The organism is Salinisphaera sp., assembly GCF_002729955.1.
In the GTDB taxonomy this organism is placed as follows: domain Bacteria; phylum Pseudomonadota; class Gammaproteobacteria; order Nevskiales; family Salinisphaeraceae; genus Salinisphaera.
The window spans coordinates 1-57671 of record NZ_PBYA01000021.1; the positions used below are offsets into that span (position 1 = coordinate 1).

Annotated in this window: 44 protein-coding genes and 1 riboswitch; of the genes, 24 read left to right on the top strand and 20 right to left on the bottom strand. The window is 63.7% G+C overall.

The genetic code is table 11. From position 1 onward, the window contains the following. A partial coding sequence (locus CMN27_RS05480; RefSeq protein ID WP_293624692.1) for a GAF domain-containing protein occupies positions 1 to 938 on the bottom strand: 938 nt, incomplete at its 3' end. Positions 939 to 1116: 178 nt separating this feature from the next. Here CMN27_RS05480 and CMN27_RS05485 point away from each other — a divergent pair. Next, positions 1117 to 2574: an NAD-dependent succinate-semialdehyde dehydrogenase gene (locus CMN27_RS05485; RefSeq protein ID WP_293624694.1), complete on the top strand. Its 1458-nt coding sequence runs from the start codon at positions 1117 to 1119 to the stop codon at positions 2572 to 2574. 122 nt (positions 2575 to 2696) lie between these two features. Then, positions 2697 to 2972 carry a YrhK family protein gene (locus CMN27_RS05490; RefSeq protein WP_293624696.1) on the top strand — a complete coding sequence of 92 codons (276 nt, stop codon included), beginning with the start codon at positions 2697 to 2699 and terminating at the stop codon, positions 2970 to 2972. A gap of 563 nt (positions 2973 to 3535) precedes the next feature. Here the strand turns inward: CMN27_RS05490 and yccS are convergent. Beyond that, positions 3536 to 5677 carry a YccS family putative transporter gene (gene yccS / locus CMN27_RS05495; protein ID WP_293624698.1) on the bottom strand — a complete coding sequence of 714 codons (2142 nt, stop codon included), beginning with the start codon at positions 5675 to 5677 and terminating at the stop codon, positions 3536 to 3538. A 209-nt stretch (positions 5678 to 5886) separates the two neighbouring features. On the opposite strand from yccS, the gene CMN27_RS05500 reads away from it, so the two are divergent. The 11 genes from CMN27_RS05500 to CMN27_RS05550 all read left to right on the top strand — a co-directional run bounded on the left by CMN27_RS05500 (position 5887) and on the right by CMN27_RS05550 (position 21153). Then, positions 5887 to 6615 (top strand): sulfite exporter TauE/SafE family protein, encoded by a 729-nt coding sequence (locus CMN27_RS05500; RefSeq protein ID WP_293624700.1) that lies wholly within the window; start codon positions 5887 to 5889, stop codon positions 6613 to 6615. 378 nt (positions 6616 to 6993) lie between these two features. Continuing rightward, positions 6994 to 9102, top strand: coding sequence for a carboxy terminal-processing peptidase (locus CMN27_RS05505; RefSeq protein ID WP_293624702.1), 2109 nt, complete (start codon positions 6994 to 6996; stop codon positions 9100 to 9102). Positions 9103 to 9187: 85 nt separating this feature from the next. Beyond that, the gene (locus CMN27_RS05510; RefSeq protein WP_293624704.1) at positions 9188 to 10018 is read left to right on the top strand and encodes an HAD-IA family hydrolase; all 831 of its coding nucleotides are present in this window, start codon (positions 9188 to 9190) and stop codon (positions 10016 to 10018) included. A 188-nt stretch (positions 10019 to 10206) separates the two neighbouring features. Next, a riboswitch (guanidine-I (ykkC/yxkD leader) is annotated at positions 10207 to 10334 on the top strand. Positions 10335 to 10395: 61 nt separating this feature from the next. Further along, the gene (locus tag CMN27_RS05515) at positions 10396 to 11445 is read left to right on the top strand and encodes a putative urea ABC transporter substrate-binding protein (RefSeq protein WP_293624706.1); all 1050 of its coding nucleotides are present in this window, start codon (positions 10396 to 10398) and stop codon (positions 11443 to 11445) included. A 68-nt stretch (positions 11446 to 11513) separates the two neighbouring features. Beyond that, the gene (locus tag CMN27_RS05520) at positions 11514 to 12338 is read left to right on the top strand and encodes an ABC transporter permease subunit (protein ID WP_293624708.1); all 825 of its coding nucleotides are present in this window, start codon (positions 11514 to 11516) and stop codon (positions 12336 to 12338) included. Beyond that, positions 12338 to 13111, top strand: a complete 774-nt coding sequence (locus CMN27_RS05525; protein ID WP_293624710.1) for an ABC transporter ATP-binding protein — start codon at positions 12338 to 12340, stop codon at positions 13109 to 13111. Before CMN27_RS05520 ends, CMN27_RS05525 begins: the two co-directional genes overlap by 1 nt. After that, entirely contained in the window at positions 13108 to 13830 is a 723-nt protein-coding gene (locus tag CMN27_RS05530) for an urea amidolyase associated protein UAAP1 (protein WP_293624712.1), read from the top strand. The genes CMN27_RS05525 and CMN27_RS05530 overlap by 4 nt, the downstream gene beginning before the upstream one ends. A 174-nt stretch (positions 13831 to 14004) precedes the next feature. Then, complete coding sequence (locus tag CMN27_RS05535) at positions 14005 to 14643, top strand: urea amidolyase associated protein UAAP2 (protein WP_293624714.1); 639 nt, start codon at positions 14005 to 14007, stop codon at positions 14641 to 14643. A 322-nt stretch (positions 14644 to 14965) separates the two neighbouring features. Continuing rightward, complete coding sequence (uca, locus tag CMN27_RS05540) at positions 14966 to 18574, top strand: urea carboxylase (RefSeq protein WP_293624715.1); 3609 nt, start codon at positions 14966 to 14968, stop codon at positions 18572 to 18574. Between the two features lie 861 nt (positions 18575 to 19435). After that, on the top strand, positions 19436 to 20491 hold the full coding sequence (locus CMN27_RS05545) for a 2-oxoglutarate and iron-dependent oxygenase domain-containing protein (RefSeq protein ID WP_293624716.1): 1056 nt from the start codon (positions 19436 to 19438) through the stop codon (positions 20489 to 20491). Then, complete coding sequence (locus CMN27_RS05550; protein WP_293624717.1) at positions 20488 to 21153, top strand: hypothetical protein; 666 nt, start codon at positions 20488 to 20490, stop codon at positions 21151 to 21153. Before CMN27_RS05545 ends, CMN27_RS05550 begins: the two co-directional genes overlap by 4 nt. A 24-nt stretch (positions 21154 to 21177) precedes the next feature. On the opposite strand, the gene CMN27_RS05555 is transcribed toward CMN27_RS05550, so the two are convergent. The 3 genes from CMN27_RS05555 to CMN27_RS05565 form a co-directional block, all read right to left on the bottom strand. Next, complete coding sequence (locus tag CMN27_RS05555; RefSeq protein ID WP_293624718.1) at positions 21178 to 22026, bottom strand: glycine betaine ABC transporter substrate-binding protein; 849 nt, start codon at positions 22024 to 22026, stop codon at positions 21178 to 21180. Between the two features lie 156 nt (positions 22027 to 22182). Then, positions 22183 to 23568: an oxygen-independent coproporphyrinogen III oxidase gene (hemN, locus tag CMN27_RS05560; RefSeq protein WP_293624719.1), complete on the bottom strand. Its 1386-nt coding sequence runs from the start codon at positions 23566 to 23568 to the stop codon at positions 22183 to 22185. 108 nt (positions 23569 to 23676) lie between these two features. Continuing rightward, positions 23677 to 24930, bottom strand: a complete 1254-nt coding sequence (locus CMN27_RS05565; protein ID WP_293624720.1) for a GGDEF domain-containing protein — start codon at positions 24928 to 24930, stop codon at positions 23677 to 23679. Between the two features lie 201 nt (positions 24931 to 25131). On the opposite strand from CMN27_RS05565, the gene CMN27_RS05570 reads away from it, so the two are divergent. Further along, positions 25132 to 25881 carry a DUF3750 domain-containing protein gene (locus CMN27_RS05570; RefSeq protein ID WP_293624721.1) on the top strand — a complete coding sequence of 250 codons (750 nt, stop codon included), beginning with the start codon at positions 25132 to 25134 and terminating at the stop codon, positions 25879 to 25881. Positions 25882 to 26148: 267 nt separating this feature from the next. Here CMN27_RS05570 and CMN27_RS05575 read toward each other — a convergent pair whose 3' ends face one another. Further along, a complete protein-coding gene (locus CMN27_RS05575) occupies positions 26149 to 27753 on the bottom strand; it encodes an MBL fold metallo-hydrolase (RefSeq protein WP_293624722.1) in 1605 nt (534 codons plus the stop codon). A 362-nt stretch (positions 27754 to 28115) separates the two neighbouring features. Here CMN27_RS05575 and CMN27_RS05580 point away from each other — a divergent pair, with 362 nt between their 5' ends. Then, complete coding sequence (locus CMN27_RS05580; RefSeq protein ID WP_293624723.1) at positions 28116 to 29225, top strand: C45 family peptidase; 1110 nt, start codon at positions 28116 to 28118, stop codon at positions 29223 to 29225. Positions 29226 to 29272: 47 nt separating this feature from the next. On the opposite strand, the gene CMN27_RS05585 is transcribed toward CMN27_RS05580, so the two are convergent. The 3 genes from CMN27_RS05585 to cynS all read right to left on the bottom strand — a co-directional run bounded on the left by CMN27_RS05585 (position 29273) and on the right by cynS (position 32414). Then, a complete protein-coding gene (locus CMN27_RS05585) occupies positions 29273 to 31006 on the bottom strand; it encodes a bifunctional protein-serine/threonine kinase/phosphatase (protein ID WP_293624724.1) in 1734 nt (577 codons plus the stop codon). A gap of 94 nt (positions 31007 to 31100) precedes the next feature. Next, complete coding sequence (locus tag CMN27_RS05590; RefSeq protein WP_293624725.1) at positions 31101 to 31913, bottom strand: formate/nitrite transporter family protein; 813 nt, start codon at positions 31911 to 31913, stop codon at positions 31101 to 31103. A 54-nt stretch (positions 31914 to 31967) separates the two neighbouring features. Continuing rightward, complete coding sequence (cynS, locus tag CMN27_RS05595; RefSeq protein ID WP_293624727.1) at positions 31968 to 32414, bottom strand: cyanase; 447 nt, start codon at positions 32412 to 32414, stop codon at positions 31968 to 31970. A gap of 252 nt (positions 32415 to 32666) precedes the next feature. On the opposite strand from cynS, the gene CMN27_RS05600 reads away from it, so the two are divergent. Beyond that, positions 32667 to 33938 (top strand): mechanosensitive ion channel domain-containing protein, encoded by a 1272-nt coding sequence (locus tag CMN27_RS05600; protein WP_293624729.1) that lies wholly within the window; start codon positions 32667 to 32669, stop codon positions 33936 to 33938. Positions 33939 to 33967: 29 nt separating this feature from the next. On the opposite strand, the gene CMN27_RS05605 is transcribed toward CMN27_RS05600, so the two are convergent. Beyond that, positions 33968 to 34237 (bottom strand): DUF3253 domain-containing protein, encoded by a 270-nt coding sequence (locus CMN27_RS05605; protein ID WP_293624731.1) that lies wholly within the window; start codon positions 34235 to 34237, stop codon positions 33968 to 33970. A 5-nt stretch (positions 34238 to 34242) separates the two neighbouring features. Then, entirely contained in the window at positions 34243 to 35907 is a 1665-nt protein-coding gene (locus CMN27_RS05610) for an alkaline phosphatase family protein (RefSeq protein WP_293624732.1), read from the bottom strand. 319 nt (positions 35908 to 36226) lie between these two features. Here CMN27_RS05610 and CMN27_RS05615 point away from each other — a divergent pair, with 319 nt between their 5' ends. Further along, positions 36227 to 37207 (top strand): aspartyl/asparaginyl beta-hydroxylase domain-containing protein, encoded by a 981-nt coding sequence (locus CMN27_RS05615; protein WP_293624733.1) that lies wholly within the window; start codon positions 36227 to 36229, stop codon positions 37205 to 37207. Positions 37208 to 37457: 250 nt separating this feature from the next. Beyond that, complete coding sequence (locus tag CMN27_RS05620) at positions 37458 to 38552, top strand: mechanosensitive ion channel domain-containing protein (protein WP_293624734.1); 1095 nt, start codon at positions 37458 to 37460, stop codon at positions 38550 to 38552. Positions 38553 to 38557: 5 nt separating this feature from the next. Here the strand turns inward: CMN27_RS05620 and CMN27_RS05625 are convergent, their stop codons facing one another. The 6 genes from CMN27_RS05625 to CMN27_RS05650 all read right to left on the bottom strand — a co-directional run bounded on the left by CMN27_RS05625 (position 38558) and on the right by CMN27_RS05650 (position 46985). Beyond that, positions 38558 to 39214: a DsbA family oxidoreductase gene (locus CMN27_RS05625; RefSeq protein ID WP_293624735.1), complete on the bottom strand. Its 657-nt coding sequence runs from the start codon at positions 39212 to 39214 to the stop codon at positions 38558 to 38560. Positions 39215 to 39301: 87 nt separating this feature from the next. Next, a complete protein-coding gene (locus CMN27_RS05630; protein WP_293624736.1) occupies positions 39302 to 39952 on the bottom strand; it encodes a hypothetical protein in 651 nt (216 codons plus the stop codon). 160 nt (positions 39953 to 40112) lie between these two features. Further along, the gene (locus CMN27_RS05635; RefSeq protein WP_293624737.1) at positions 40113 to 41606 is read right to left on the bottom strand and encodes a UdgX family uracil-DNA binding protein; all 1494 of its coding nucleotides are present in this window, start codon (positions 41604 to 41606) and stop codon (positions 40113 to 40115) included. Further along, positions 41607 to 42884, bottom strand: a complete 1278-nt coding sequence (locus tag CMN27_RS05640; RefSeq protein ID WP_293624738.1) for a putative DNA modification/repair radical SAM protein — start codon at positions 42882 to 42884, stop codon at positions 41607 to 41609. 85 nt (positions 42885 to 42969) lie between these two features. Beyond that, positions 42970 to 44490, bottom strand: coding sequence for a chemotaxis protein CheW (locus tag CMN27_RS05645; protein ID WP_293624739.1), 1521 nt, complete (start codon positions 44488 to 44490; stop codon positions 42970 to 42972). Then, entirely contained in the window at positions 44490 to 46985 is a 2496-nt protein-coding gene (locus CMN27_RS05650) for a PAS domain S-box protein (RefSeq protein ID WP_293624742.1), read from the bottom strand. The genes CMN27_RS05645 and CMN27_RS05650 overlap by 1 nt, the downstream gene beginning before the upstream one ends. A gap of 216 nt (positions 46986 to 47201) precedes the next feature. On the opposite strand from CMN27_RS05650, the gene CMN27_RS05655 reads away from it, so the two are divergent. After that, on the top strand, positions 47202 to 48110 hold the full coding sequence (locus tag CMN27_RS05655; protein WP_293624744.1) for a mechanosensitive ion channel family protein: 909 nt from the start codon (positions 47202 to 47204) through the stop codon (positions 48108 to 48110). Here the strand turns inward: CMN27_RS05655 and CMN27_RS05660 are convergent. Together CMN27_RS05660 and CMN27_RS05665 are read right to left on the bottom strand one after the other, a co-directional pair. Next, on the bottom strand, positions 48096 to 48863 hold the full coding sequence (locus tag CMN27_RS05660) for a nitroreductase family protein (RefSeq protein ID WP_366515408.1): 768 nt from the start codon (positions 48861 to 48863) through the stop codon (positions 48096 to 48098). The two genes, CMN27_RS05655 and CMN27_RS05660, sit on opposite strands and share 15 nt — an antisense overlap. Then, on the bottom strand, positions 48757 to 49590 hold the full coding sequence (locus tag CMN27_RS05665) for an alpha/beta hydrolase (RefSeq protein ID WP_293624748.1): 834 nt from the start codon (positions 49588 to 49590) through the stop codon (positions 48757 to 48759). Before CMN27_RS05665 ends, CMN27_RS05660 begins: the two co-directional genes overlap by 107 nt. A gap of 162 nt (positions 49591 to 49752) precedes the next feature. Here CMN27_RS05665 and CMN27_RS05670 point away from each other — a divergent pair, with 162 nt between their 5' ends. The 4 genes from CMN27_RS05670 to CMN27_RS05685 all read left to right on the top strand — a co-directional run bounded on the left by CMN27_RS05670 (position 49753) and on the right by CMN27_RS05685 (position 53979). Further along, positions 49753 to 50547, top strand: a complete 795-nt coding sequence (locus tag CMN27_RS05670; protein WP_293624750.1) for a formate/nitrite transporter family protein — start codon at positions 49753 to 49755, stop codon at positions 50545 to 50547. 9 nt (positions 50548 to 50556) lie between these two features. Further along, a complete protein-coding gene (gene arfB / locus CMN27_RS05675; RefSeq protein ID WP_293624752.1) occupies positions 50557 to 50979 on the top strand; it encodes an alternative ribosome rescue aminoacyl-tRNA hydrolase ArfB in 423 nt (140 codons plus the stop codon). Between the two features lie 167 nt (positions 50980 to 51146). Continuing rightward, on the top strand, positions 51147 to 52703 hold the full coding sequence (locus CMN27_RS05680) for a BCCT family transporter (RefSeq protein WP_293624754.1): 1557 nt from the start codon (positions 51147 to 51149) through the stop codon (positions 52701 to 52703). Positions 52704 to 52920: 217 nt separating this feature from the next. Then, positions 52921 to 53979 carry a diguanylate cyclase gene (locus tag CMN27_RS05685; RefSeq protein WP_293624756.1) on the top strand — a complete coding sequence of 353 codons (1059 nt, stop codon included), beginning with the start codon at positions 52921 to 52923 and terminating at the stop codon, positions 53977 to 53979. Positions 53980 to 54051: 72 nt separating this feature from the next. Here the strand turns inward: CMN27_RS05685 and CMN27_RS05690 are convergent, their stop codons facing one another. Next, the gene (locus CMN27_RS05690; protein WP_293624758.1) at positions 54052 to 56649 is read right to left on the bottom strand and encodes an EAL domain-containing protein; all 2598 of its coding nucleotides are present in this window, start codon (positions 56647 to 56649) and stop codon (positions 54052 to 54054) included. 509 nt (positions 56650 to 57158) lie between these two features. On the opposite strand from CMN27_RS05690, the gene CMN27_RS05695 reads away from it, so the two are divergent. Next, complete coding sequence (locus CMN27_RS05695) at positions 57159 to 57503, top strand: GNAT family N-acetyltransferase (RefSeq protein ID WP_293624760.1); 345 nt, start codon at positions 57159 to 57161, stop codon at positions 57501 to 57503. The last annotated feature ends 168 nt before the right edge of the window (positions 57504 to 57671 follow it).

Sequence of the window (57671 nt, forward strand, 5' to 3'; positions counted from 1 at the left end):
CCGCCAGTGTGGCCCAGCCGATCCTGCGCCTGCCGGAGCGAGCCGATACAGCGCTCCATCTCGATCTCCTCGCCCACGCAGCGTGCCAGCACGGCGATGAGATCAAGATCGGCCTGACTGAACAGCCCGTCCGCCTCGCGATCTGCGAACCAGAGGGTGCCGTGGCAAGCCGTGCCGACCAGAACCGGGCAGCCGATATAGCGACTCAGCTCGAGACGACCGGCATAAGCCCGTGGCGGCATGCGTTCGCAGGTCAGCCCGTCGCGACGGAACGCCGCGTTCTGGGCCAGCGTATGGTCGCAGTAGGTGTCGCCACGATTGAAGGCTTGCCCGACCTGCAGACCGGGCTCAGAGCCGACCGCCGCAACCACGACCAGTTCATCGCCATCCTGTTCGCTGATCGCGCCGCAGGCCAGGCCGAAGTGCTCGCAGCCGAATTCGAGCAGCGCCCGACGGCGCGCCTCGAACGTCAGCGCCGAATCGAACATGATGCCGCGCAGCGCATGCAGCACCTGTGTCTGACCCGCCAAGGCGCTCACTTCGTGCACGAATTCGAGATAGGCCAGGCCGCCGTCGCGCGGATCACGCAGGGTGGCAATCAGGGTCTGGCCGGCAAACGTGGCGCCGTCGCAGCGACGGCGATGCCCGAGCCAACGGATATAGCCCTGCCCCGTATCCGCGCTGGTCTGCTGGCACGCGCCGTCCGAGGCCGTTTGCTCGGCCTCGGCATACAAATCGCTTGCCTTGCGGCCGATCAGCTCGTCTTCCGAGCCGCCGAACAGCGCCAATGCGGCCGCGTTGGCAAAACAGATTCGCCGGCTACCGTCGGCACACAGCACCGCGTGTTCGGAGTGGGCGAACAGCTCGACCAGCGTCGCCTTCAGGGAATTCGCAGCAGCTGCGCCCGTATTCGCACCGGGCGGCCGTGGTTCGTGCATGTCGTGACTCGCGATGATCTAACCCTGCGAATCGATCGTTCACAGACCGACCATAGTACCCGCGCCGTGGCCGCCGATCGAATCCGGCACGCCGACCGCTGGAACCTTCGCCACCTGGTTGACACGGCCTTCTTGCGCCCCAAGGTCGAGGGCATTGCACGAATATCGAGGCACAGCCATGACGGACAGCCAAACCGAACTCTTTCGCGAACAAGCCTATGTCGGCGGCCGCTGGATCGATGCCGCGGAACACGCCCGCCGCGCCGTGGACAACCCGGCCACCGGCGAAACCATCGGCCATATCCCGGATCTTGAGCCGGCGCGTCTGCAGGGGGCCATCGACGCCGCCGATGCGGCGTTCAGGCGCTGGCGCGAAACGGCTGTGACCACCCGCGGCGACAAGCTGCTGGCCTGGTACGACGGCATGCAGCAAAACCGCGAAGCCCTGGCGCAGCTGATGACCCGCGAGCAGGGCAAGCCGATCGCCGAAGCCCGCGGCGAAGTCGATTATGCGGCCAGCTTCATTCGCTGGTTTGCCGAAGAGGGCCGGCGCAGCAACGGGGTGAACATCCCGGCCGAAAACGCGGATATGGCGCTGGGTACGGTCGAGGAACCGGTGGGCGTGGTGGGCGTGATCACGCCCTGGAACTTCCCGTTGGCAATGATCACGCGCAAGGCCGCCGCGGCGCTGGCCGCCGGCTGTACCGTGGTGGTCAAACCGGCCAGCGAAACCCCGTTTTCGGCGCTCGCCCTGGCCGCCCTGGCCGAACAGGCAGGCCTCGACGACGGCGAATTCAACGTCGTGACCGGGGACGCGGAGCGCGTCTCTCGGGCCATGTGCGACGACAGCCGCGTGCGTGCGCTGTCGTTCACCGGTTCCACGCCGATCGGGCGTCAGCTGTTGCGCGACGGCGCGGCCACGGTCAAACGCATGTCCATGGAACTCGGCGGCAACGCGCCGTTCATCGTCTGCGAAGACGCGGATCTGGACAGCGCGGTGGACTCGGCCGTGGCCGCGAAGTTTCAGACCAGCGGTCAGGACTGTGTGGCTGCCAACCGCATATTCGTGCACCGCACCTTGTACGACGACTTCGTGGCCCGCTTTGCCGAACGCATGAACGCAATGACGGTGGGCAACGGCGCTGACGAAGCGACCGAAATCGGGCCGCTCATCCACGAGCGTGCGGTCGAGAAGGCACAGGCCCTGGCCGACGATGCCGAAAGCAGGGGCGCACGCGTGATCGGTCGTGCCCAGGCCGAAGCGCCGGGCACGCGCTACTTCATGCCGACGTTACTGGCCGATATCACCCCCGAGATGCGTATCTTCTCCGAGGAGGCCTTCGCGCCGCTGGCGGCGGTCTGTGCCTTCGATGACGACGACGACGTGATCGCCCAGGCCAACGATACCGAGTACGGGCTGGCGGCCTATGTGCATACCCATTCGGACGCCCGGATCCGCAAGTTCATGCGCGCCCTCGACTACGGCATGGTAGGCGTGAACACCATGGACATTACCGGCCCGCACGTGCCCTTCGGCGGCATGAAGCAATCCGGGCTGGGCCGCGAAGGCGCGCATGCCGGCATGCAGGAATATCTGGAAACCAAGTATTACTGCCTGGGTGGCGTACCGGCCTGATCGAGACGCCACGCCGGGCCACGGCCGGTTATTCGGCGGGTCCGGCGTGGCGCTGCGCTGGTGAGCGCTGGCGCAGTTCGGCTATGTTTTGAGTTTTCACCCCCGCATAAAGGAAGCGATTCATGGCCGCCATGTTCGAACCCAAACACGCCGCCACCCACAAGGAACGCCGGGTCTACGGCCGCTACGAAAAGCTTTATACCCTCAACGACTTTCTGGCGGCGCTGTATTTTCTGGTCGGTTCGGTGATGTTCTTCTATGAAAGCCTGATGATCGCCGCAACCTGGTGCTTCACACTCGGCTCGGTGCATTTCCTGCTGCGCCCGACGATCAAGGTCGCCCGCGAATTTCATATCGCCCAGCTGCCGCTGCCGGGCGACGACGAACGCCGCTCTTGATCATGTATGAAACGCAGCGGGTTGCCATCGAGCAGACCGGTGGTCCGCAAATGAACGCGAAGAAACGCGAATAAGACAAAAGAGCGCAGGTGAGCTTTTTTTCGCGCCGTACGATCACGGCCGCCGGCAGATGGGCGCCGATATTGCGATTCCCGTGATCAACCTCGATGTGGCTTCGTTCTTCAAGAGCAACCACAGATTGCGCGGATTGCGCAGATGAAGATGAACAAGCGCCGCAGATGCGTCGAACGGCCACGAAGCCCCGTCTTCGATCTGCGTGATCTGCGTCGATCTGCGGACTTTTCCTTACCGCTAATGCCAGCGAAGCCGACGCGCCGATGGCGTACGTCAACCGACACGGCCGAATCGATACATCTGCGTAATCGACGCAATCTGCGGATAAACCGCTTCTTGATCAAGGTATTCAACGCAGCGGGCTGTTCTCGATCAGGCAGATTGCCCCAACGCGAAGAACCACGAACAAGGCAAAAGCGCGGTCGCTCGAAGGCCAGTGGGCGTGTGCTCAAGCTGCATACTGAACTTCGGCCATAGTCAGCACGCCGCTAACGTACCAGCGCCTGACCCACCCGCCGCAGCCGCGGCAGCTCGTCGAGCAGTTGGGCGAGCTGGCCGCGGATCAGCCGCTGGGGCTCAATATTGTCCAGCGGCATGGCGGTGAGCGCATCCCGAAGGCTGTGTTCGTGTTCGCTGTCCACCGGCATGGGTTCACCGCGCACGAGCGCATGCCCGGCCTCTTCCAGCGTATCGGCGATATAGGCGGCCACCTGTTCGAGCAGTGTGTTGCCCGCATGCGCCGGCAGCACCTGGCGGTGGGCGCCCAGCGTGGACAGATGCGCGATCAGCGTCTGCGCACAGGCCAGCACGGCCAGCGACTGCTTGCTGTCGGCACGCGCGCCGTGCGGGTCCTTGAGCGCAGATGAGACGTGGGTGCTTACGGCTGCGTCTGCGTTGTGCGCATCGCGACGGGCAATACGATAGTCCAGGTCGTCACGTTTGCCGTGGCGATACTGAACGAAGATCGCGCGCAGATAGCGGCCATTGGCAGCCAGCGCATCGGCCAGGCGCTGGTGCAGTTCGCGCGAACGCCAGTCCGGCAGCACCAGCCGCATGGCCGCAAATGCGATCGCGCCGCCGATCAGGGTATCCAGCAGGCGCGGCACGATCAGGTCGAAGCCGTTGCCGACCTGGTTGAAGGCCAGCAACACGAGCACGCTGATGGCCGCCGCGGCCACCACATAGCGCCGAAAACGAGTGGCGAAAAACGTGACCCCGGCGGCAATGGTCAGCAGCAGCTGGATTTCGGTGCCCGGGAAAAGCTTGAGCAGCGCCCAGCCGACCACCAGGCCGAACACCGTGCCGCTCACACGCTGGATGGCACGCTTGCGGGTCGCGCCGTAATCGGGCTGGCACACCAGCATCACGGTCAGAAGAATCCAGTAGCCCTGCTCCGGGTGCACGATCTTGAGCACGGCATAGCCCACGAGCATCGCCAGCCCCAGGCGCAGGCCGTGGCGAAAACGCGCCGAGGCGGGGGTGAGTTCCACCGCAATACGGCGCAACCCTTCGGCCAGGCTGGCCGGGGCCGGATTCTGCAGCCGCTGCTCTTCGGCCTGCTCGACCGGCGCCTTGGCGGTGGCCACACGCTCGGCCAGCGAATCGAGGTTGTCGGCCAGTTCCTCGACCACGCCAAGCAGCTCGCGGCCCGGCGCGTTTTCACGCGCGCGCTGATAGGCAAGCGCGGCATCGAATTCGCGACGCGCCGTATTCACCGCCGAAAAGCCGCGGGTGGGTTGGTAGCGCAGCCCGGCCGCGCGCTCGCGACAGGCGCCGGCCACGGCCATGACCAATCGCTGTGCCCGAAACATCAGGTCGCTGTGAAAGAAGGCATGGGTCAGACGGGCATAGGGATGATGCGAGGAGGCCGCGCGTTCGTGAATATCCTGTGCGGCCAGATACAGGCGCAGATTCTCGTTCATGGCCGAGCGTGAGCGACGCCCGTCGAGGCGGTCGATCAATGCGAGACGAACCTCGTTGAGGGCGGCCACGACGGCCGCATTGGCATGGGCGAGCGCGTTGCGACAGGCCACGATATCCAGACCGCGGCTGGGTTCGAACAGGCGGGCCTTGCAGTCCAGATAGTCGCCGAGCGCCTCGTAGAGTCGGGCCAGGGCATGGCGTACCGGCCGATGTACGAACACCGCGTTCCAGACCAGCGACAACACTCCGTACCAGCCGGCGCCGGCCACCAGCAGCGCCGGTTGGCGCCAGAAGGTGTCGGCCACGGGATGCTGGTCGCGCCCGATCATGCCGTAGACGGCCAGCAGTAACGTCGCGTTGCTGATGGTGGCATAGCGCGGGCTGGCCGCGCCCATCATCACGAGCACGAACGGCCCCAGCGCCAGGGCAACGCCGAATACCAGCGTACGCTCGAACAGCAGCTGTACCAGCAGCGCGGCGGCCGCAAAACAAAGCAACGTCACGGCCAGGGCGCTCGCGCGGCGGCGCCAGCTATCGTCAGTCTCCGCGATCGCGGCCGCGATCACGCCGAGCATGAGGGGAATCAGCTCGTGGACATTGTCGCCCAGCCCGGCATAGAGCATCACCCCGGCGAGCGCGGCAAACACGCGCAGTGCATCGGCAAAGCGCTCGAAGGCGAGCAGGTATTGGAGACGGTGCCAGCGCAATCCGACGATCCCGGGCGAAATTCAACCATCGTATTCTAGACGTTCGCAGCGCTCATACGCTGGCCGCGGCATGCCGTCGCCCCGCCGCGACGCGCAACCGTGACACATCGGGGACGACGCGCGCGCGGCAAACATATACCCTGCCACGCGCCGCGCCGGATGGCGGCGCAGATCAGGGCCGGTATAGCCGGCGCCAGACCGGGAAGGCCGTGCAGATTCTGTTGTTCAACCTCGCCGCATTCGCCGGTGCCTGTGCCCAGGGCATGACCGGCTTTGGCTCGGGTACGCTCACCGCCTCGCTGCTGGTGATGCTGTTTCCGTTTCGCGACGTGGTCGCGACGGTGGCCATGCTCGTACTTGTGCCCAACCTGATGCTCACCTGGCTGACCCGCCACGAAATGGACTGGCACCGCGGGCCCGTGGCCGCGCTCGGCCTGTCGCTGGGCATTATCGTGGGCGGCCAGCTGCTCGCGATTCTACCGGCCGAGCTGCTACGCCGCGGGCTGGGCATGGCCATACTCGTATACGTCGCCCTTATGCTCTGGCGCACGCCCACCCCGGAACAGGCACCGCCGCGCTCGGTCCGCGAGGGCGGTTTTTTGTTCGGTAGCGGTGCGGCAGCCGGGGTGATCGTGGGCGCGGTGGGCGTATCCCCCATCCCGCTTTTGATCTACGTGAGCCTGCGCTATCCCAAGCAGATCGCCCGCTCGGTGCTCACGCTCGCCTTCTTCTGCGGCACCATCACCCAGAACATCGTCTACTATCAGCTTGGCCTGCTCACCGGCGAACTGGCGCTGATGGCGCTTTTGACCGTGCCGGGGATCGCGCTGGGCCTGCTGGTGGGCAACCGGCTGCACTACCGGATCAACCAGAAGACTTTTGCACGCGCCCTGGCCCTGATTCTGCTATTTCCGGCGCTGCGTCTGGTCTGGGGTTGATCGAGGCCTGGGTGCCATGTGCCGGCGTCGAGATCATATCGGCATTGCACCCTACCCGCGCGCACGGGCATGATTCCATGAGTGAAATATCGGTTATCGCCGCGTGTTCAGCCGATCGCCCGTCATTCTCGACCTCGGCGGGCCATGGCACCACAAACCGGTTTGTGATCGCGAATATGACACCGGCATGCACCGATACCGACGCAAAGATGGCCCGTACGTCCCCTGTTTGGTGCCGGTCATCACGAATAATTCGTGTATCGTGAAAGCGATACGCCATAATGGGGACAATGGCGATAACTGTTTAAGCCTGCGGCCGCCCTGGGCGCCATGCAGGCAGATTATGCCGCCGACTCCGGCCAATCAATGAGTTCCTTCATGCGCAAGCTTGCCCTGCTTTTCCTGATTGCCCTGTTCGTGTTCGCGCAGACCGGCTGCGCGGCCGATTCACCGGCCGATCCGGAGCCGGTACCCGACGCGGGCGGTGGCGCCGCCGAGGGCTATTCGCCGCTGGTGCCTGACGATAACCAGGCCAAGATCGACCGCGAAATCGTCAAGCAGCTGCAGCAGAATCACTACAACAAGGTCGAACTCGACGACGAATTTTCCGAGAAGTTCTTCAACGCCTATCTCGACGAGCTCGACGGCACCCGCGGGGTGTTTTTGCAATCGGATATCGATCGCCTGCGCGACAAATACGAGCACGCGCTGGATGACGAGCTCAAGGAAGGCCAGACCCGGGCGGCCTTCGATATCTACAACACCTATCAGAAGCGGCGTATCCAGATCGACCAATGGGCGCTGGAGCGTATTTCGCAGGGCATCGACAGCTTCGATATCAGCGACGACGAAAGCTTCGATATCGACCGCGAGAGCGCGCCCTGGCCGGCCGATGCCGCCGCGCGTGAAGCGCTGTGGACCCAGCAGCTCGAGAATCAGTTGATCAACCTCAAGCTCAACGATCTTGACGAAGAGGAGGTGGAGAAACGTCTGACCCAGCGTTACTCCAACGAGCTCAAGCAGCTGCGCCAGACCGAGCCGATGGATGCGTTCTCGGCCTATATGGACGCCTACACGCACAGCTACGATCCGCATACCGATTACTTCTCGCCGCGGCGTTCGGAAGATTTCAATATCGACATGAACCTGCAGCTGCAGGGCATTGGTGCCGAACTGCGCTCCAAGAACGGCTATGCCGAACTGGTGCGCCTGATTCCCGGCGGGCCGGCGGCGAAGTCGGGCAAGCTCAAGCCCACCGACCAGATCATCGCCGTGGGCCAGGGCGAAGACGGCGAGTTCACCGACGTCGTGGGCATGCGTCTGGACGAAACGGTACAGCTCATCCGTGGCGAGAAGGGCAGCACCGTGCGCCTGCAAATCTCGTCGCAGGACGGCAGCCAGACCAAGACGGTGACGCTGGTACGCGACAAGATCGAGCTCAAGGACCAGGCCGCGCGCAAGCAGATCATCCAGCTCGAACGGGGCGGCCAGACCGTGGACGTGGGCCTGATCACCCTGCCCTCGTTCTATAACGGCACCGCCAAGGATGTTAAGAAGCTGGTGGTCGAACTCAAGAAGAACGAAGACCTCGCCGGCATCGTGCTCGACCTGCGCAACAACGGCGGCGGTGCACTCGGCGAGGCCATGAAGCTGACCGGGCTGTTCATGAACTCGGTGCCGGTCGTGCAGATCCGCGATGCCGACGGCAACGTCCAGGTGCTGGGCGATCGCAACGACGGCCCGGTCTACGACGGGCCTCTGGCGGTGATGGTCAATCGCCTGTCGGCCTCGGCTTCCGAGATTGTCGCCGGCGCCCTGCAGGACTACGGTCGGGCCATCGTGCTCGGCGGCCAGACCTTCGGCAAGGGCACGGTACAGACGCTGATGCCGCTCTCGGAAGGCCAGATCAAGCTCACTCAGGCCAAGTTCTATCGCGTGACCGGCGAATCCACCCAGGATCGGGGCGTGACCCCGGACCTGACCTTCCCGGCTGCCATCGACCCCAGCAAGATCGGCGAAAGCGCGCTGCCCAACGCCCTGCCCTGGGACCGGATCAAGCCCACCACCTACCCCTATTCCGATGAGATCGAGCAGCTGCTCGACACCCTCGAGCGCGGGCACAAGATGCGGGTGGAAAAAGACCCGGACTACAAGTACCGCGTCGACCGTATTCGTCTGGCCCGCCAGCAGAGCGAAAAGACCCGCGTCTCGCTCAACCTGGAAGAACGCCGCGCGGAGCAGGAAGCCCTCAAGCAGCAGAGCCTGCGTCTGGCCAACACCCACCGCGAAGCGACCGGCGAAGAACCCTTCGAAGACTACGCCGCGTTCGAGAAAAGCGAAGAAGGCGAAGACCCGCAGGAACAGGAACTCACCGGCCAGTCCCGCGACAAGGACGAAATCGACGCCTACCAGACCGAAAGCGCCCGCATCCTGCTCGACCTGGTGGAAGCCTTCATTCGCGAAAAACAGCAGGCGGACGCCGCGTGAAGTCCGGCATCAGCTCGCTTATCGGTCACAAACGCCGTTCGATGTCCGACTCGATCGGTATCGTCGCTCCTATCGGGCCGAACGTATGAGCATCCGTCAGCTACCCACGGGCGACCCGTGCGTGATCCTTATCGACTGGCACGCCACGCTGGTCAACACCCACGACGCGATGTATCACGCGGTCGACGATGTACTGCCACGCCTGGAGGATCTGGGCCTGCTTGAGCATCTGCTCGCCCCCGATCAGTCGAAGACAATCGAGGATGCGAAGCTGGTCAAGTACGTGCGCGACAACCGCGCACTGCATCCGCGCATCGTCGCCGAGCGCAAGATCTCGCGGACCGACATCTTCGAGGTGCTGTTTGGCGACAATCCGGATGCCAAGCAACGCGCGCACGGCGCCTTCGACGAGTCGTATCGCAAGTACGTGGGCGAGGTTACGCCGCTTGAGCCCGACACCCGCACCAATCTGCAGGCCCTGCGCGATCTGGATATCACCCTGGGGCTGATCTCCAACCGCAACCGCGAGTTCATGAATCACGAGCTTGCGATCGTGGACGGCACCGGCTGGCAGGATCTGTTCGACGCCATGACCTGCGGCAACGATGTACCGCATCGAAAACCGCATCCGCACCTGTTGCTCAAGGCGCTCGACCAGCTGGGGCGCGGTGCTGGCGACCACGTCTGGTATGTGGGCGATTCCACCACCGACGTGATCGCCGCCAAGCGCGCCGGCGTGACGGCAGTGTTCTATAACGGTGCAGGCTGGGATCAGCAGTGGATCGACAAGATCTTTCCCGGCACGGTGAGCCATCCGCACCGCCCGGACGCGGTCGTGGACAATCTCGGCGAACTCGTCGACCTGGCCCGTCATATGCGGGCCCAGCACCTGCGCGTGGAGCGTTCCCGCGACTGATGCCTCTTCGTCGCGCCCCGTTTGGGTGCAAAACCGGGCTTGAAACGGGCACGGCGTGGCATTGCCGACCGAAGTCGCTCGCAAGTCGCTGATTCTGCCTGGTCGCAGAGACCTGGCAAGGTTCCTGCATTAACCCCGATAACGAGTAAATCGGGTATCGGCAGCATCGGCTGCCCCACAATCAGTTTCCAATGGATGGCTAGGGTTCCGGTCGGTGCGACATGCAAGCGCCGATGGCTGGTCCGAGAGCCATCGACCTGCACCGCCAATCGCAAGATTGGCGCAGGTTACACGGCGGGATAAAAGCCCGGGAGGTCACCCAGCAGTTCGTCTGCGTCCGGTACCCCCTGTGTCAATCGCCGAAGTTGGAGACCGCCATGCCCCGTACGTCCCGCCTTGTTTCATCGCTTGCCATTGTCGCCTGTGCGCTCATGCCGCTGGGCGCGGCCCAGGCCAAGGACAACTTTCGCGTGTGCTGGTCGATCTATGCCGGCTGGATGCCCTGGAGCTACGCTGAGAGCTCCGGAATCATGGATAAATGGGCCGACAAGTACGACATTTCCGTCGAACTGGTCCAGATCAACGACTATATCGAGTCGGTGAACCAGTACACCGCCGGCAATGTCGACGGCTGTGCGATGACCAACATGGATACGCTGACCATTCCGGCGGCCTCGGGCGTTGATTCCACCGCCCTGCTCATCAACGATTATTCGAACGGCAACGACGGCGTGATCCTCAAGAACGCGGATTCGCTCGCGGATATCAAAGGCCGCCAGGTCAATCTGGTGCAGTTCAGCGTTTCCCACTATTTCCTTGCCCGTGCGCTGGATTCGGTCGGCCTGACCGAGCGCGACATCAAGACCGTGAACACCACCGACGCGGACATGGTCGGCATCTACGCCAACGACGACGTCGACGCGGTGGTGACCTGGAACCCGCAGCTGCAGGCCATCGATGCCATGCCCAACAGCAGCCTGGTCTATACGTCGGCCGAGATCCCGCGTGAAATCCTCGACATGCTGGTGGTGAACACGCAGACGCTGGCCGACAACCCGGACTTCGGTAAGGCCATGGTCGGCGCCTGGTACGAGGTCATGCAGCATATCGCCGACGGCGACGAAGACGCGCTGGCGGCCATGGCCGAAGCGGCGGGCACCGATGTGGCCGGCTACAAGCAGCAGCTTGCCGCCACCCATCTGTATACCGATCCGAGCGAGGCCGCCGAGCTGATGAACAGCGCCGAGCTGCTCGACACGATGCAGCGCATCGCCGAGTTCAGCTACAAACACGGCCTGCTGGGCCCGGCTGCCCCCGGTCCGGACTTCGTCGGTATCGAATCGCCGGCCGGCGTTTACGGCAACGAGTCCAACGTGATGATGCGCTTCGAGCCGAGCTTTACCGAAGACTACGCCGAGTCGCGCTGAGCCCGCTGCCCGCGCGGCGCCCGTGAGTTCGGGCGCCGCCTCTTCGGCCGAATCCAAGGACTGCCGCCATGAAGCGCCTGATCAACCTGAAGCCCGCACGCCCGGCGCGTGTCGCACTCGCGCTGTTGCCGTTTCTGCTGATCGCCTTTGTCTATCTCAGTGCCTCCAGCGCACGGCTGGCCGAAAATCCCAACGACCGGCTGCTGCCCTCACCGGCCAAAATGGCCGACACCATGCACGGCCTGGCCACCGAGGCGAACGTGCGCACGGGCAGCATTCCGCTCTGGGCCGATACCGCGGCCAGCCTGAAGCGGCTGGGCATCGGGGTGGGCATCAGCGCATTCGCAGCGCTCGTCTTCGGTCTGTTGAGCGGCGGGCTGCCATTGTTTCGGGCCCCGTTCTCGCCGCTGATCACCGTGGTATCGCTGATTCCACCGCTGGCGGTATTGCCGATTCTGTTCATCGCCTTCGGCACCGGCGAACTGGCCAAGATCGTGCTGATCATCGTCGGCATCACGCCGTTTCTGATTCGCGATCTCACCGGCGAGGCCCTTCGGCTGCCCGACGAACAGCGCATCAAGGCACAAACGCTCGGCGCGAACTCCTGGCAGGTGATGTTGCGCGTGCTGCTGCCCCAGCTCACCCCCAGGCTGATTTCGGCCACCCGCCTGGCCCTGGGCAGCGCCTGGCTGTTTCTGATCGCCGCCGAAGCCATCGCCGCCCAGGACGGGCTGGGCTATCGCATCTTTCTGGTGCGCCGCTATCTGTCCATGGACGTGATCCTGCCCTATGTGGCGTGGATCACCCTGCTGGCGTTCATCATCGATCAGGCGCTGCTCTGGATCTCGCGCCTGTCGTTCCCCTGGTATCACGTCGACGAGGGGAAGTCCTAATGAGTCTCGTAGAAGCCAAAGGGCTGGAAAAACACTACGGCGACGACGTGGTGCTGGAACGGCTCAACTTCAGCGTGGAACCCGGCGAATTCGTGACCATCGTCGGCGCCTCGGGCTGTGGCAAGACCACGTTCCTGAAAATGATGCTGGGCACCGAATCCATCACAAAGGGCCAGCTGCGGGTGGACGACAAGCCCATCCCCGGCGAGCCGGGCCCGGATCGGGGCGTGGTGTTCCAGCGCTATTCCGTTTTCCCGCATCTGACCGTGCTGGGCAATACCATCATCGCCGAAGAGCTCTCGCGCTCGCGCCTGTTCGGCAAGCTGTTCTGGCGCGGCCGGCGCAAGGCCCGCGAAGCGGCGCTGGAACGGCTCACCCAGGTCGGCCTGCAGCACGCGCTCGACAAATATCCGCACGAGCTGTCCGGCGGCATGCAGCAACGCCTGGCCATTGCCCAGGCGCTGATGATGAAGCCGCGCATTCTGTTGCTCGACGAACCCTTTGGCGCGCTCGACCCGGGCATTCGTCAGGACATGCACGAATTGGTCGGCAAGCTCTGGCGCGAACAGCAGCTCACCATCTTCATGATCACCCACGACATCGAGGAAGCCTTCGCGCTGGGTACGCGCGTCTGGGTTTTCGACAAGTGGCGTGACGACCCGCAGGCGCCCCAGGCCTATGGCGCCACCATCACCTACGACCTGGACGTGGAACGCAACCGCGAGGACGCGCCTTCCCAGGCAAAGCAAATCCAGGAGGACATGTACGCATGAGCGACTACGCCTATACCACCCACCTGCCCGGTGGCCAGCACTGGTCGCTGCGTCTGCGCCGTGGCACCACCATGACACTGACCGCGAGTGAGCCCGATACCAATGTCGGCATGCTCATGTACAACCCGGAGAATCTGCTCGAGCGGCTCAACCTGCCGGACAGCCTGAAGTGTCAGCACACCTTCAAGCTGACCCGCGGCAACTGCCTGTATTCGGACATGGGGCGGATCTTCGCCTCTATCGTCGAGGACGATCTGGGCTGGCACGACGCGGTCGGCGGCAACCTGCACGAACGCCATCTCATCGAAAAAGGCTGGCAGCCGGTGAGCTTTCAGGCCGCGCTCAACGACCGTACCCAGACCGGCCACGACAGCTTCCTGATCGAACTGGCCAAATACGGCCTGGGCAAGCGCGATCTCGCCGCCAACCTGAATCTGTTCTCCAAGGTCGCCGCCGACGACGACGGCAATCTGTCGTTCGTGTCCGGCCATTGCAAGGCCGGCGACTCGGTGACCCTGCGTTTCGAAATGGACACGCTGGTCGCCCTGCATACCTGCCCCCATCCGCTCGACCCGGCCGCCGAATACCCCAAGCGGGGCGTCGATATCGCGCTGGCAGAAGCTGCACCCGTGGCCGACGACGACGTGTGCCTGAACCACTGCGCCGAAAACGCACGTGGGTTCGAAAACAACCGTTTGTATTACCTCGGGGCAGCCTGATCGCTCGCCGGTAAAAGAACCATCCGCAGATCGACGCAGATCATCGCAGATAAGAAACCGGCGTATGCAAAGCCGGCGTCATTTTTATATCGGCGTCGATCTGCGTAGATCTGCGGACGATAAAAAGCGTTCCACGATTCCCGTGCATGAACGCTAGTAAGACAAGGAGCACTCATGACCATCGCAAGCCAGCAACGCGAAGAAAACGCGATCTTTCGCCAGCTCATCGACGCCGGCGATCATTACATCGGCACGGTCAAGGCCGGCCAGACGATTCGTATCGTCGACGTGGAAGGCAATGAAGCCGCCGATACGCTGTTCTTCAACGCCAACGATCCGTCCGAGCGCTACAGCGCGGTGGATACCGTACGCGAACAGGGCAAGGTCTATCTGAGCACCGGCAGCGAACTGCGCTCCAACCTGAACAACGTCATGCTCACCATCAGCGCCGATACCTGCGGCCGCCACGACACACTCGGCGGCGCCTGTGCCAGCGAATCCAACACGGTGCGCTACGACCTCGAAAAGCGCCACATGCATTCCTGTCGCGACAACTGGATGCTGGCCATCGCCAACTATCCGGAATACGGCATTACCAAGCGCGACATCGCCCACAACATCAACTTTTTTATGAACGTGCCGGTCACCGCCAACGGCGAGCTGTACTTCGACGACGGTATCTCCGGGCCCGGCAAATACGTGGAAATGGTGGCCGAAATGGACGTGGTCGTACTCATCTCCAACTGCCCCCAGCTCAACAACCCCTGCAGCGGCTTCAACCCCACGCCTTTGGAAGTGCTGATCTGGGATTGATGCCTGGTTCCAAGGTTTTCGTCCGCGAATGAACGCAAAAACGCGCAAATGAAAGAGCGCTGCTGAACGGATCGGCGCACGCCTCGCCGCCGACGGCTTCGTTCCTTCACGACTATCCACAGATGACGCAGATTTCACAGATGGTTAAGGAATACCTTATTACTCTTCCTGAATCTGTGCGATCTGTGAAATCTGTGGACAGAGGCCTTCCTTTTATTTGCGCTCGTTAGCGTTCATTCGCGGATAACCGTCTTCGGCCACGGGACGACTCGTGCGCCTTGAGAAACATGCGGGACGACCCGCGCCTGAGCGAAATCGAGCCATGTTCAAGAAAGTTCTGATCGCCAATCGCGGCGCCATCGCCCGTCGTATACAGCGCAGCCTCAAGGCCCTGGGCGTGGCATCCGTCGCGGTCTATGCCGAGGCCGACCGCGATGCGCTGTTCGTACAGGAAGCCGACGAAGCGTATTCGCTGGGCAGCGGCGGCGCGAGCGACACCTATCTCGACCGCGACCGGCTGCTCGCGATCGCGGCCGAAACCGGCGCCGAGGCGATCCATCCGGGCTATGGCTTTCTTTCGGAAAACGAAGACTTCATCGCCGCCTGCGAAAAGGCCGGCGTGATCTTTCTCGGCCCCACCGCCGAACAGGTGCACGCCTTTGGCCTGAAGCACGAGGCGCGCAAACTCGCCGAAGACGCGAACGTACCGCTGGTGCCCGGTTCGGCGCTGCTCGACGACGTGGACGAGGCCAAGCGGGAAGCCGACCGGATCGGCTATCCGGTGATGCTCAAGTCCACCGCCGGCGGCGGCGGTATCGGCATGCAGGTCTGCGAAACCGAGGCCGAACTCGCCCGAGCCTTCGACTCGGTACGCGGGCTCGGCGAGCGTAACTTCGGCGATGCGGGCGTATTCGTGGAAGCCTATATCGCACGTGCCCGGCATCTGGAAGTTCAGATCTTCGGCGACGGCCAGGGCCGCGTGGCCGCCATTGGCGAGCGCGATTGTTCCACCCAGCGCCGCAATCAGAAAGTGCTGGAAGAATGCCCGGCGCCGGCGCTGCCCGAAGCCGTGCGCCAATCCCTGCTCGATACCGCCGTGCGCCTGGGCGAAGCGGTGAACTACCGCAGTGCGGGCACCGTGGAATTCATCTACGACGCGAAGCGCGAGGATTTCTTCTTTCTCGAGATGAATACACGGTTGCAAGTCGAGCACGGCGTAACCGAAGAAGTTTACGGCGTGGATATCGTCGACTGGATGGTACGCCTCGGCGCCGGCGAGCTGGGCGATTTCGACGCGCTCACCGCCGATCTCAGCCCGCGCGGCCATGCCATCCAGGCACGCCTCTATGCGGAAGACCCGCACCAGGATTTTCGCCCCAGTGCCGGTCTGCTGACCCAGGTCGAATTTCCCAGTGGTGATGATCTGCGTATCGATCATTCCATCGAGGCCGGGCTTGAAGTCTCGCCGTTGTTCGACCCGATGCTGGCCAAGGTGATCGTGCATGCCCCCGATCGCGATACGGCGCGCGCGCGCCTTGCCGAAACGCTGGAACAAAGCGCGGTCTACGGCATAGAAACCAACCGTACATGGCTGGCCCACGTACTGCGCGATGACCGCTTTGCCGCGGCCGATATCCATACCCGCTGGCTGGCCGATCTGGCCTGGGCACCGCCGACCATCGAAGTGCTCGATGCCGGCACCATGACCACCATTCAGGACGTGCCCGGCCGTCTCGGCCACTGGGACGTGGGCGTGCCGCCGTCCGGGCCCTTCGACGACTGGTCGTTCAAGCTCGGCAATCGGCTGCTGGACAACGCCCCCGACGCGGCCGGGCTGGAAATCACCCTCACCGGGCCGCAGCTGCGCTTCAATCGCGCCACCCAAATCGTGCTCGCCGGCCCGCCGATCGACGCCACTCTGGATGGCGAGCCGGTCGACAACTGGCAGGTGCTGGATGTCGCCGAAGGCGCCGAACTCAAACTCGGCAAGATCGAGGGCGGCGCGCGCTGCTATCTGCTCATTCGCGGCGGTATCGACTGCCCCGCCTATCTGGGCTCGCGTTCGACGTTCACGCTCGGCCAGTTCGGCGGCCATGCGGGGCGTGCCCTGCGCAGCGGCGACGTGCTGCCGCTGGCCCCGTTGGAGGCGATCGAACCCGCAGCACTCGCAAAGGAACTACAGCCCGAATACGGCAAGCCAAACGAGACCGGCCGCCACTGGGAGATCGCCGTGCTCTACGGCCCGCACGGCGCGCCGGATTTCTTTACCGAAGACGATATCGACACGATATTCGCCACCGACTGGGAAGTGCATTTCAATTCCAATCGCACCGGCGTACGCCTGAAAGGCCCGCGCCCGGAATGGGCACGCGAAGACGGCGGCGAGGCCGGCCTGCATCCGTCCAATATCCACGACAACGCCTATGCCTTCGGCACCATCGATTTCACCGGCGATATGCCGGTGATCCTCGGCCCCGACGGCCCGTCGCTGGGCGGTTTCGTCTGCCCGGCCACCACCGTACGCGCCGAACGCTGGAAGCTCGGCCAGCTCGCCGCCGGCGATAGCGTGCGCTTCGTGTCGGTCACGCTTGCCACCGCAAGGGCAATCGACGAGCGCCAGCAAACCCTGCTGGAAACGCTCGCCGAAACGCCCAAACCGGCCTTCGCCGAGGATCGAAACAGCCCGATTCTGCGCGAACTGGATGCAGCGACCGCCGGTGAGCGGCTGGTGTATCGGCGCGCCGGGGACGAGTTCCTGCTGATCGAATTTGGCGAAATGCAGCTGGATATCGCTCTGCGTTTTCGGGCCCATGCCTGGATGCTCTGGCTGCGCGAGCATCCGCTCGAGGGCATGGCCGAACTCACGCCGGGCATTCGTTCGCTGCAAATCCACTACGACCCCAACGTGCTCGCCCTCGATACGCTGCTCGCCCATCTGGAAGGCGCCGAACGCGAACTGCGCGACGTGGAGGATCTCACCGTCGAATCGCGGGTCGTGCACCTGCCATTGTCCTGGGACGATCCGGCCTGTCAGGAGGCCATCGACGAGTATCAGCGCAGCGTGCGCCCGGATGCGCCCTGGTGCCCCAGCAACCTGGATTTCATCAAACGCATCAACGGCCTGGAAAGCCATCAGGCTATTCGCGACATCCTGTTCAACGCGCGCTATCTGGTCATGGGCCTGGGCGACGTCTATCTCGGTGCGCCGGTGGCCACCCCACTCGACCCGCGCCAGCGTCTGGTTACCACCAAGTACAACCCGGCGCGTACCTGGACAGCCGAAAACTCGGTAGGCATCGGCGGCGCCTATCTTTGCGTCTATGGCATGGAAGGCCCCGGCGGCTATCAGTTCGTGGGCCGTACGTTGCAGATGTGGAATCGCTACCGCGAAACCCGTCATTTCGAGAATCCCTGGCTGCTGCGCTTTTTCGACCAGCTGCGCTTCTACGAAGTCAGCCATGACGAACTCACCGAGATTCGGCGCGAGTTCATCCATGGGCGTTTCGACCTCAAGACCGAAACGGTTCAGTTTTCGTTGGCCGAGCACGAAGCCGCGCTCGAACCCGTACGCGACGAAATCGACGCGTTTCGCCAGCAGCGCGAACAGGCGTTCCAGGAGGAAATGGCGCGCTGGCGGGCCAACGGCCAGTTCACCTTCGAGGATCACACACCCGAGGTCAGCGAAACTGCCGAACTCGCCGCCAATGAAACCGGCGTCGACAGCCCGGTGTCCGGCAGCCTGTGGAAACTCCAGGTCGCCGAGGGCGATGCGGTCGAAGACGGCCAGGTCGTGGCCCTGGTCGAATCCATGAAGATGGAGGTCGAGATCGTCGCCCGCCAGGCCGGGGTTGTGGCGCGTCTGCCGATTGCTGAAGGCGGGGCCGTGGCGGCGGGACAGCCGGTGGTGATTGTTGATACGGGCGATGCTTGACGCTCCCGCACTTCGTTCTAAGACACGTTTGCCACAGATGGGCCCAGATCGACGCGGTTGGAAGCGCGATAGTGATATTCCCGAGGTTACGCCGCTGTTTCGATGCCACAAGTCTTTCGGCACTCACGAGTTTGCCGAAACTTTGGTTTCGCGCTGCTGCGCGACCCACTTTCGTTTGCTTGTCCAAACGAAAGTAGGCAAAGGAAAAGACACCCGGGTTACGCGTCGGCGCGCAGCGCGCCGAACCACTGCGATGCTCGAGCCGAAGCGATGCGGCAAAAACTCGCATCGCTTTCGCGATGCTCAAACACCTTGCCGCACCGGCGCAGTGCGCCGGACACCCTTCGGCCCTGCGCTTCTCGTTCGCTTCACACGGGGCCTGAATACAGGCGGATTAGCCCGTAGTCCTGAGCCGTTGCAGCTACGAACAAAGCTGCCGGCAGTGGCTGCGTTCTGTCGGATTACGCCTTCGGCTAATCCGACCTACAAAAGACGTGACCTTGAGCGAGCGCCAGCGACGCTTGCCTGTATTGGCCCCTTGGGCGTAGCGCCGAGTAGCGCGGATCGCGTGCGGAAAAAGGCGGCCGGATGTTTGAGCGTCAGCGAGTTTCCGGCCGTCCCGCTCGCGATCCGCGATAGGAGGGCATCGGCGCGTAGCGCCGACGCAAGACAGGGTGTCTTTTGCTTTGGTTACTTTCATTTGGACAAGCAAATGAAAGTGACTCGCACATCAGTGCGAAACCCCAAGCCGAAGCGTCCCCAAGAGTGGAGGCAACTCACATGCCGCCATACCCGTTATGGGAAGAACCGAAATAGCCAACCGCTCACGTATGAGAACGCAAACGTTTCAAGAGGTTTGAAATGACCACCCGCCAACCCACGGCCTTTGAATCCATCCCCGCCATCGATATCGCCCCGTTATTCGGCAGCAATACGACTGCAAGGCAGGCCGTGGCCGAAGAACTCGGCCGCGCTGCGCGTGAGGTCGGCTTCTTCTACGTAACCAACCACGGTATTTCCGAGGCGCGCCAGCAGGCGTTGTTCGACCAGACCGAACGGTTTTTCAAGCTGCCGCTGGAACACAAGATGGATTACTACATCGGCAAGTCCGATAACCATCGCGGTTATGTACCGGCCGGCGAAGAAGCGCCGGACCCAGCCAAGGCCGATGCCAAGGAGGCTTTCGACCTGTCGTTCGAACTGCCGGCCGATCATCCGGATGTGCAGGCCGGCACGCCCATGCTCGGCGCCAACGTCTGGCCCGATCTCGACGGCTTCGCCGACGATGTCTATGCCTATTACCAGGACGTGTTCAACGTCGGCCGGGCATTGATGGGCGGCTTCGAACAGGCGCTCGGACTCGAACAAAACACGCTGCTCGGCCAGGTGACCGAACCGCCGAGCCAGCTGCGTCTGATTCACTACCCGTTCGACCCGAGCGCGACCGATGCCCAGGGCATTGGTGCGCATACCGACTATGAATGCTTCACCCTGCTGCGCCCGACCGCACCCGGCCTGGAAGTCATGAACGGCGCCGGCGAGTGGATCGACGTGCCCTACCGGGCCGATGCACTGGTGGTGAACATCGGCGATATGCTGGAAATCTGGACCAACGGCGCCTTTGTCGCCACCTCGCACCGCGTCCGCAAGGTCAAAGAGGAGCGCTACAGCTTTCCCCTGTTCTTCGCCGCCGACTACCACACCGAAGTCGCGCCGTTAGCGCAGCTGCTCGAAGACGGCGAGACGCCGAACTACGAACCGCTGGCCGCCGGCGATCATCTCTGGGCCCAGACCATCCAGACCTTCAACTATCTCAAGAAACGCCTGGCTGCAGGCGAGATCGAACTGCCCGACGGTTCGCGTAGCGCCGGCAGCCTGGGCCAGCACGCCCGCCACAAGACAGACGGCGTATCGTGAGCCTGGTACCGACCCGCTACCACGGCCTGTGGCAGCGCACCCTTTATGCCGAGCCGGCCCGGGGCGAGCCCGACCGAGTCGACGACACCACACAGGTTTTCTGGCTGCAGGCCGGCGACTGGCATGCCGATCTGCGCGTGCCGACCGATCGTCCCGACTTCGCCGGCATTGAATCGCGGGCCGCCTGTCGACGCGATCAGCTCGAGTGGCTGGCCGGGCTGACCGCGTTTGCCGGCATCACCCGCGTCCAGGGCCCGTTCTGTACCTGGCATCGGCTCGTGGATCTGTCGCCCGGGCTGGATAAGGACATCGGCGTCATGCGGTTCATCGACGACGATACCCTCGAAGAATGCCACCCGAGCGGGCGCTATCGCGAAATCTGGCGGCGGTTGACGACGCTTGCCAGCGCCGAGCCGATCGTGGAACGCAATGCCGCCGGTCTGCCGTGCTGGCTTCAATACGGCGACCACGCCATGGCGATCGATGACCGCACCCCGGCCGACAACGCCCCCGATCTTCTCGCCGAACCCGCAGGCCTCGACACGGCGGCGTTGCAGGAGCGCCTGGCCGTCAACATCCGCTATGCGCGGCGCCGCGACCAGGCCTGGGAGGTTCAGCTATCCACCTGGCCCTGGCAGGAAAACCGACCGCTCATGACCTGACCGGCGTCGGCGTTTACGGCGCCGTCACTGGGTCGATGCCTTGCCCGTCCACTGGGCGATGACCTGCGGATGCTCGTCGATGAAGGTCTGGGCAGCTTCTTCGTAGGAGGTCTGCTCGGCGTTCACGAGCATGGTATTGATCTGCTCGAGCGTGTAGTGCATGCGCTTGAGCATGGCGTGTACCTCGGGCGCGCTCTCGGCCAGGCCGGGGCTTGCGATGGCGTCGACGTGCTCGCGGGCGCCGAGCAGGCCTTCTGGATCATCGAGATAGCGCAGGTCGAATCGCTCCCACATCCAGTGCGGGCTCCAGGCGGTCACCGCGATCCATTCCTTGTTATCGATCGCACGCTTGAGCGCGGCCGTCATGGCTGCACTGCTGGCGGTGATCAGTCGGTAGTCGTCGTCCAGGCCGTAACCGTCGATCGTCTCTCGCGAGACCTGCATCAGCCCGGCCCCGGCCGAAATACCCTGGATACGGCCGCCGAGCTTGTCCACCACGGCCGGCTTTTTCATGTCGCTGATGCTCGCCAGCTGTTCCTCGGGTACGTAGGACGGCACGGCCCAGCCCAGACGCGCACCGTCGAACAGCTCGCCCAGGTTGTCGACCTTGTCGCCCACCCGATCCATATAGGCACCGTGCGTGCGCGGCAGCCAGGCGACCAGAAACAGCGAGCGCTCGTCGTTGGCCACGCCGAGAAACGCCGGACCAACGGCCACCATCTTGAGCTCGACCGGAATATCGTATTCCGATTCGATCACGTGCCTGGCCACATGGCTCATCACCTGGCCTTCGGCATATTCGTCGACATAGATCCGAATCGGATCGGGCTCGGCGGCCACCGCCGTGCCGCCCCCCCAGCGACGAGAACGCACAGACCGCGACCACCAAAGCTAAAGACAGACGTTTCATCACCGTGCCACCCCCGAAGTTATCCAGATAACCCTGAGTGTTCGGGATAAGGCGTTACGGCGCAACCGACCCGGACCGTCGTCCCGGCTCGCACCGCTTAACCGCGAAACCGAGCCGGGTCAGATCACCCGCGAAAAGCGTGCCGGAATGTCGGGTGCCTTGAGGTAGGCATCGAAGACCATTGCAATCGGGCGCAGCAGCAGCCGGCCACGATCGAGGATATCGATCCCTTCGGCGTCGACGTTGATCAGCGCATCGTCGGCGAGGGCACGCAGGGATTCGAGTTCGCGGGCAAAGTAATCGTTGAAGACGATGCCATGGCGCGCCTCGATCGGCGCGAAGTCGAGCCGGTTATGGCACATGAGGCCCTGGATCACGTCGCGGCGCAGCCGATCGTCGTCGCTCAGATGTACGCCCCGCTGAACCGGCAGATGGCCTTCGGCCAGCGCCTGCTGGTAATCCGGAATGCTCTTGCCGTGCTGGCTGTAGCTGTCGGCCACGCTGGAAATGGCGCTCATGCCCATGCCCACGAGATCGCAGCCGCGGTGTGTCGAATAGCCCTGGAAATTGCGATACAGCCGCCCCTCGCGCTGGGCCACGGCCAGTTCGTCGTCGGGCAGCGCGAAATGGTCCATGCCGATATAGACATAGCCGGCGGCGGTCAGCCGTTCGATCGCCAGCGCCATCAGGGCAAGCTTGGTTTCGGCGCTGGGCATGTCCTCGTCGTGAATCTGGCGCTGGGCGGAGAACAGCTGTGGCATATGGGCATAGCTGTAGAGCGCGATGCGATCGGGCCGGCGCAGGATGACTTCGCTGAGCGTGGCATTGAAGCCCGTCACCGACTGACGCGGCAGCCCGTAGATCAGATCGAAATTGACCGACTGAAACCCCACGCGGCGCAGTTCGTCGAGCACGCGGGCGACCTGATCCTTGGACTGGATCCGGTTCACGGCCCGCTGCACGTCGATATCGAAATCCTGTACCCCCAGGCTGGCGCGATTGAAGCCCAGGGCCGCCATCAGGCCGATCGAGTCGGTATCCACGGTGCGTGGATCGATTTCCATGGTGAATTCACGCGCATCGCTCGTATCGAGATCGAAATGCGTGTTCAGATCGGTCATCAGGGCGGTCATCTGTGCCGGCGTGAGATAGGTCGGCGTACCGCCGCCCCAGGCCATCTGCGATACCGTGCGATTGCCATCGTACAGCCCGCCCTGCAGGGCGATCTCGCTGCGCAACGCGGTAACGTAGCGGTCGATGATCTGTGGCTGGCGGGTGATCACCCGGGTGCAGGCACAGTAGAAACAGGGGCTCGAACAGAAAGGCAGATGCAGATAGAGCGACAGCGGGCCGCCGACGGCATTGCTCGCGGCCACGCGCTCGCGATAGGCAGCTTCGCCGAAATCCGCCGAAAAATGCGGCGCGGTGGGGTAGGACGTATAACGGGGGCCGCTACCGCTGTAGCGGCGCACCAGATCCAGGTCGAAAGACAGCGATGAGCCCATGACGTACGTCCGCGATGATATGAACCACGCAGGTTAGCGGTGTCGACACGGCCGCTATTTGATCTCGATCAATTTTGGCTCGGCGCGGATCAGTCGCGGGGGCCCTACTCACGCTGTCTGAACACGATCCCGGCCGGCGTTCTTGCCCCTGTAGAGAATCGCATCGGCCCGACGCAGCACGTCGTCCAGATGTTCGTCGTCGGGGCCAAGTTCGGTGACGGCCAGCGTTGCAGTCAGGCGCAGGTCGGCAGCACCGTTGACCCGCCCGCTGGCGGCCAGACGGCTGCGTATCGTCTCGGCAACGCCACAGGCGGTGGCGTGGTCTGTATCGGGCAGGATGATCAGGAATTCCTCGCCGCCCAGGCGGCCAAAGATATCGCATGACCGAAGTACGTCGCGGCACAGCTCGGCGGTGGCCACGAGCGCGGCATCGCCCACGGCATGGCCGTGGGTATCGTTGACGCGTTTGAAATGGTCGAGGTCGAGCATCACGAACGATAAGGGCCGACCGGTGGCGCGTGCCGTGGCCATCTCGCGCTGCGCCGCACTCGCATAGGCACGGCGGTTGCAGGCACCGGTCAGCGGGTCGGTAAGGGCCTGATTCTGGAGCTGGACCTCCAGGGCCGTACGCCGTTCGATTTCTGCCTCCGCCTGTTCCAGGGCCATGAATTCGCGTCGGCGCGTGATTTCGAATCGCTGGGCGGCAAACCAGCCGGAAATGGCTGGGATCAGCAGCAGCTCAGCGAGAATGATCATCCTTAACGGGGTGGTTTCGCTGATATTGATCGCAACGCAGACCAGCGTACCCACGATGGCATAGACGGCCACGCCGACCGTGTAGATAACGCGGTTGGGAAGCAGCACGAACAGTTCGATGATCAACGTCATGGTCACCGCCGCAAGCCAGCGGATATGCTCGTCGGGACTGACAAAATACAGCCCGAAGAACGAAGTCATGCCCAGCAGCATGGCAGCCGTCATGACCACACCCGAAGTGGCAAGCGCCGGCCTTCGCCGAACGAGTATGGCCCCGGCCAGCAACGCACAGAACAGGGTGAGCCGAACAGCCCAGGCACAGCCAAGCATGAACGACAGGCCGAACTGATAGTAATCGCTCAGACCGAAGAACAGCCACAGCACGCCCCAGACCACGAGCGCATGGCTGACATAGACCGCCAGAGATGCTTCGACATGACCCCGATAGCGCTGCTCGGTGTCGCATTCGACGAACTCCGCGCGCCAACGCGAAAGCCGGTAGCGACCGGACGGCTCCAGCGGCACCAGCGGCTCGGCGACGGACGCCATCTGCGAGGGTGCATTCGCCGGGCGGCTCGACTTGGCGGGCGGACACGGACGACTCATGGAGGCAGGCGATCAAGGCAGATCAATAATTATCGGCATTACCACGACCGGGCTTGAGTCATCCCTTGCATACCGGCCGTGGGGCGCTGGCCAGTGGACGTACGACATGGCATACAGACGGCATATGACGAATTTTTCGACCGACCGCGTTCCTGCGTCTGCGCACAGGCGATGCCGTATCAACATGCAGACGCTCGGCACATGAAACGCGCGCTGCTCGTTTTCATCGCCGCAATAGTGTTCGTGGTATCCGGCCCGGTGCTCATGCTCGCCAGCGACGAACTGCGTATGGGCCAGAGCTGGCGCGATGCCGATCGCAGCTCGGCGCAGCTGGCGCCGTCGCCCGCCAGCGAACCGCGGGCCGTGGTTCAGGTCTACGCCGCACGCGCGTTCAGCTGGCGCGGCATCTTTGCCGTACACACCTGGGTGGCCACCAAGGCGGCCGGCGCCGATCGCTATACGGTGCATCAGGTGGCCGGGTGGAACCATCCGCCCTTGAGCTCGCGCACCGATATCCCCGATCGCCGCTGGGTGGGTGCCACACCAAAGCTGCTGCTCGATCTGCGCGGCGCGCAGGCGGCCACGGCCATCACTCGAATCGAAGCGGCGGTGGCAGCCTACCCTTACGACGTCTATCGAATATGGCCCGGCCCGAACAGCAATACCTTCGTTGCCTGGCTGATACGCCGTGTGCCGGCCCTTGCCGTCGAGCTGCCGCCCACTGCGATCGGCAAGGATTATCTCGAGGCCAAAGTGTTCGCGCGAGCGCCCAGCGCCACCGGCTATCAGCTATCGCTGTACGGCGCGCTCGGCATACTGGCCGCCCGCGAGGAAGGCATCGAGATCAACCTGTTCGGGCTGGTCTGGGGCATTGATCCGGCCGACCTGGCGATCAAGTGGCCCGGTTTGGGGCGGATCGCCTGGCACGACCCGGAGCCGGATGCGCGCTAGTACGCCGTGTTTGCGTATTGCGCTCGACAGCCGCCGAGGCCGGGGGCCATCCAGCTTCTCGACCCGACCGGCCGCGCGCGTGGATACCGCCCTGGTATCCCGCGCTCATTGATTGCCGGACGGGCCGCGCCGGAGCGAATGCGCCGGCTGGCAGGGCCTGATCGACCCGTTTCATGCACGGTCTGACGTCGCATACCGGGATCCACCGGCCGCTACTCAATCAGCCAATACCCACGAGTACCCACCGCTCGCAGCCCGCCCCAGGCGCTACTCTGCGCGGCGCAGGCTGGCCAGCGCCTGCGCACGCAGGCGTGCACGTATCGCCTGGGCGTTCTGGTCCGCTGCGTCGAGATCGTGTTGCTCGCCTGTAGCCGGCAGCACCATGTCGGCAAGCGGCCGATCGTGCGGCCGCTTCATCGCCGCGCGCGCATGCAATGCGTCAGCAAGGCCCGCACGCATCGCGCTGTCTCCGTGGTTGAGAAACACGGTCGCCGCCGGCGCCGGCTCATCGATTTCGAATACGAACCGACACAGCGCATCGATATCGCCATGGCCGGAATAATAGTCGCCCAAATCCACAAGGCGGGCCTGAATACGGGTGGGGTCGATACGGGCTTTGCCGAGCACAAGGGGCGTATCGCTTGGCCAATCGCCCGCAATCAGGCGCCGCAGTCGTCCCGCACCGGTTTCGGGCGGCGCATAGCCGCAGAGCACGATCGTGGCCGCGGGGTTACCGATCTGGTCGGTAATGAAATCCACGATGCGCCCACCCTCGCACATGCCGCTGCCTGCCAGCGCGACCACGCGCGACAGCTCGGGGTCGTGCATCGCACGCAGCGTGCCGCCGGGCGCCCTGTTACGGCCGACCCGCGCCCATAGTTCAACGAGATACCGATCGACCGCGGCCTCGTCGGCCAGGCCCAGCCGATCCGCCAATGTCGGATTACGCCAGGGCGATTGCGCGCCCTGCTCGCTGCGCCGCGTCAGCAGCTCGGCATAGACCTCGGTCATCCGCGCCGCCAGCGGGGCATCCATCGACAGCCAGCGGGGCCGACCGGCCGCATCCGGCGCACCGGCGGCACTATGGCGTAGCACCCGATGAAGATCGAACCACAGTTCCTGCGCTCGATGAATCGCAAAACAGGGCACCACCACCGGCCCGCCGCCGCGTGCGTCGCTGTCGGCAAACACGTCGGCCCATGCCGTCTCGCGACCGGCGGCCGACTTATAGCGCGGCGGTCGCGCGGGCTCGGCGCCGCGGGTCGACTCCACCACCATATAGTCCACCGCACCGGGCGTTTGCTGACCGGCGAGCAGCGATTGATACGGGTTGGCCGGCGTATTGCCACCGATATCCCCGCTGAAACAGATCGATCGCCGCGTGCTCGTACGGCTGCGCCAGGCAATCGTGAGCGCGACCGCGCCCAGGATATGCGCGCTGCGGTGAAACGTGACCGCGACACCGTGCAGCCGCATGGGCTGGCCGAAGTTGAAGTCGGCACGGCGATCGAGCGGCTGGAAATCGATCATCTCGACATCGTCCGCGTCGTACTCGCGCGAAAATTTGGCGGCATCCATCAACGCGATACGCGTCATCGCCGCCGTGGCTTCGGTGCAATACACCGGCCCGCGAAACCCGGCCCGATGCAGCTGCGGCAGCCGCCCGCAATGGTCGCGATGCGCATGGGTCAAAAAGACACAGCTCAACGCCCGCGCATCGAAACCCAGCCGCGGCGCCCCGTCGGGTCGCATCAGCTCGCGCTCGGCATGGGCACCACAGTCCACAAGCGCACGCAGCCCCAGGCGCGTATCCGTAAGCAGGCTGGCAGAGCCCGTGACGCCGTCCGCGCCGCCGATGAAGGTTAATTCCATGGCGCTAGTATGCGTGCTCGAGGGCGTTCGGTTTCAACGGGCATGCCGCTGGGGCCATGGCGGGCGATGCAAAGCCCGAATTCTGCCGCGCCCGATTTCGCGATTACCGGCATTTGGCGTCGAAGCTCGGTTGGGATGCTGGGCGGGGAGCGGATATTCAATCCCTAGTCCGCTAAGCGCGTGCCACATGGCTTTTCAGAGCGCGCCGCAAGTTCCACATACTGGCCGCTGAGTCCCGGCTCGGGCGGATCGCCTGGCAGCCCCCGGCGCTCGAGGCGCGCCCCCACCGGCCTTATGCTTCGATTTTGCCCACGGCGGGCCGGGCCTCCAGGCTGTGGCTATCCAACCACCCCGGATACACCATGGGCCTTACCCCGCTTCGACTGACCGGTTCCGCTGCCGAGATGGGCGCCGCCCACGGCGCACGCTATCGCGACGCAATTCGCCGCTTTGCCCGCGAACGTACGGCCATGGCGGGTTCGGCCTACTGGGTCGGGCGCGAACTCGCGCGAAGCGAGGTCCTGGATATCGCCCGTGGCTGCATGGACGCACATGAACGCTTCGACGCCTCGTTGACCAGCGAGCTGCAGGCCATGGCCGAAGCCGCCGGGCTGGATATCGCCGACATGCTGGTGGTCGGCGGTTTCACCGACCTGGTGGATACGATCTATGGCCGCCATGGTCACGGCGCGCCCGCCCCGCGGGGCGCCGATCAGTGTACGGCCCTGTTGGTCCCCGGCACGCGCTGCGCCGACGGCAACGCCTTGTTCGCCCAGACCTGGGACATGCACGAAAGCGCGGCCGAGCACGTACTGCTCGTCGAAGCCACGCCGGACGATGCCCCCGCCTTCACCGTATTCACCAGCATGGGCTGTCCGGGGATGATCGGCATGAACGAACACGGCATTACCGTGGGCATCAACAATCTGGTGGCAACCGACGGTCAGCCCGGGGTGACCTGGAACTTCATCGTGCGCGCGATCCTGCGCCAGTCCACCCTCGAAGACGCCCTGGCCTGTATCACCGACACGCCGCTGGCCGGCGCCCACAATTATCTGCTGCTGGATTCGCAGGGCCGCGGCATGAACGTGGAAGCCATGCCGAGCCGACATGCGATCACGCCGCTGGAACAATCACCGCTGGCGCATACCAATCATTGCCTGAGCGATGCGACACTTGCCGTCGAACGCAGGCGCCTGCCGGGCTCGCAGGCATCGAGCGAGAAACGCCTGGCCCGTGCCTATGCTCTGCTTGAGCAGACCCCGCTGCACGATATCGATTCGCTCGCCGCGATCACCCGCGACCGCGAAGCGATCTGTGTCGAACCCACGGCCGAGGTGCGCGAGGCCAGCTGCGGCGCCGTGATCGCCGACCCGGCGGCCGGCACGCTCTGGGCACTACGCGGCCTGCCCAGCGAACAGACCTACCAGCCGTTTCTCGTGCCGAATTTCGAGCCGGCGGTACAGGCGTAGCCAGGTGCTTTCACCCGCCCGCCTCGACGATCGATACGGCCATGCGATCAGCTTCGGCCGATATAAAACAGCAGGCCGGCAATAACCAGCGCCAGCACGGCCGACAGCCCTTTCCAGAAACGGTTGGGGTCGCGCTCGATCAACGGCAGTCGATGATCGGCCACGAGATCACCGCGGGGGTGGCGCAGGTCGTAGACGAACTCGGCGACTTCCGCATAGCGCTGGCTCGGGTTCGGATGCAGGGCCTTGCGTAGCGCACCGTCCACCCAGGCCGGCACATCCGGGTTGTAGGGGATCGCGCTCGGATAGCTCAGGCGGTTGAGGTCGGCGCTGCTGCGTGCCCGCGACACCTTGGGCCCGTACGGCAGGCGACCGGTCAGCATCTGATAGGCGATCACGCCCAGGGAATAGACGTCGGAGCGCGTGCTGCCCTGCCCGCCGACGAAATATTCCGGCGCCGCATACTGACTTGTGCCCAGCACGTCGTCGCTGCCGTGACGGCCGACGCTTTCGCGAATGCCGGCGACTTCGACCGCACCAAAATCGATGATCTTCACCGTGCCGAGCGTGTCGATGAGGATATTGTCGGGCCGAAGATCCTGATGAATCATTTCCTGGCGATGAAAGGCGAGTATGCCCTTGCCGATCTGCTCCACGATCGGGCGCACGCTGGCCATATCCGGCCGCGGGTGGTCGAGCATCCACTGCGACAGGGTCTGGCCCTCCACGTACTCCATGGCCACAAAGACATGCGCGGGCTTGTGCCGCGGCGGCGAGGCCTTGAGCACATGGGGGCTGTCGACACGACGGGCAATCCATTCCTCGAGCAGAAAACGTTCCAGCAGCACGGGATCATTCTTGAGATCGCTGGCCGGAATCTTGAGGGCCACGGCCTGTGCGCTGTCGTTATCGCGGGCCAGAAACACATGGCTACGCCCGCTCACATGCAGGCTACGCACGATCTCGTAGCCTTCGAAGGTCATCCGGGGTTCGAGGGCGGGCGCAAACGCCAGGTCGGTGAGCCGCTCGGCGATATCGTCCGCGTTCTGCTCGTCGAGGCTGTCGATGCGCGCGATCTGCACGGTGAGGTTGTCGTGGCTGCCGTGTTCGTAGGCCATGGCCACGATGCGTTCGGCCGCGGTGTCCAGCGCATCGCCGTGGCAGCTGACGGTATCGATGAGGGTGGCATCGTCCATGTATTCATAGACGCCGTCGGTGGCGAGCATGAATACGTCGCCCACTTCGACATCCAGGCGCTGGTAGTCGATCTCGACCTGGTTGTTGATACCCAGCGCCCGGGCCAGATAACTCTCGTGACGCGACATCTGGATCCGATGATCTTCGGTCAGGCGTTCCAGCGCCCCGTCGCGCAGGCGATAGATACGCGCATCGCCCACATGAAACAGATAGGCGCTTGCGGCCTTGAACACCACCGCGCTGAAGGTGCACACATAGCCGCGCTCGGCGTCTTCGCGATACTGGCTCTGGCGTGTCTGGGCATACAGCCAGGCATTGATCGCGGAGATGACGCGCTGGGCGGCGTTGCGAACCGACCAGGCATCCGAGGTGCAGTAGTAGTCTTCGAGAAAACTCGACACCGCCGTTTCACTGGCGATATGGGCGACATCGCTGCTGCTGATGCCGTCCGCGATGGCCAGGGCAATGCCCTTGGACTGCAGAGCCGTACCCTCGGGTAGGCGCAGGCCGTGAAAATCCTGGTTGCGCGGTTTGCGACCGGCGTGGGTAGCCTGACCGGCGGTGATTGCGAGCGAGTTGCTCATGACGCGCTCAGGCTCGGCCCGAACACGCGCCATACCGGATCACGGGGCGAACCGCTGGCCCGCCCCGTGGGTTGCTGCGATGTGCAGGACGCGCTCAAACGATCTCGCGTCGTGCCTGGGTACGCACATGGGTGGAGTACAGGGTGAGCCCGGTCAGCGAGATGCCGCCGACGATATTGCCCAACACGGTGGGAATCTCGTTCCAGAAGATATAGTCGCCCAGGGTGAAACCGCCGCCCAGAATCAGCCCCAGCGGGAACAGGAACATGTTCACCACCGAGTGCTCGAAGCCGAGATAGAAGAACACCATGATCGGCATCCACATGGCCGCGATCTTGCCGGTGGCCGAGGTCGACACCATGGCCCCAACCACGCCCATCGACACCATCCAGTTGCACAGACAGCCGCGGATGAACAACGTCATCCAGCCGCCGAAGCCGTGTTCCTTATAGCCCAGGGTGCGGCCCTCGCCTACATGCGCGATGGTCTGGCCCACTTCGTTGACGGGCACGGAAAACCCGTAGGTGAAGTTGATCGACATGATCACGGCCACGGTGAGCGCGCCGGCGAGATTGCCGAGGAACACCAGCCCCCAGTTTTCCAGCACGCGCGGAAGGGTCACGCCCGGGCGCTTGTCCAGCCAGGCCAGCGGGGTGAGCATGAACACCCCGGTAAGCAGGTCGAACTTCATGAGGTAGAGCATGCAAAAGCCGACCGGGAACAGCACGGCCCCCAGCAGCGGATTGCCGGTATTGACGGTGATGGTGACCGCAAAGACCACCGCCAGCGCGAGAATCGCGCCGGCCATATAGGCACGCACGATCGTGTCGCGTCGGCCCATATAGATTTTGGATTCGCCGGAATCGACCATTTTCTTGACGAATTCCGCCGGTTCTAGATACGACATGGGTTCTCCCTGAAACGAGGTGACTGCACCGGAATAGAGCGCCGCACCGCGGTGCTACCAGCGCACATAGGGCAGGAACTTGCCGTTCATGACGATCTTCACCCGGTCGCCCTTGGGATGTTCTTCGCGCTCGACGTCAATCATGAAATCGATGGCGGACATGATGCCGTCGCCAAATTCCTCGTGGATGCACTGCTTCACGCCCGGGCCGAATACCGACAGAATCTCGTAGAAGCGATAGAGCAGCGGATCGCTGGGGATGGTCTTGTCCATCCACTGCCCTTTCAGAGGGCATTCCTGTAACGCGTCGGCGACGTCGTCGCCCAGGTCGAGCACGGCCGTGATCTTCTGCGCCTGTTCTTCGGTCGCCGAGGCTTCGCCCAGGCAGGCAGTGGCCGTCCATACCGGCGCCATGCTGATCTCGGCGGCGATTTCATCCCAACGCAGCCCCTTGGCTTTCTTGGCATCCAGAATGGCCCGGGTCATGTCTTTCTTTTCCACGGTGTTCCCTTTGGTGGCGTGAGTGTCTGATGGCTTACGGCCGTCGCGCTCGCGCGCCCTTGCGCGTCGCGGTGCGACCTTTACAGCGCTCATTGCAAGATACTTGCCATTACCGTCGCGATTCGTCGGCGCGCGCCCGGGGCGTCAAACGACGTGGCGGTACGCACCGCCTTGCTTGTCGGGCATCGCGTCGACGGCTACGGTCGTATCATCTGCATCTGGCTGGGTTTTTCCGGGGTATCGATAAACTGCATGTATAAACGTCTGGGCGCGGGCATTACGGCCCTGCTGTTTACTGCCACCTGTGTTGCCGCCGGCGCAGCGCTCTATGGCTGGTGGCGTACCGATCACTGGAACGGGCTGCCGATCCCCGAAATCGCGCTGACGCTGGCGACGATTCTGCTGGCATGGCTGGCCAGCCGATGGACCGACCGGCTGGCGACCGGCCTCAACGAGGGGCATCACGTCTGGCAACGCCGCCTGCGGCGCTGGCTCAACGTCGAGGACGGCGAACGCTTTCGCGAGGCCGACCTTGTGGCCGCGCTACTGCATCTGGCGATATGGCTGGCCGTGCCGCTCGCCTTACTGGGTATCTGGGGGCTGTCCCGGGCCAGCTTCGACATGCTCCGCCATCTCGCCTGGACCGGGTTCAACCTCGGCCAGGTCCAGATCGTGCCGGCCCAGCTCATCATGGGTGCCCTGTTGCTGGTACTGCTCGCCACCGTCATCCGCTGGCTGACCGGGCGCATGGAAAACCAGTGGCTGGCGCGCACGCCAATGGAAACCCATACCCGCGAGGCGGTCGCCACGATTACCGGCTATGTGCTGTTCGTGATCGCCGCGCTGGTGGTGCTCAGCTATGTCGGGCTCGACCTCACCAAGCTCGCCTTCATCGCCGGCGCGCTCTCGGTGGGTATCGGCTTCGGGCTGCAGACGATCGTGAACAATTTCGTCTCGGGGCTGATTCTGTTGTTCGAACAGCCGGTGCGGCGCGGAAACTACATTACCGTGGGCGACACCGAAGGCTTCGTACGCCGGATTCGTATTCGTGCGACCGAGATCGAGACGCTGCAGCGTACGACCGTGGTCGTGCCCAACTCCGAGCTGCTGACCCTGCACCTGAAGAACTGGAACCTGCGCGACCGCTACGGGCGCATCGGCTGTCCGGTTGGCGTGGCCTACGGCAGCGACGTACGGCTGGTGGAAAGGCTGCTGCTGGAAGTCGCCGCCGAGCACAAGGACGTCATCAGCGACGGCCGCGGCGGCGTGCCCAAGCCGGTCGCCCTGTTCCGCGGCTTTGGCGATTCCACCCTCGACTTCGAGCTGCGCTGCTTCATCCGCGATGTGACCCGGCGCTTCTTCGTGGTGTCGGATCTGAATTTCGCTATCGACGCCGCTTTTCGCGAACACGATGTCACCATCGCCTTTCCGCAGCTCGACGTTTGGCATCGCAGCCTACCGCCCACCCCACAGCCGCCCGCTGATAGCGGCGACGACGCGCCGGACAACACGCGCCCGGACTGAGCCGGGCCTCGTTCCGTGCCCGGTACCGACTAGGGGCCGCCCTCAGTCGGGCGGCCGAGGCGAATCGGCCCGCGCGCGCTGCGAATATCCACCGATCGGCCGCCCTGCGTGGCAACGATCTCGCCCGCATCGATCAGCCGCGCGGCCGCGGCCCTTACCTCTTCCATATGGGCGCGCCATTCATTCGCCGACCACAGGTCGCGGGCGACTTCGGATGGGCAGATGGTGGCACCGCGCCGACGTGCATCCACGCCGTCGAGAATGGCGGTTTCGATCGCGTTGTACGGGGAATCGGTCATGCGGCTTAGGGGTGCTCGGCGGCGGACGCGTCCTGGCGGAGACGCAGCAGCAGATCGGCGATCAGGCGCTGATCGTGACGACCGGCGAACGTCGTCTTTACGACACGGCGGAGCGCTTCGCGGTCATCACCACGCCGGGCCACGATCAACGGCAGCTCGGAATCCCGCGCCGACGGACTGCCGTGCCAGGAATGATAAAGCGGCGCGAAATAATAACGCCGCGCAGGGTCGTCACGATCGCCATTATGCGCCACCAGGATCAGATCGCCGGCCCGATCGCCGTGCGTACCCACCGTCAGGTCGTGCAGGCGCTGCGGCATATCCACATAGTTCGGATGCGGATGTTCGACCAGATAGTCGGCGATCGGCTGGCTCTGGCCATGGCCGGTATAGACCTCGAATACCTGTTCCGCATCGCTGTCGGAGGCCGCGGTACGGATCAGGATCATGTCCAGCGTGCCCTGCATCTCGGGCACGAGCAGACCGTCTTCGTTGTTGCGATAAAACGCCTCGGCCGCGGTCTCGATATCCTCGGCGCGAGCGGGTTGTGTCCAGTCGCAGGGGGTATCGCGGGTGGCACAGGTGGTGCGATCGGCCACGTACACGTAGGCCAGCGCGCCCTGGTAGGCGATCACCGCATCGAAGAACACATCGTCATCGACGTCCAGGGTATACGGCCGCAGGGTGAAGCCGGCGGCTTCGAGCACGTTGGGCGGCTCGCCTTCGCCATCGGTGGACAGCGAGTGTGCGTCGTCGTGCAGCACACCGGTATGGCCATGGTCCGAGGTAATCACGATATAGCGATCGTCGAGTTCGCCCGCCTCTTCCAGCGCTTCGTAAAGGTCGGCCATCATCGGCTCAAGGCCCTTCTTCAGATAGTCGCGGCGCGAGACGTCGGGGTCGGCATCGGTGATATGGGCATAGTGATCCAGACCCGGCAGATAGATCGTGATCACATCGGCGGCCGGCTCGTCCTCGATGAGGTCCTGCATGTTCTCGATGACCTCGGCATCCAGCTCCTCGAACAGCGATAACGACTGCGCGCCGGTGAGCTGGCCGGCCACATGTTCGGCGAACAAACTCTGGAAGGCATCCAGCATGGCCGTACGGTCGGTGAGGATCAGCCGATCTGCGCCGCGATAGAACTGGTGCATGCCCACCCAGATACGCACACCCGGATCGGTTTCGCGCAGGCGTTCATAGATCGTGGGCACTTCCAGCAGATCATTCGCATAGCCCTCGGTATAAATCTTGAATACCTGCGTGGCTTCGGGAATCGTCACCGGCACGGGCGCGGCGTATTCTCCGGTCGCACGAATAAAGTATTCGTTGCCAGCCACGCCATGCTCGGCCGGATTGGCGCCGGTGACCGTGGTCGCCCAGGAGACAGCCGTGGACGACGGCAGCACGCTCACCACCGATTCCTCGAACCAGGCATGGGCAAAATCGTTGCTGGCGTCGTCGCCGAGCAGGCGTGCCATCTCCGGCAGCTCGCCGGCGCGCAGCATGTCGTAGAGCAACGGCCGATCGATGCCGTCGATCGCCACCAGCAGGATTTTGGGCGCGTCATGCGCTGCCGGGCGTTCGTCGGCATCGGTTGCGCGCAGTTCGACCTGTTCGCCGGCGACCCAGAACTGGGCGGCCTGCCAGACGCAGCCGCTGATCAACACAGCCGCGCAAACACTCGATACCCGCGTTGCAAGACGAACCCGCCGTCTGGTTGCTGTGCCCACGCTCTGGCTCCCTGTTCCTTAACGACCCTGTTGTTGCCGGCGGCGCGAATCGGGGCGTCCAATATTGCGCATGCAAGATAACCGAAATTACATGGCGAGGCCGCACTTTCGCTCGACTCCAAGGCCGGCCGGGCGCAGCGATAAATGGCGTGTACATGCTTGACGCCGTACTAACACGAACGCTTGCAAAGTAACGACTCCTACGAGGCAAGTGGCCGGGCGGGGATCACGCCGGGGCCACGTCAGAGGAGTTGTTATGCCCTTATTGTGGATGTTCGCGGGCCTGCTGGTCTTCGTGACCGGCTCCATGTTCTATGTGTACCGTCTTCGCGGCAACGTGCGATACGACAGTTTCAAGCAGTATCTGCGCAAGGGCTGGCCCATCTTCAGCCCGCTCAACTGCCTTCTGTACCTGTTCACCGAGCCCCGGGCACAAAAGCCGATCGCCGACACGACGCGTTTCCCCGAACTGGACGTGATTCAGCGCAACTGGCCGGTGATTCGTGAAGAAGCCCTCGCCCTGTATCACAGCGATGCCTTCGAAGACACCCAGGCCACCGACTCGGCGGCCTATTACGACATCGGCTTTCGCACCTTCTACAAGTACGGCTGGCGCAAGTTCTATCTGCGCTGGTACGGCACCACGCATAATTCGGCCAAGCGCCTGTGCCCACAGACCACGCGCCTGCTCGAAAGCGTTTCCTGCGTGAACGGTGCCATGTTCTCGGTGCTGCCGGCCGGTTCCAAGCTGACGCGGCATGCCGACCCGGCGGCCTGTTCGTTGCGCTATCACCTGGGTCTGGCCACGCCCAACGACGACGCCTGCTATATCAACATCGACGGTCAGGATTATTCCTGGCGTGACGGCAACGATCTGCTGTTCGACGAAACCTATCTGCATTACGCCCATAACGATGCCGAACAGGATCGCGTAATCCTGATGTGCGATGTCGAGCGCCCGACGCGCGTGGTGGGCCCGGTCGTGAATTTCTTCTACAAGGCGATCATGCGGGCCACGCTCGTGCCCAATACCGCCGAAGACAAACGCGGCCTGGCCAACCGGGTATTCGCCAGTCTGGCGCCCGTGTTGGCGAACACGCGCGAACTCAAGCATACGCATCCGGCGCGCTATACCACGATCAAGTACTGCGTGAACGCCTCTCTGGTCGTGCTGGCCTCGGGCCTGCTGCTCGGCGCCTGCATGGCGGTCTATTCCGTAGGCAAGGCGCTGACCTGATCGCGGCATCCGACTTCGGCCGCACCGACGTATGACCCGCGCCATACGGCAGAGCGAACACAGCGACCGCACGGCAGTATCCGGTTGGATTTCAAATACGGTCATAATGGTCCGTAGACCGCACCGACACGCCTGGCATGGTTTTCGCTAACCAACAGCATGTTGTGAAGGCATACGCCGGGATCGCCGGATCCAACGGTCGCACCGCCCATCACGGTATAGCGGAGTTCGCGTAGATGAAACGCATCGAATGCTAGAAAGTCTGGATACCCCGGCCGGGCGCTGGGCACTTGCCCTGTGTACCGGCGCCGTCGCCGCGATTGCCGTCACCATCGTCTATGCCCTGCTGATCAAGGTCGCCTATCGGCTGACGCTTCGGCATACCATCGCCCGCGAATTCCTGCGCCAGTGCGACAAGTCGGGCGCCGTGGTGGTGTTTTTCCTGACCCTGCAGGCGGTCTGGCATGCCAGCCCGGACGATATTCCCTGGATCGCGGCCATTCGGCATATGAACAGTCTGTGCCTGATCCTGGCACTGACCTGGGCGGCCCTCTGCGCGATCACGGCCATCGGCGATCTCATCGTCAGCCTGAACCCGGCCGTGGAAGGCCGGCACCACTCGGCGCGCAAGCTCGAAACCCAGGCCCGCTTTCTCACCCGCGGGCTGACGGTGTTGGTGGCGATCATCGGTATTTCCACCGCGCTGATGACCTTTCCCTCGATCCGCCAGCTGGGCACCAGCCTGCTGGCCTCTGCCGGCATCGGCGGCCTGATCATCGGTTTTGCCGCCCGGCCGGTGCTGTCGAACCTGCTCGCGGGCTTGCAGATCGCGCTGTCGCAGCCGTTTCGTATCGAGGATGTGCTCAAGTTCAAGGACGAATGGTGCTGGGTCGAGGAAGTGACCATCACCTATGTCGTACTGCGTACCTGGGACCTGCGCCGCCTGGTCGTGCCCCTGCAGTGGTTCATCGAAAACCCCTTCGAGAACTGGACCCGCCGTCCCACGAGCCTGATGGGCTCGGTATTCATGTGGCTGGACTACCGCATGCCCGTGCCGCCGCTGCGCGCCGAATTCGAACGCCTGCTCAAGGCCGACAGCGCCTGGGACGAACTCATTGGCACCACCCAGGTGGTGGACGCCGGCGAGCACGCCATGCAGATACGCTTTCTGATGAGCTCGAACGATTCCATCACGCTCTGGCACCTGCGGTGTCGCATGCGCGAGGCACTGCTCGATTTCGTGCAGCGCGACTATCCGGACTACCTGCCGAACGTGCGGGCCCGCATCAACGAAGACGAAGTACCCGAGCCCTCACGCCCGCCCGCGCCCACGCAAGACGCCTGATCGGATCACGCCTGCTCGACCTGCTCGGCCGCGATCTGGCGCAGGGCATCGGCCAGCGTCGCCGGCGGCTGGGCACCGGCCAGCAGATACTTGTGGGCAACCACGAACGAGGGTACCGACGTCACACCCAGCGACTGCCAGTAGCCGACTTCGCGCTCGACCTGCTCGGCATAGGCTTCGCCGGCAACGATTTCGCGGATATGCGCGCCGTCGAGCCCCAGCGATTCGCCGATCGTGGCCAGCAGCTCGGCGTCGGTCGGGTTTTCGGCGCGGCCGAAGTAGGCCTCGAACAGCGCCCGGTTGAACGCGCCATCGCAGCCCTGTTCCTTGGCGTACGCCAGCACGCGATGCGTGGCGAAGGTATTCCAGGAGCGCCGCTCGAGCGCCTTTTCGAAGTTCAGCCCGAGTTCGTGGGCCGCGCTGGTGATTTCGTGCTGCGAGGCTTTCATATCGGCCTCGCTACGCCCGTATTTCGCACTCAGGTGTTCCAGAATATCCCGGCCCTCTGCCGGCACGTCCGGGTTGAGTAGAAACGGGTGCCATTCGACTTCGACCGCGAGGTCGTCATCCAGCAGCGCCAGCGCCTGCTGCAGGCGCGCATCGCCGATCGCACACCAGGGACAGACCACGTCGGACACCAGATCGATCTTGAGCGTTTGCATCGCTCGGCTCGTGACAGGATTGATAACTCGATAGTGCCGTTGATTACGCCCGTTTCAAGCAGTACCGGCCGAGCGCGATCGCCGCGGCTAACCGCGGCGCCGGCCGGGGGCGTTGTCGTCGGGCGCATCCGATGCCGCCGCACTCTGCTGGAACTGGACCGCCATGGTGAGCGCGCTTTCACAAAACGCCATGACCCGCTCGAAATCGGCCTGGGGCAGCTGGCGGGCGGCCTCGTTGCCGCGATAGATATTCATCCACTGGCGGTCACGTTCGACCATGCCCGGCAATCGCCCCACGCCCCAGTCCTCGGCCAGGGCCCACAGACGCGGGTTGAAGCCGCGCACCAGCTGAATCAGAAACGGAATCGGATCGTTGCGGGCCAAAAGCGACGTCAGCCGCAGGATCAGATCGAAGGATACCGTCGCCGAGCCCTGCTCCATGGCCTGGAGCACGGTCTTGTCCTCCAGGTCCAGGGCGTTGGCCAGCTCATCGAGCGACAGGCCCGCGGTCTGGCGGGCATCCTGAATCGCCTCGCCGGCGCGCTTCATCCAGGCGCGCTGTTCGTCGGACAGCAGCCGACGCTGGGCCCGATCGAGAATGATCGTACGCCCGATATCAAGCGTCAGCCCGCCCACGCGGCGGGTGAGCGCGCCCAGCGCCTTCTTCGACAGGCTGCCACTCAGGCTCGCGAACTGACCCAACAGATTGCTGCGTGCGCTTTCACCTTTGTCTGCCATACGATTCGACCATCCGCGGCTGTATTGCAGCGCTGATCATGCACGCCTGGCCTGCGGTTCGCGAGTCGAACCGAGCGCGTTGCCGATTCATCGGGCCAACCGGGCGCGCCATTCGACGTTTAGGCGCTCGCTACGAAACGCGGGACTTTCGACCCTCGAATCAGGCCCAATCCACGGCCATGGCCAGATCGGCAACAAAACGCGCGTATTCGCTATGGTTCGCCGCAGCCGCGCCGCGGCGCAGCAGATAGGAGGGATGCACGGTCAGCAGATAGCGTCGGCCCTCATGGTCGATGAACCGTCCGCGATCACGGGTTACACGCACGTCGGCACCCAGCAGCGCGCGACCGGCGGTCGCCCCCAGGCAGATCACGAGCTCCGGCGCGACCAGGCCGATCTCGGTATCCAACCACGGCCGGCAGGCCATGACTTCGGTTTCGCTCGGCGTGGCATGCAGGCGCGTCTTGCCGCGCGGGCTGAACTTGAAATGCTTGACCGCGTTGGTCAGATAGACCCGCTCACGCCCAAGCCCCGCCGCCGCCAGCGCACGGTCGAGCAGCTGGCCGGCCGGGCCGACGAACGGCCGACCGGCGAGATCTTCCTGATCGCCCGGCTGCTCGCCCACGAGCATGACGCGGGCGTTGGCCGGCCCTTCCCCGAACACCGTCTGGGTGGCGGGTTGCCACAACGGGCAGCCGCGACAGGTTTCGGCCTGTAACGCCACCCGTTCGAGCGAGGCGGGGGCGCTGGCTTCAATCGCCGCGGCGTTATCGGCATCCGGGCTCGCGGGGCGCGGCCCACAGCGCAGCTCGTCGCTGTCCCTGCGGTTGGCCTCCATGGCCTGAACACGCCGATCGGCATCGCGCAGCAGCGAGGGAATGAGATGCGCTTCGGGCATGTTCTTCCAGTACTTCTGCGGCATTTCCGACTGCATCGCGCGAATCTTGACGCGTGCAGGGTTGAATATGCTGCGGTAATAGGTCTGCCAGGCGGCCTCCAGCCGATCGCCCTCGGGGGCGGCCGATTTGTCGGTGGCCGGCGAAAACCATACCTCGCCACCGCCTTCCCAGTGCGCGCAGCCGACCGGGGTGAGAATCGACCAGCGCATGTTGGCAAAACGGCGTTTGAAAAAGCCGCTCACGTACTCGACGATGAAGTGCTCGGGCTCGAACCAGGCCACATAGCGCGGCTCGGTATCGGCCGCCCCCGGCTCGTCGACTTCGCGAAAACGCACGAACGCCTTCATCTTGTGCACGTCGCGCCGTACGGCTTTGGCATAGGCGGTAAAGCGCACCACGTCGCGATCGCCGCTGAGCTGCAACAGATGGCGTTCGCCGTGGGTCAGCCGCCACAGCAGGCGATACAAAAGCGCCCAGCGATCGTCGCTGTGGTGACAGGCCACCGCACGAGCCTGATCGACAAAGGCCTTGGGCACGCGCTGTACCGGTCGGGCGGACGGCTTATGTTCAGCCGCCGAGGCCTTCGTGTCGTGTCGCCGTGCCGCGGGCTGCCACCAGACATGCGCCGGCGGCGTCTGGTCGGCCAGCAACTGGCGGGCCTGTGCCTGCCAGCCGGCGAAATCCGGCGAAAACCTCGCGACGACCTGATCCTCGGCGGTCGACGCGCAGTCGAATAGCGATACCTGAAAACTCATCTAGAAATCGAAGGCCTGTTGCGCGGCGCGGGCGGGCGCAAAACGTGCACGCAGCGCGGCACTGGGCGCTTCGGACAGGGCCGGCCAGTGATTGGCGCAAACCACGAACGGCATGGCTTTCTTGACGCCCGCCTTCAATGCCACGAGATCTTCGAGGCGTATCTTCTGCCAGCGTCGAATCTTGAGCAGTTTCTGGACCGACTTCACACCGAGGCCAGGTACCCGCAGTAGCTGCTCGCGCGGGGCACAGTTGAGATCGACCGGAAAATACGCACGGTTGCGCAATGCCCAGGCCAGCTTTGGATCCACATCGAGATCGAGCATGCCGGCCGCCGGGCTATCGTCTTCTCCGGCCGTGATTTCGTCGTGGCCATAGCCGTAGAAGCGGATCAACCAATCCGACTGATACAGCCGGTGTTCGCGCATCAGCGGCGTACGCCGGGCCGGCAGCTTGGCCGAGGCATCGGCGATGGGCGAAAAGGCGGAGAAGTAAACCCGCTTGAGCTTGTAGGCGGAATACAGATTGGCCGTGGTCGACAGGATCTGGGCGTCGGTCGAGGGTTCGGCGCCGACGATCATCTGCGTGGACTGGCCGGCCGGCGCGAACCGGGGCGCGGCGATCCGCCGCGGCGACAGGTTGGAGGCGCGACGCGCCTCGCGACGACTGTCGGCATATTCGTCCTGGCGCGCGCGGATACGCGCCATCGACAGCTTGATGGTTCGATGATCCTTTTCCGGGGCGAGATCGGCGAGCGCGATCCGGGTGGGCAGTTCGACGTTGATCGACAGCCGGTCCGCATAGGTGCCGGCATCGGCCAGCAGCTGGCCATCGGCGTCCGGAATGGTCTTGAGGTGGATATAACCGCGGAAATCGTGGTCGATACGCAGCCGCCGTGCGACTTCCACCAGCTGGCCCATGGTGTAGTCCGGGCTCTGAATCACCCCCGAACTCAGGAACAGGCCTTCGATATAGTTGCGCTTGTAGAAATCCAGCGTCAGGCGCACCACTTCGTCGACCGTGAAGCGCGCCCGGGTCACGTTCGAGGAATTACGGTTGATGCAATAGCTGCATTCGTAGACGCAGAAGTTGGTCAGCAGAATCTTGAGCAGGGAGATGCAGCGCCCGTCCGGCGCATAGGCATGACAAATCCCCGAGCCTTCGCTGGATCCGACCCCCTTGCCACCCAGCGAATGCCGCGAGCGCGTGCCGCTGGAGGCACAGGAGGCATCGTATTTCGCGGCGTCCGCGAGGATTTCGAGTTTCTTGAGCAGCTCCATAAGTGTAACTATATACAGCTACACGCGGTTTGGATTCACCTCCCCGTGGTTTTTTGCCACAACACGCCGCGCGGTCGAACCCGCGTCACGCAATCGCCTGGTACCGGGCCGACGACTCGCCACACACGCGACCCTGCGCCGGCGCGGCATCGCCCAGCAGCTGTGCGGCGAGCGATTCCAGGCAGAACAGCGACAGAAACTGTTTTCTCTCGCCGTCACCGACCGAGGTCAGGCGATACTGGCGCTCGGCCAGTGTCGGATTGGGCTTGTTCACGCCATAGCGGTGCACATGCAGGCTATCGGCCGGCGCTTCGATGTATTCGATATCGCTGGCCAGATCGACCATGAAGCCGATACGCCCGGCAGGCGCTGCCACCACGAGCACCTGGCTGGCGGCTCGTGCGGGTGCCTTGTCGCCGATCAGCCGACGCAGATCCACGAGGGTGACGAGCTCGTCGAGGTGGCGGAAGACGCCCTCGAACACCCCCGAGCCACCCAAGGGCGCGTAGTGTTCCGGCATCGTCAGGACGGCGTCGAGTTGATCCATGAAAACCACGAATTTTCCGCCGGCTTGGAAGTGCAGGAAAGCGAAACGCCGCCAGACGACGCCGCTTCGCTCGCGCTGCTTGGTGTCGGCGTTGAGTTCGGCGTGAACGCGCGCGATGTTGGCCAGCTCTTCGCGCGCGAAAAGCGCGGTATGCGATACCAGCAGTGCATCGGCCATGTCGGGACGGGACAACAACCCGGCGACGCCGGTGTCGGTCGATTGATCGGAAGGCCCGGCCAAGGCCAGACAATCCTGCGGCTGGTATTCCACCATGCTCATGATGTGCTCGACGGCCAGCGCCAGATTGCCCTGCCCCGTATCCAGCACCACCATCTGTTCAAGCCGACTCACCGACGGCGCCTGTCCAAGCAGCACCCGCGCGTCGAACACCGGCACGATGTCCTCACGCAGGCGATGGTTGCCCAAGTAACCGGGTAGCGCCAACGCCGGCTCGATCAACGTATGGCAATCCGCGATCTCGCGCACCACATCGGCATCGATAGCGAGCGTCAACGCCCCCGAACTCGCGATCACCGCACGCTGGCGCGCAGCCCCTCGCGCGTACCAGCCGGTACGGGCCGCGCGCGCGCCACGTCCGGCTTCGTCGCCGACATGCACCATGCCTTTGATATCCAGCATGGCATCGATATCCAGCACATAGACCGGGCTGTCAGTCCCCGAACGGCAGAACACGCGATTCGCAAACAGCTCAATCGCGTCGTTTTCCTGATCGATCGCACTGACCTGCGACTCGTCCAGGGTGACCACGTCTTCCACCCGATCGACGACCACGCCGAAGCGACGTCCGCGCCCGGCCAGAACCGCCACGGTATGACCGTGTTCGACCGGTGCCGGCTCTCGACGCAGACCAAGCATGCGGGCCAGATCCACAACGGGAATCTGAGCCCCGCGCAGCGCGAAACTGCCGACCAGCCAATCCGCGACCCGCGGCATCGGCGCCGGGGGCTGTGTCAGTGCCACGACCTCGCGCAGCGAGCTCACCTCGAAGGCGACTTCGCTATCGCCGACGCCGAGAATCCCGAACTTGTGCGTGCTCATCAGCCTTCGTTGGCTGCCTTGAGCCGGGCCGGCGCCGAACGACGTGGCGTCTCGGAACGCTCGTCCTTGCGCGTGGAATCGGTCAGTTCACGGATCAGACGGTCCACCTGATCGGCGGTGCCGAGCTGCTCTTCGGTCGTGGTCGCGATTTCTTCGACCGACGACGTAGTCTGTTCGACCCCCTCGGCGATCCGGCCGAAGGAATCGTGCGCAACATGGATCACCTCGTTGCCGCTGTCGATGCGCTTGAGCGACTGGCTGATCAGGCGGTTGATCTGACGTGTGGCGTCGGCCGATTTCTCGGCGAGCTTGCGTACCTCGTCGGCCACCACCGAAAACCCCAGGCCATGCTCGCCGGCACGCGCGGCTTCGATTGCGGCGTTGAAGGCCAGCAGATTGGTCTGCGACGCGATTTCGCCGATCACCTTGACGATTTCATCGATATCTTCGGCCGATTTCTGAATCGCTGCCATGGCCTCGGTCGAGTTTTCCAGCGCCTTGACGCCCTGGGCTGCCTCACGCTGCGTCGTACGCGCCATTTCCCGGGTGAGCCGCGTGTTCTCCACGATCGAGGCTATCGAGGCGTGCAGTTCTTCCACCGCATCGCGCATGGCATCGGCCTGACGCTGGATATGCTCCTCGCGCTCGACCTGCTCGGTGATATCGGTGGCGAACTTCACGACCTTGTACGGGTCGCCGTCGGCGTCGAGAATCGGGTTATAGGTGGCCTGGATCCAGACTTTCTGTCCGAAGCGGCCGATGCGCATGAACCGCCCGCCGAAGTACTCGCCACGGGCCAGCGCCAGCCAGAAATCGCGATAGGCAGCACTGGCGACATGCGAGGGTTCGCACAGCAGCCGGTGATGCTGGCCGACCAGTTCATCGCGCTGGTAGCCCATCGTGTTCAGGAAGTTGTCGTTGGCACCCAGCACGTAGCCCTTGAGGTCGAACTCGATCACCGCCTGCGAACGCGCAATGGCGTTGACCTTGCCCTCGAATTCGGCGTTGCGATGCTTGGCGGCGGTGATATCGGTGGCGAACTTGACCACCTTGTACGGCCGGCCATGCAGATCGAAGATCGGGTTGTAGGTGGCCTGCAACCAGATTTCGCGCCCGTCGCGCGCCACGCGCTTGAACTGATCGGCGACGTACTCGCCGGCCGCGAGCTTCTTCCACAACAGCTGATAGTCTTCGCTCGTGGCATAGCCGTCTTCGCAGAACATGCGATGGTGCTTGCCGACCAGCTCGTCGAGGCGATAGCCCACCGTTTCACGGAAGTTCTTGTTCGCGGTGATGATCGTGCCGTCGAGATTGAACTCGATTACGCCCTGGGCGCGATCAATCGCGGCGAACTTGCCGTCGACCTCGGCCTGGGCCTGGCGCTCCTGGGTGATATCGCTGGCGAACTGCACGATCTTGGTCGGCCGACCGCGTGCGTCGAGAATCGGGTTGTAGATCGCCTGCAGCCAGAGTTCCTGACCGTCACGCGTAAAACGCTGGAATTCGCCGGACACGGACTCGCCGCGCGACAGCCGGCCCCACAGGTTGCGGTATTCGCTGCTCTGCGCATATTCGGAATCACAGAGGCGGCGATCGTGCTCGCCGATGAGTTCGGCTTCGCTATAACCCGTGAGCGCCAGGAAGTTCGCATTCGCCTTGAGCACATGGCCGTCGAGGTCGAACTCGACCAGCGCCCGCGAACGATCAATGGCTCGCAAAAGGCTTTCAGACTCCGCTTCATGCGTTTTCTGTGCGGTGATATCAGAAGCGAACTTCACCACCTTGTACGGCTGGCCGTGGGCGTTTAGCACCGGGTTGTAGCTGGCCTGCAGCCAGATCTCGCGCCCCTGTTTGTCGAGCCGGCAATATTCGCCGCTCATGAACTCGCCGCGGGCAAGCGCACGCCAGAATTCGCCATAGGCCTCGCTTTCGACATAGGCCGGTTCACAGAACAGCCGGTGATGACGGCCGCGGATCTCATCCAGCGTGTAGCCGCTGACCGCCAGGAAATTGCGGTTGGCGTCGAGAATGATGCCGTCGAGATCGAACTCGATGACTGCCTGCGAGCGATCCAGCGCATCGAGCTTGCTGGCATGTTCCGCGCTAACGCGCTTTTCGCGCGTGATATCGGTCGCGAGCTTGATGATCTTGATAACGTTTCCGGCGTCGTCGCGAATTGGGTTGTAGGTCGCGCTCAGCCAGACCTCGCTGCCGTCCTTGGCCACGCGCCGATATTCGCCACTGTCGAAATGGCCGCTGCCGAGCCGCTCCCAGAATTGTTCGTAGGCAGGCTGGGCGACCTCTTCGGGAATGCAGAACATCCGGTGATGCTCACCCACGATTTCGTCGAGGCTGTAGCCCAGCGTTTCCAGAAAGTTGGCGTTCGCGTCGAGCACCAGTCCCTGTGCATCGAACTCGATTACGGCATTCGCTTGGCCGATCGCATGACGAAGCGCCTCGAGTTCGGCCGTCGCGATGGTAGAAGAATCAGCCATGGGTATCCGCCTGTATTGGGAGAGCAGCAAGAGAGATCTGACGTTGCACCGCCCGATCGAGGATTGCTCGAACGGATGACGACACCGTCGGCCTACAGATCGGCATAGCGAAACAAAACTTTATTGCGCACGGCCTTTCGAACAGACCCTCGTTCGCCGGCCGTTGCGGCGGATAAAATCGATACGCCGGCCGTGAACATGCGATAGCATCCGGACATGGCAACCCGTGCAGAAGCCGCTGCGGCACCCGCCAGCCTCGACGAGGTTGTGGCCTCGGTGCACGACACCGTGATCGCCACCTGGGGCGACTTTGTCGCACATCTGCCGTTTATCGGCATCTCGCTTGCGATCATCGCGCTGACCTGGCTCGGCGCTTGGCTGAGTACGGTGTTCGCCGCGCGCCTGACCGGCAAGCGTACCCGCCCGTCTTTGCGCCGTCTGATCGATCGCCTGCTGTCGCTGGGTATCTGGGCCCTGGGGCTCACACTCGCCGCCGTCGTGGTATTTCCCGGGCTGTCGCCGGCCAAGGCGCTGGGCGGTCTCGGTCTGCTTTCGGTGGCCGTGGGCTTCGCCTTCAAGGACACCTTCGAGAATTTCTTCGCCGGCATGCTCATGCTCTGGAAATACCCCTTCGAAAGCGGGGATTTCATCGAGAGCGGCGAAATCATGGGGCGTGTCGAGCGGGTCAACGTTCGCGTGACCCATATCCGTCAGGTCACCGGCGAGCTGCTTATCGTGCCCAACGCCAGCCTGTTCAAGAACTCGGTGCTGGTACTCACCAATCAGCGGGTACGCCGTATCCATGTCGCCACGGGCGTGGCCTATGACGAAGACCTGGCCGCCGCGCTGGAGGTGATCGAAACCGCCGTGCGCGCCTGCGAAAGCCGAGTAAAGGACTACCCGGTACAGGTCTTTGCGACCGGTTTCGGCAGCAGCAGCATGGATATCGACGTGAGCTGGTGGTGTGACTCGACACCGCTGGGTGCCCGCAAGTCACGCAACGAAGTCGTGGTGGCGATCAAGGCAGCCCTGGATCAGGCGGGTATCGAAATTCCATACCCCTATCGAACGCTGCATTTCAGGGGGCCGATCCCGGTCGAAAACGAGCCCTCAACGCCCGGCTGAAGCCTCGGCGCGAGCGCCGACACAGAAAAGCGCCACCGGTTGCAGCGGCGCCGGCAGGGCCAGAAGATCGGCAAGACGACGGGCATCGAAGCCGGCCACGATGACGCCACCCAGCCCTTCGGCCAGCGTGGCCAGATGCATGTTCTGCAACACTGCGCCCGCTTCGATATGCACATAGCGTTCGCCGCGCCGACCGTCGGGTTGCTGATCGAAAAAATGCGCGTTCGCCGCCTCGTAATCGGCGGCCACGACCAGCACCACCGCCGCATGTTCCAGCCAGGCATCATCGGCCAGCGAAGTCGCCCGTAATGCTTCAGGCGCGATCGCTTTGCGCCATGCACCGAGCAGGGCATCCGGCATATCAAGCGCGTATAAACCCTGGGCCGAGCCTTGAAGGCGGTGAACGATCGCGAACAGGCGTAGCGGATAGAGCCCATGCGCCGAGGGCGCATTGCGTTTGCCCGATCTGGATCGCCCTTGGGCGCAATGCACAATGCGCTCGAGTGCCGCCCGGCCAATCGGCGCGGCCGAGTATTCCCGACCGCTTTGCCGATGCTCAATCAGCTCGGCCAGGGCGACACGGCGGTCTGGATGTTGTGCCGTCACTGCCTGCGAAGACGGGGCCGAACGCCGCGCTCTCTGCGTTCTAGCCGAGGAAATCGAGCAGTGCGGCGTTGAACTCATCGGCATGCGTGGCGTTGATGCCGTGCGGGCCACCTTCGATGAGCTTGAGCGAGCTATCGTTGATGGCATCCACCGAACGCTTGCCGCTGACCTCGAAGGGCACGATGCCGTCCGAATCGCCGTGGATGACCAGGGTGGGCACATCGAATTTCGCCAGGTCGTCGCGAAAGTCGGTACGGCCGAAGGCGGCGATGCAGTCCAGCGTGCCCTTGGGCGAAGCGAACCAGGCGATATCGCGGTGGTACTGGCGATTGGCTTCGCTCACCAGCAGCCCGCCCTGTTCGGTGGAGAAGAAATTGCCGGAAAAGTCTTCGAAGAACGCCGGACGATCGCTTTTCACGCCGTTTTCGAAATCGGCGATAGTGGCATCGTCCAGGCCGCCATCGGGATTGTCGTCGGCCTTGTAGAGATACGGCGGCACGGCGGCGGCGAGCACGGCCTTGGCCACGCGATCGCTGCCATAGGTGCCGATATAGCGTGCGACTTCGCCGCCACCCATGGAAAAGCCGACCAGCGTCATGTCGGTGAGGTTGAGATGCTCGACCAGCGTATTCAGATCGCGGGCCAGCGTATCGTAGTCGTAGCCGCCAAACGGCTGCGACGACTTGCCGAAACCACGGCGGTCGTAGGTGATCACGCGATAGCCCGCCTCGACGAGCGCGGGCACCTGATTTTCCCAGGAGCGCCCGGACAGGGGCCAACCGTGGATGAGCACCACCGGCTTACCGCTGCCCACATCCTCGTAGTAGAGCTCTACCGGCGCATCGTTTTCGCGGTCGACTTCAATAAATGCCATAACGCGTTCTCTTGTCGAATACTTGTTTCTGAACATGGGTCGAAGCCGGCCCGAGACAAGTGCTGCGTGCGTCCCGACATTCGGCCGACATCTACGAGTGTCACCGTGGATGCCAATTCGGTTAATCTTGCGCGCCGCCCCGGTTAGCTTGCGCACAATACAATGTCCGATACACAGCCCCGCCCGATTCCCAACGCCCGCGTTTCCGCCCGCGCGATCTACCAGACCATCCGACGCGACGGCGAAGAGGAAATGGCCCGGCCGATGGGCTCGCTGTGGTGGTCAGGCGTTGCGGCCGGCATCGCGATTTCCACGTCGGTGATCGCCGAGGGCCTGCTGCATACCAGCCTGCCCGACAGCCCCTGGCGGGAACCGCTGGCGGCCTTCGGCTATTGCGTGGGATTCGTGCTGGTCGTACTCGGGCGCATGCAGTTGTTCACCGAGAACACCATTACCGCGGTGCTGCCATTGATGGCCCGGACCAATCGCGAGTCCCTGATCTGTATCGCCCGGCTGTGGAGCGTGGTGTTCATCGCCAATATGTTCGGCACGCTCGTGGCCGCGACGTTCACTGACGTGGTGGGCTTTGCGACCCCCACGCAGCTTGCCGCCTTTCAAGAGGTCTCCCGCCCGTTGCTGGACAAGGACTGGCTTGAAACCCTGCTGCACGGTATCCCGGCCGGCTTTTTCGTGGCCGCCATGGTCTGGATGCTGCCCAATGCGCGCGGCTCCGAAATCGGGGTGATCGTGATCGCGACCTACGTCATTGCCATTGGCGGCTTCGCCCATGTGGTGGTGGGTTCGATGGAAGCCTTCCTGCTGATGCTGGCTGGCGAAGTCGCGATTATCGATGCGCTCTGGGGCTGTCTCGTGCCGGCATTGATCGGCAACGTGCTCGGCGGCACCGTGCTTTTCTCGCTGCTGGCCTACGGCCAGGTCCGTCTGGAAATCGACTAGGCTTGTCGCATGACGCTCACGATTTCCAACCGGGTCACGATCGAGGAGTCGGAAATCGAATGGCACGCAGTACGCTCATCCGGCGCCGGCGGGCAGAACGTCAACAAGGTCGCCACGGCCGTACATCTGCGTTTCGATATTCATGCCTCCTCGTTACCCGATGTCTACAAGGAGCGGCTGCTGCAACGCCGGGATCGGCGGATCACCCGCGACGGGGTGATCGTGATCAAGGCACAGCAGTTTCGCAGCCAGGACAAGAACCGCGAGGATGCACTCGCACGTCTGCGCTCGATCGTGGCCAGTGCCACCGCGGTCACCCGTCGCCGCAAGGCCACGAAACCCTCGCGCCGCGCCAAGCGCCAACGCGTGGACGACAAGACACGGCGCGGCCGTACCAAGGCGTTGCGTGCGCGCCCGTCGCGACACGATTGAGGCGGTGCGCGGGCCCGCTTGCATCCCTGCTGTATGATCGCCCGCTCTTATTTTGCACCGCACAATGCGGCACGAGATCCGGCTTACCCGTGGCACGAAGCGCCACCGGGTCAACCGACGACGCTTCGTGCCGATAGCGGTTTTGTTGCAGACCAGAAGATCGACACATGAATCAATCATCAACGGTGCCCGGCGCCGAGCACACCTCGCGCTGGGGCGATCCGATCACGCTGGTGCTCAGCGTCGGCTTTGTGGCCGTGTTCCTCGGCCTGTCCCTCTACGATCTCGACGGCGTGGCGAACGCGATTGCGACCGGCTTTGCCTGGACCGCGGCCACCCTGGGTACCTATTTCGAATGGCTGCTGCTGGCCACGTTCTTCATCGGCCTCGGCCTGGCCTGCACGCCGGCCGCGCGGGCGCGTATCGGCGGGATCGATACGCCGGAACTGAGCACCTTCAAGTGGCTGTCGATCATCATGTGCACGCTGCTGGCCGGCGGCGGCGTGTTCTTCGCGGCCGGCGAACCGGTCTATCACTTTCTGACCACGCCCCCGGCCTTCGATAGCGAGTCCGGTACGGCGGCCGCCGTTTCCGATGCCCTGGCGCAGTCGTTCATGCACTGGGGGTTTCTGGCCTGGGCGGTGCTGGGTTCACTGACCGCGATCGTGCTTGCCCATGCCCACTACGACAACGGCGAGCCGCTGCGACCGCGCAGCCTGCTGCTGCCCGTGCTCGGCCGGAAAGTCATTCATGGCCCGATCGGCAGCGTGATCGACGCCGTATGCATCATCGCCGTGGTCGCGGGTACGGTCGGGCCGATCGGTTTTCTGGCCACCCAGGTCAGCTACGGACTGCATGAAATCTTCGGCCTCACCGAGGGGCTGACCACCCAGCTGTCGATCCTGGCCGTGCTCGGCGTGGTCTATGTCACATCGGCGGTGACCGGCATCAATCGCGGCATCCAGCTCATGAGCCGCTTCAACGTGTTTCTGGCGCTGGGCATCGCCGCCGTCATCTTCGTGTTCGGGCCGACGCTGTTTCTGGTGAATGCCTATAGCCAGGCTTTCGGCGACTACATCAGTTCATTCATGACCATGGCCACGATGAATGCACAGACCGCACCGGCCTGGTGGATGAAGTGGTGGACGATCTTCTTTTTTGCCTGGTTCATCGGCTACGGGCCGCTGATGGCGATCTTCGTCGCGCGCATCTCGCGCGGGCGCACCATTCGCCAGATGGTCGTCTCGGTGGCCATCCTGGCCCCGATCGCCACCACGATCTGGTTCACCCTGTTGGGCGGTTCCGGGATTCATTACCAGATGACCGGCGTCTTCGATCTGAGCGACGCCCTGGCCGATTTCAAGTTCGATGTCGCCACCCTCACCGTGGCCCAGGCGCTGCCGGGCGGCGCTGTCATGGCGCTGGCCATCATGCTGCTGACCTCGATCTTCGTGGCCACCACGGGCGATTCCATGAGCTATGCGATCGCCGTGGTCGCGGCCGGCCATGACGAGCCGGCGCCGCTCATGCGTGCGCTGTGCGGCATCATCATGGCGGTCATGGCCGGGGTGCTGCTGACCATGGGCAGCGGCCAGATTAGCGCGCTCCAACAGCTGATCGTGATCACGGCCATTCCGGTATCGCTGGTGCTGCTACCCTCGCTCTGGACAGGCCCTAAAACCGCCTATGCCATGGCTCGTGCACAGGGCATCTTGGCCGATTGATACGAGCCCCGGCCGAAGCGATGGCCTGCACGGATAACGCAATCTCCGAACGAACGAGGGCCGCGACTTGGCTGAAGCTGCCACGACAGAGACTGCAGGCACGCTTGATCGTCACACGATCGAGCGTTGCCTGAACGATCGGGCTCGCAGGCTTCATTTCCCGCCGGCCGTCGAAGATGCCTACGAGGCATACCGGCGCGAATATCGCGCCCGTGTGATGAGCAGCACGATCGTACCGACGCTGCTTATCTACAACCTGTTCCTGCTCGTCGATTACGTGCTGCTCCCGCAAACGTTCGCGCTCGCCCTGTTCGGTCATCTGATGGTGGTCACGCCGCTGCTGCTCGGCGTGGGGTGGATCGTTCGTCGCCGACCCGGTCTATGGATGCGCGAGTGTCTGTCGGCCAGCCTACCGCTGGCCATGGCTGCGCAACTGCTGGTCATCTTCTATCTCAACCGCGACTCGGCCAACGCCGAGCACTACCACTACGCGGTCACCGGCATCCTGACCTATGCCAACGTTAACCAGAAGCCGACATTCCGGTTTGCCCTGGTAAGCACGAGCATTCTCATTGCCGGTTACTGTGCCGTGCTCATCGCTGCCCAGACCGCGTTCCCGACACTGCTGGTTGGCCTGACCCTGATAACCGGCGTCGGCTACGTCACCCTGGTGGCGAACTACCGAATGGAGCTCGATGCCCGATACGCGTTCCTGCGGCGCATGCACGATCGCTTCGAATACGAGCTATCGCAGCATGAAGCCACCCACGACCCCTTGACCGGACTCGCCAACCGGCATGAATTCGACCGCCGCAGCGCACGGCTCTATTCGGATCGTCGTCTGGCCAATACCAGCCTCGGGGTGCTCATGCTCGACGTCGACAACTTCAAGGCCTACAACGACCATTTCGGGCATCCGGCCGGTGATGCCTGTCTCAAGCGCATCGCCAGCGCGATCTCTGCACAGTTACGTAACGACGACGATGTGGCGATCCGCTATGGCGGCGAAGAATTCCTGGTCGTGCTTGTAAACGCCGCGGCGACCGATATCAAGGCCATCGCCGAGCGGCTGCGGCGCACGGTCGACGAGTTTCTTATCCCGCATGTGGATGAATACGGCCATGTGACGCTGAGTATTGGCGCCGCGGCCGGCCGGATCATCGAGTGTTCGATGCCCGAGCTCGTGGCCCGTGCCGATACGGCACTCTACGAGGCCAAGCATCGCGGGCGAAACCAGGTGTGTCTGGCAAGCCGGCCCGGCACGCACGACAGCTGACAAGCACGCCTGGCGCGGGTGCATGACGTTTCACGGCCGACGACCGCGCCTACGGGCGTTCAGCCGCGCTCGTTACAACACGCGACGCTCGTGGCCCGAACGCGTCGTGTCGACATGGCCACCGAGCAGCTCGGCAAAGACCTCCGCGCCGCCGGGGCGGCTGAAATAGAACCCCTGCATGTCGTCGCAGGCTTCGGCGCGAAGAAACGCTTCCTGTGCCTCGGTTTCGACGCCCTCGGCGATCACGTTCAGACTCAGGTTCTTGCCCATGGTGATGATCGCCCGCGCGATCGACTGGTCGATGCTGTTCGTGGCCAGCTCGTTGACGAACGAACGGTCGATCTTGAGGGTATCGACCGGCAGATCGCGAAGCTGGGTGAGCGACGAATAGCCGGTGCCGAAATCGTCGATCGCGATCATCACGCCCAGTTTCTTGATCTCGGCCAGCAAGGCCAGCGCGCTGGCAACGTCCCGCATCACCGCCGTTTCGGTGATCTCGAGTTCGAGCAGATCCGGCGCCATGCCCGTGCGTTCGAGCACCGATCGCACATGCGATACCAGCGTCTGGTCGGCCAACTGAACGGCCGAGATGTTGACCGCAATACGAACCGGCGGAAGGCCCGCTCGCTGCCAGGCCATGTTCTGTTCACAGGCGGTTTCCAGCACCCAGCGGCCGATGGGTACGATCAGTCCGAGTTCTTCGGCCAGCGGTAGAAACTGCCCGGGCAGCACGGTGCCGAGCTCTTCGCAGCGCCAGCGCAGCAGCGCTTCGACACCGACGATACGGCTGTCCGCGAGGCTGATCTTGGCCTGGTAGGCGAGCTGGAACTGTTTCTTCTCCAGCGCGCAACGCAGATTGTTTTCCAGGCGCATGCGCACGAGCGAGCGGTCCTCCAGCTCGTTCGCATAGAACTGAAACTTGTTCTTGCCCTCGTCCTTGGCGCAGTACATCGCCATATCCGCCTGCTTGAGCAGGCTCGAGGCATCGCGGGCATCCTGCGGGTAGAGGGAGATACCGATACTCGCGGTCACCCGATAATCGTGGCCGTTGAGCGTGACCGCCTCCAGCACCGTATCCAGAATCCTGCCCGCAAGCGGTTCGATATCGGCGCGATCAGCCACCTCGTGAATAAGCACGACGAATTCATCGCCGCCCAGACGCGCCACCATATGGGCCGAACGAACGCAGCTGCGTAACCGGCCGGCAACGGCCTGGAGCAGCTGATCGCCGGCTTCGTGGCCGAGCGAGTCGTTGATGAACTTGAAGCGATCCAGGTCGATGAACAAAACCGCGAAGCGCTCGTCGGCGTCTATCGCCATGGCCAGCGATTGGTTGAACAGCGTTCGGTTGGGCAGGCCGGTCAACGCATCGTGGGTGGCCAGGAATTCGATATGTTTTTCGCTTTCCCGTCGCCAGGCCTCGCGTTCGAGATTGTCCAGCGCAAACACCAGGTTCGCGGCCATGCGTTCGATCAGTCGAATACCATCGCGGCCGAAGGCATTCTTCTGATCGGCCATGAGCAGCATTACGCCAATGGTGCGATCCTCCTTGACGATCGGCACGGCAGCCGCTGAGCGAAGCCCGATCCGCTTGCCGATACGATGCCAGGGCATCACCCGGGCGTCGTTGAGATAATCGTCCGCGATCTGGGTGTTGCCCTGGAGGAAGCAGCGCCCGGCCAGACCGTCGCTTCGCGCGCTCTCGCTGTCGAGCGGAATCACCAGCTCGCGCACCTCGTTGGCAATCGAGCCGGCCACGCCCACCACGCGCAGGACATTCTCCTGCTCGTCGAGCCGCAGCGTAGCGGCCACGAGCACGTCGTCGTTGGCCACCGCGGCTTCGCACACCTGCTGGTAAAGCATTTCAGGCGTACTGGCCCGCAGCAGCGCCTCGTTGGTGGCACTGAGCGTGGCGTACATGCGGCTCAGCCGATCTCGTGCCTGTTCGGCAAGTTTGCGATCGGTAATATCGTGAACGATGCTCACGATCACCCAGCGGCCTTCAACGAACAGCGCGCAGCGCCGTCGTTCAACGATCATGGAGCCGCCCCGGCCGAGCCGGCTTCGATCCTCCACGGTCAATCGCCCGACCGCGATAACCCGGTCGTACTCTGCCTCGAGCACACCGGGATCGACATTCAGCATCTGGGCCGGCGTCGAGGCCATGAAGGTCTCACGCGGATGCCCGGTAAGCTCACAGGCAATATCGTTCACGTACAGGAATCGCATCGATTCGCGGTCGATGACGAAGATCATGTCGTGGGAGGCGTCGATCGCGCTGCGCAGCTGCTTGAGTTCGCGATAACGCCGGCGGTGACGGGTGACGTCGCGCGCCAGGCCGCGCCAGCCATCGGGCGCACCGTTTTCGTCGCGAACGCATTCGGCCGCGATGTTGAGATAACGCAGCGAGCCGTCCGCAACGATCCAGCGCACCAGATGCTCCGATACCGGCTGTTCGCAAAACGGCCAGCCGGCGCGGTCGGTGGTACCAAGCCCTACATCCGCGGGCATGCGGCCGATCCACGCTTGGGCATCGATATCGCCGCGCTCGACGGCCGCGCCTTGTACCTGGGTAAAGCGGCCGGCCTGATCACACCGCCAGTAAAAGTCCGATACGAGCGCCACGAGACTGCCGAGATCACCCGGTTGCTGGCTATCGTTGACTCTCATGACCGCCTCTGTCACGGCTGCGGCGTTCTCGCCCTGGATCGGTTCGTGCCAAGGAAGCTGCCATCCCGATTCTGTTGTCGTAACGATATCGACCGGGCGAATACAAACTTGAACATCGGTAACTGGTATCGTCAGCCGGTACGATACAACAGAGCAGTACAGGCCTGCTGGCTATCGGCCTGGCGTATTCGAACCGCTGATTCAAACGTCGACCCATCCGCGGGCGCCCTACTCGCCCAGCGGCAGAGACTTTCGGCGACGAGGCGTTCGCCTTCGCGTCTTCGCCGCGCGCTGCAATCACGGCGTGGGCCGATGGATGCGAAGCCATCGGGCTCCTCGGCTCGCCGGTCGTCGCCATCGGTTTTGGCGGCCGTTCGCCACATGAGCGGTCGGTCGTCGAACGACTCCCACACATCCAAGCATCTTCTGCCATGCGTGCTTCCGAGTATATTTGCCACCTGCATGTTCCGTCGGTGACCACGTATCGCTATCTCCGTGCGAGCGCCGGTATGACGCAGCGCAGCGTCGAGGCGGCAACCGTGGGGCTGGCGGCCAGTCTTTTCGCGGTCGAAGTACGTGCCGACGACGCGCCCGTCGGCATGGGCCGCGTTATCGGCGATGGCGGCTGCTTTTTCCAGGTCAGCGATATCGCGGTCATACCCGCGCATCGGCGCCGCGGCGTGGGCCGCATGATCATGGATCGGATCACGACCTATCTGCGCAAGCACGCGCCGGCCGATGCATATATCAGCCTGATCGCCGACGGCGATTCCCATCACTTGTATCGCCGCTACGGTTTCGTAGACACCGCGCCGCATTCCATCGGCATGAAATGGCCGCATGCAGCACGATGACGCGGCGGCCCGATCGCACTCGGCTCTCGCATCGAGGTGCGCTGCGCCGTTAGCCTAGGGAAGCTCTGCACAACCTGTCGCGGTCGCGCCGGCGTGCTTTGCGCGGATTGACAGGCAAGTGAGAGCGTAGCGTGCCCAAGCCAATAACAAGTGGCACGGTCGCGAACA

Excerpts from the sequence above, each read along its gene's own strand:
- CMN27_RS05485 (WP_293624694.1), top strand. The coding sequence starts at position 1,117 with ATGACGGACAGCCAAACCGAACTCTTTCGCGAACAAGCCTATGTCGGC.
- CMN27_RS05490 (WP_293624696.1), top strand. The coding sequence starts at position 2,697 with ATGGCCGCCATGTTCGAACCCAAACACGCCGCCACCCACAAGGAACGC.
- CMN27_RS05505 (WP_293624702.1), top strand. The coding sequence starts at position 6,994 with ATGCGCAAGCTTGCCCTGCTTTTCCTGATTGCCCTGTTCGTGTTCGCG.
- CMN27_RS05510 (WP_293624704.1), top strand. The coding sequence starts at position 9,188 with ATGAGCATCCGTCAGCTACCCACGGGCGACCCGTGCGTGATCCTTATC.
- CMN27_RS05515 (WP_293624706.1), top strand. The coding sequence starts at position 10,396 with ATGCCCCGTACGTCCCGCCTTGTTTCATCGCTTGCCATTGTCGCCTGT.
- CMN27_RS05520 (WP_293624708.1), top strand. The coding sequence starts at position 11,514 with ATGAAGCGCCTGATCAACCTGAAGCCCGCACGCCCGGCGCGTGTCGCA.
- CMN27_RS05525 (WP_293624710.1), top strand. The coding sequence starts at position 12,338 with ATGAGTCTCGTAGAAGCCAAAGGGCTGGAAAAACACTACGGCGACGAC.
- CMN27_RS05530 (WP_293624712.1), top strand. The coding sequence starts at position 13,108 with ATGAGCGACTACGCCTATACCACCCACCTGCCCGGTGGCCAGCACTGG.
- CMN27_RS05535 (WP_293624714.1), top strand. The coding sequence starts at position 14,005 with ATGACCATCGCAAGCCAGCAACGCGAAGAAAACGCGATCTTTCGCCAG.
- uca (WP_293624715.1), top strand. The coding sequence starts at position 14,966 with ATGTTCAAGAAAGTTCTGATCGCCAATCGCGGCGCCATCGCCCGTCGT.
- CMN27_RS05545 (WP_293624716.1), top strand. The coding sequence starts at position 19,436 with ATGACCACCCGCCAACCCACGGCCTTTGAATCCATCCCCGCCATCGAT.
- hemN (WP_293624719.1), bottom strand. The coding sequence starts at position 23,568 with ATGGGCTCATCGCTGTCTTTCGACCTGGATCTGGTGCGCCGCTACAGC.
- CMN27_RS05565 (WP_293624720.1), bottom strand. The coding sequence starts at position 24,930 with ATGAGTCGTCCGTGTCCGCCCGCCAAGTCGAGCCGCCCGGCGAATGCA.
- CMN27_RS05570 (WP_293624721.1), top strand. The coding sequence starts at position 25,132 with ATGAAACGCGCGCTGCTCGTTTTCATCGCCGCAATAGTGTTCGTGGTA.
- CMN27_RS05575 (WP_293624722.1), bottom strand. The coding sequence starts at position 27,753 with ATGGAATTAACCTTCATCGGCGGCGCGGACGGCGTCACGGGCTCTGCC.
- CMN27_RS05580 (WP_293624723.1), top strand. The coding sequence starts at position 28,116 with ATGGGCCTTACCCCGCTTCGACTGACCGGTTCCGCTGCCGAGATGGGC.
- CMN27_RS05585 (WP_293624724.1), bottom strand. The coding sequence starts at position 31,006 with ATGAGCAACTCGCTCGCAATCACCGCCGGTCAGGCTACCCACGCCGGT.
- CMN27_RS05590 (WP_293624725.1), bottom strand. The coding sequence starts at position 31,913 with ATGTCGTATCTAGAACCGGCGGAATTCGTCAAGAAAATGGTCGATTCC.
- CMN27_RS05600 (WP_293624729.1), top strand. The coding sequence starts at position 32,667 with ATGTATAAACGTCTGGGCGCGGGCATTACGGCCCTGCTGTTTACTGCC.
- CMN27_RS05605 (WP_293624731.1), bottom strand. The coding sequence starts at position 34,237 with ATGACCGATTCCCCGTACAACGCGATCGAAACCGCCATTCTCGACGGC.
- CMN27_RS05615 (WP_293624733.1), top strand. The coding sequence starts at position 36,227 with ATGCCCTTATTGTGGATGTTCGCGGGCCTGCTGGTCTTCGTGACCGGC.
- CMN27_RS05620 (WP_293624734.1), top strand. The coding sequence starts at position 37,458 with ATGCTAGAAAGTCTGGATACCCCGGCCGGGCGCTGGGCACTTGCCCTG.
- CMN27_RS05625 (WP_293624735.1), bottom strand. The coding sequence starts at position 39,214 with ATGCAAACGCTCAAGATCGATCTGGTGTCCGACGTGGTCTGTCCCTGG.
- CMN27_RS05630 (WP_293624736.1), bottom strand. The coding sequence starts at position 39,952 with ATGGCAGACAAAGGTGAAAGCGCACGCAGCAATCTGTTGGGTCAGTTC.
- CMN27_RS05635 (WP_293624737.1), bottom strand. The coding sequence starts at position 41,606 with ATGAGTTTTCAGGTATCGCTATTCGACTGCGCGTCGACCGCCGAGGAT.
- CMN27_RS05640 (WP_293624738.1), bottom strand. The coding sequence starts at position 42,884 with ATGGAGCTGCTCAAGAAACTCGAAATCCTCGCGGACGCCGCGAAATAC.
- CMN27_RS05645 (WP_293624739.1), bottom strand. The coding sequence starts at position 44,490 with ATGAGCACGCACAAGTTCGGGATTCTCGGCGTCGGCGATAGCGAAGTC.
- CMN27_RS05650 (WP_293624742.1), bottom strand. The coding sequence starts at position 46,985 with ATGGCTGATTCTTCTACCATCGCGACGGCCGAACTCGAGGCGCTTCGT.
- CMN27_RS05655 (WP_293624744.1), top strand. The coding sequence starts at position 47,202 with ATGGCAACCCGTGCAGAAGCCGCTGCGGCACCCGCCAGCCTCGACGAG.
- CMN27_RS05660 (WP_366515408.1), bottom strand. The coding sequence starts at position 48,863 with ATGCCATCAACGATAGCTCGCTCAAGCTCATCGAAGGTGGCCCGCACG.
- CMN27_RS05665 (WP_293624748.1), bottom strand. The coding sequence starts at position 49,590 with ATGGCATTTATTGAAGTCGACCGCGAAAACGATGCGCCGGTAGAGCTC.
- CMN27_RS05670 (WP_293624750.1), top strand. The coding sequence starts at position 49,753 with ATGTCCGATACACAGCCCCGCCCGATTCCCAACGCCCGCGTTTCCGCC.
- arfB (WP_293624752.1), top strand. The coding sequence starts at position 50,557 with ATGACGCTCACGATTTCCAACCGGGTCACGATCGAGGAGTCGGAAATC.
- CMN27_RS05680 (WP_293624754.1), top strand. The coding sequence starts at position 51,147 with ATGAATCAATCATCAACGGTGCCCGGCGCCGAGCACACCTCGCGCTGG.
- CMN27_RS05685 (WP_293624756.1), top strand. The coding sequence starts at position 52,921 with ATGAGCAGCACGATCGTACCGACGCTGCTTATCTACAACCTGTTCCTG.
- CMN27_RS05690 (WP_293624758.1), bottom strand. The coding sequence starts at position 56,649 with ATGAGAGTCAACGATAGCCAGCAACCGGGTGATCTCGGCAGTCTCGTG.
- CMN27_RS05695 (WP_293624760.1), top strand. The coding sequence starts at position 57,159 with ATGACGCAGCGCAGCGTCGAGGCGGCAACCGTGGGGCTGGCGGCCAGT.